The 57,671-nt window shown below is 43.7% G+C and carries 56 protein-coding genes, 2 tRNA genes and 2 rRNA genes (2 of these 60 only partly in view); 4 read left to right on the forward strand and 56 right to left on the reverse strand.

Annotated features, from left to right (window positions below; genetic code table 11):
• From dusB to spoIIE, 18 genes are all read right to left on the reverse strand, one after another.
• Positions 1–924, reverse strand: partial view of a tRNA dihydrouridine synthase DusB gene (dusB, locus tag MKY20_RS03505; protein WP_009336626.1) — the 5' portion only. The gene continues 78 nt to the left of window position 1, outside the view; the window shows 924 of its 1,002 coding nt (coding positions 1–924); it begins with the start codon at positions 922–924; its stop codon lies beyond the left edge, outside the window.
• Positions 925–960: 36 nt separating this feature from the next.
• Positions 961–1,176 (reverse strand): helix-turn-helix domain-containing protein, encoded by a 216-nt coding sequence (locus MKY20_RS03510; RefSeq protein WP_009336627.1) that lies wholly within the window; start codon positions 1,174–1,176, stop codon positions 961–963.
• On the reverse strand, positions 1,128–1,655 hold the full coding sequence (gene folK, locus MKY20_RS03515; RefSeq protein WP_009336628.1) for a 2-amino-4-hydroxy-6-hydroxymethyldihydropteridine diphosphokinase: 528 nt from the start codon (positions 1,653–1,655) through the stop codon (positions 1,128–1,130). The genes MKY20_RS03510 and folK overlap by 49 nt, the downstream gene beginning before the upstream one ends.
• The gene (folB, locus tag MKY20_RS03520; protein WP_009336629.1) at positions 1,652–2,014 is read right to left on the reverse strand and encodes a dihydroneopterin aldolase; all 363 of its coding nucleotides are present in this window, start codon (positions 2,012–2,014) and stop codon (positions 1,652–1,654) included. The genes folK and folB overlap by 4 nt, the downstream gene beginning before the upstream one ends.
• Positions 2,007–2,843, reverse strand: coding sequence for a dihydropteroate synthase (gene folP, locus MKY20_RS03525; RefSeq protein ID WP_009336630.1), 837 nt, complete (start codon positions 2,841–2,843; stop codon positions 2,007–2,009). The genes folB and folP overlap by 8 nt, the downstream gene beginning before the upstream one ends.
• Before the next feature lie 11 nt (positions 2,844–2,854).
• Complete coding sequence (pabC, locus tag MKY20_RS03530) at positions 2,855–3,712, reverse strand: aminodeoxychorismate lyase (RefSeq protein ID WP_251175674.1); 858 nt, start codon at positions 3,710–3,712, stop codon at positions 2,855–2,857.
• Positions 3,713–3,714: 2 nt separating this feature from the next.
• Positions 3,715–4,308, reverse strand: a complete 594-nt coding sequence (gene pabA, locus MKY20_RS03535; RefSeq protein ID WP_009336632.1) for an aminodeoxychorismate/anthranilate synthase component II — start codon at positions 4,306–4,308, stop codon at positions 3,715–3,717.
• Positions 4,305–5,720, reverse strand: a complete 1,416-nt coding sequence (pabB, locus tag MKY20_RS03540) for an aminodeoxychorismate synthase, component I (RefSeq protein WP_251175675.1) — start codon at positions 5,718–5,720, stop codon at positions 4,305–4,307. The genes pabA and pabB overlap by 4 nt, the downstream gene beginning before the upstream one ends.
• A 435-nt stretch (positions 5,721–6,155) precedes the next feature.
• Positions 6,156–7,085 carry a cysteine synthase A gene (cysK, locus tag MKY20_RS03545; RefSeq protein ID WP_009336634.1) on the reverse strand — a complete coding sequence of 310 codons (930 nt, stop codon included), beginning with the start codon at positions 7,083–7,085 and terminating at the stop codon, positions 6,156–6,158.
• A gap of 194 nt (positions 7,086–7,279) precedes the next feature.
• The gene (locus MKY20_RS03550; protein WP_009336635.1) at positions 7,280–8,146 is read right to left on the reverse strand and encodes a peptidyl-prolyl cis-trans isomerase; all 867 of its coding nucleotides are present in this window, start codon (positions 8,144–8,146) and stop codon (positions 7,280–7,282) included.
• Between the two features lie 210 nt (positions 8,147–8,356).
• Positions 8,357–9,235, reverse strand: coding sequence for an Hsp33 family molecular chaperone HslO (gene hslO, locus MKY20_RS03555; protein WP_009336636.1), 879 nt, complete (start codon positions 9,233–9,235; stop codon positions 8,357–8,359).
• A gap of 217 nt (positions 9,236–9,452) precedes the next feature.
• Complete coding sequence (locus MKY20_RS03560; protein WP_026041723.1) at positions 9,453–10,232, reverse strand: type III pantothenate kinase; 780 nt, start codon at positions 10,230–10,232, stop codon at positions 9,453–9,455.
• Between the two features lie 413 nt (positions 10,233–10,645).
• Positions 10,646–12,637, reverse strand: coding sequence for an ATP-dependent zinc metalloprotease FtsH (ftsH, locus tag MKY20_RS03565; protein WP_009336638.1), 1,992 nt, complete (start codon positions 12,635–12,637; stop codon positions 10,646–10,648).
• A gap of 143 nt (positions 12,638–12,780) precedes the next feature.
• Positions 12,781–13,326, reverse strand: coding sequence for a hypoxanthine phosphoribosyltransferase (gene hpt / locus MKY20_RS03570; RefSeq protein WP_175609168.1), 546 nt, complete (start codon positions 13,324–13,326; stop codon positions 12,781–12,783).
• A 23-nt stretch (positions 13,327–13,349) separates the two neighbouring features.
• Positions 13,350–14,738 (reverse strand): tRNA lysidine(34) synthetase TilS, encoded by a 1,389-nt coding sequence (gene tilS, locus MKY20_RS03575; protein WP_251267414.1) that lies wholly within the window; start codon positions 14,736–14,738, stop codon positions 13,350–13,352.
• A gap of 211 nt (positions 14,739–14,949) precedes the next feature.
• Positions 14,950–15,927 carry a serine/threonine protein kinase gene (locus MKY20_RS03580; RefSeq protein WP_251267419.1) on the reverse strand — a complete coding sequence of 326 codons (978 nt, stop codon included), beginning with the start codon at positions 15,925–15,927 and terminating at the stop codon, positions 14,950–14,952.
• Positions 15,896–16,633: a VWA domain-containing protein gene (locus MKY20_RS03585; RefSeq protein ID WP_206845852.1), complete on the reverse strand. Its 738-nt coding sequence runs from the start codon at positions 16,631–16,633 to the stop codon at positions 15,896–15,898. Before MKY20_RS03585 ends, MKY20_RS03580 begins: the two co-directional genes overlap by 32 nt.
• A 271-nt stretch (positions 16,634–16,904) precedes the next feature.
• Positions 16,905–19,385, reverse strand: a complete 2,481-nt coding sequence (spoIIE, locus tag MKY20_RS03590; RefSeq protein WP_251267415.1) for a stage II sporulation protein E — start codon at positions 19,383–19,385, stop codon at positions 16,905–16,907.
• Between the two features lie 356 nt (positions 19,386–19,741).
• Between spoIIE and MKY20_RS03595 the strand changes: the two genes are divergently transcribed.
• Positions 19,742–19,815 (forward strand) — tRNA-Met (locus MKY20_RS03595).
• Between the two features lie 61 nt (positions 19,816–19,876).
• Positions 19,877–19,948: transfer RNA gene (locus MKY20_RS03600), tRNA-Glu, on the forward strand.
• Between the two features lie 314 nt (positions 19,949–20,262).
• On the opposite strand, the gene MKY20_RS03605 is transcribed toward MKY20_RS03600, so the two are convergent.
• From MKY20_RS03605 to metG, 26 genes are all read right to left on the reverse strand, one after another.
• Positions 20,263–20,718, reverse strand: coding sequence for a S1 domain-containing RNA-binding protein (locus tag MKY20_RS03605; protein ID WP_019382054.1), 456 nt, complete (start codon positions 20,716–20,718; stop codon positions 20,263–20,265).
• A 272-nt stretch (positions 20,719–20,990) separates the two neighbouring features.
• Positions 20,991–21,401: an FtsB family cell division protein gene (locus MKY20_RS03610; RefSeq protein WP_019382053.1), complete on the reverse strand. Its 411-nt coding sequence runs from the start codon at positions 21,399–21,401 to the stop codon at positions 20,991–20,993.
• A gap of 15 nt (positions 21,402–21,416) precedes the next feature.
• Positions 21,417–22,049, reverse strand: a complete 633-nt coding sequence (gene yabQ / locus MKY20_RS03615; RefSeq protein WP_071157151.1) for a spore cortex biosynthesis protein YabQ — start codon at positions 22,047–22,049, stop codon at positions 21,417–21,419.
• Positions 22,046–22,348 (reverse strand): sporulation protein YabP, encoded by a 303-nt coding sequence (yabP, locus tag MKY20_RS03620; protein WP_009336651.1) that lies wholly within the window; start codon positions 22,346–22,348, stop codon positions 22,046–22,048. Before yabP ends, yabQ begins: the two co-directional genes overlap by 4 nt.
• A gap of 257 nt (positions 22,349–22,605) precedes the next feature.
• Positions 22,606–22,872: an RNA-binding S4 domain-containing protein gene (locus MKY20_RS03625; protein ID WP_009336652.1), complete on the reverse strand. Its 267-nt coding sequence runs from the start codon at positions 22,870–22,872 to the stop codon at positions 22,606–22,608.
• Positions 22,873–22,889: 17 nt separating this feature from the next.
• On the reverse strand, positions 22,890–24,344 hold the full coding sequence (gene mazG / locus MKY20_RS03630) for a nucleoside triphosphate pyrophosphohydrolase (RefSeq protein ID WP_019382051.1): 1,455 nt from the start codon (positions 24,342–24,344) through the stop codon (positions 22,890–22,892).
• A gap of 8 nt (positions 24,345–24,352) precedes the next feature.
• Positions 24,353–25,960, reverse strand: a complete 1,608-nt coding sequence (locus MKY20_RS03635) for a putative polysaccharide biosynthesis protein (protein WP_251265046.1) — start codon at positions 25,958–25,960, stop codon at positions 24,353–24,355.
• A gap of 433 nt (positions 25,961–26,393) precedes the next feature.
• A complete protein-coding gene (gene spoVT, locus MKY20_RS03640) occupies positions 26,394–26,930 on the reverse strand; it encodes a stage V sporulation protein T (RefSeq protein ID WP_009336655.1) in 537 nt (178 codons plus the stop codon).
• 413 nt (positions 26,931–27,343) lie between these two features.
• A complete protein-coding gene (mfd, locus tag MKY20_RS03645; RefSeq protein ID WP_251267416.1) occupies positions 27,344–30,883 on the reverse strand; it encodes a transcription-repair coupling factor in 3,540 nt (1,179 codons plus the stop codon).
• 479 nt (positions 30,884–31,362) lie between these two features.
• A complete protein-coding gene (locus MKY20_RS03650) occupies positions 31,363–31,593 on the reverse strand; it encodes an anti-sigma-F factor Fin family protein (RefSeq protein ID WP_009336657.1) in 231 nt (76 codons plus the stop codon).
• Between the two features lie 129 nt (positions 31,594–31,722).
• The gene (gene pth / locus MKY20_RS03655) at positions 31,723–32,283 is read right to left on the reverse strand and encodes an aminoacyl-tRNA hydrolase (RefSeq protein ID WP_009336658.1); all 561 of its coding nucleotides are present in this window, start codon (positions 32,281–32,283) and stop codon (positions 31,723–31,725) included.
• Between the two features lie 261 nt (positions 32,284–32,544).
• Positions 32,545–33,195: a 50S ribosomal protein L25/general stress protein Ctc gene (locus MKY20_RS03660; RefSeq protein ID WP_019382046.1), complete on the reverse strand. Its 651-nt coding sequence runs from the start codon at positions 33,193–33,195 to the stop codon at positions 32,545–32,547.
• Between the two features lie 162 nt (positions 33,196–33,357).
• Positions 33,358–34,314, reverse strand: coding sequence for a ribose-phosphate diphosphokinase (locus MKY20_RS03665; protein WP_009336660.1), 957 nt, complete (start codon positions 34,312–34,314; stop codon positions 33,358–33,360).
• Positions 34,315–34,358: 44 nt separating this feature from the next.
• Complete coding sequence (glmU, locus tag MKY20_RS03670; RefSeq protein WP_019382045.1) at positions 34,359–35,732, reverse strand: bifunctional UDP-N-acetylglucosamine diphosphorylase/glucosamine-1-phosphate N-acetyltransferase GlmU; 1,374 nt, start codon at positions 35,730–35,732, stop codon at positions 34,359–34,361.
• A 272-nt stretch (positions 35,733–36,004) separates the two neighbouring features.
• Complete coding sequence (gene spoVG / locus MKY20_RS03675) at positions 36,005–36,295, reverse strand: septation regulator SpoVG (RefSeq protein WP_009336662.1); 291 nt, start codon at positions 36,293–36,295, stop codon at positions 36,005–36,007.
• A gap of 186 nt (positions 36,296–36,481) precedes the next feature.
• Positions 36,482–36,856 (reverse strand): 2-iminobutanoate/2-iminopropanoate deaminase, encoded by a 375-nt coding sequence (gene ridA, locus MKY20_RS03680; protein ID WP_009336663.1) that lies wholly within the window; start codon positions 36,854–36,856, stop codon positions 36,482–36,484.
• 24 nt (positions 36,857–36,880) lie between these two features.
• Entirely contained in the window at positions 36,881–37,699 is an 819-nt protein-coding gene (gene purR / locus MKY20_RS03685) for a pur operon repressor (RefSeq protein ID WP_251267417.1), read from the reverse strand.
• A gap of 59 nt (positions 37,700–37,758) precedes the next feature.
• On the reverse strand, positions 37,759–38,628 hold the full coding sequence (ispE, locus tag MKY20_RS03690) for a 4-(cytidine 5'-diphospho)-2-C-methyl-D-erythritol kinase (RefSeq protein WP_019382044.1): 870 nt from the start codon (positions 38,626–38,628) through the stop codon (positions 37,759–37,761).
• Positions 38,629–38,933: 305 nt separating this feature from the next.
• The gene (locus MKY20_RS03695) at positions 38,934–39,107 is read right to left on the reverse strand and encodes a small, acid-soluble spore protein, alpha/beta type (protein WP_251267420.1); all 174 of its coding nucleotides are present in this window, start codon (positions 39,105–39,107) and stop codon (positions 38,934–38,936) included.
• Positions 39,108–39,359: 252 nt separating this feature from the next.
• The gene (veg, locus tag MKY20_RS03700) at positions 39,360–39,623 is read right to left on the reverse strand and encodes a biofilm formation stimulator Veg (protein WP_009336667.1); all 264 of its coding nucleotides are present in this window, start codon (positions 39,621–39,623) and stop codon (positions 39,360–39,362) included.
• Positions 39,624–39,942: 319 nt separating this feature from the next.
• Positions 39,943–40,827, reverse strand: coding sequence for a sporulation peptidase YabG (gene yabG, locus MKY20_RS03705; RefSeq protein ID WP_009336668.1), 885 nt, complete (start codon positions 40,825–40,827; stop codon positions 39,943–39,945).
• 296 nt (positions 40,828–41,123) lie between these two features.
• Entirely contained in the window at positions 41,124–42,002 is an 879-nt protein-coding gene (gene rsmA, locus MKY20_RS03710; RefSeq protein WP_217036275.1) for a 16S rRNA (adenine(1518)-N(6)/adenine(1519)-N(6))-dimethyltransferase RsmA, read from the reverse strand.
• A complete protein-coding gene (gene rnmV / locus MKY20_RS03715) occupies positions 41,995–42,555 on the reverse strand; it encodes a ribonuclease M5 (RefSeq protein WP_251157480.1) in 561 nt (186 codons plus the stop codon). Before rnmV ends, rsmA begins: the two co-directional genes overlap by 8 nt.
• Positions 42,556–42,764: 209 nt before the next feature.
• A complete protein-coding gene (locus tag MKY20_RS03720) occupies positions 42,765–43,958 on the reverse strand; it encodes a G5 and 3D domain-containing protein (protein ID WP_026041721.1) in 1,194 nt (397 codons plus the stop codon).
• A gap of 633 nt (positions 43,959–44,591) precedes the next feature.
• Positions 44,592–45,359: a TatD family hydrolase gene (locus MKY20_RS03725; protein ID WP_251157479.1), complete on the reverse strand. Its 768-nt coding sequence runs from the start codon at positions 45,357–45,359 to the stop codon at positions 44,592–44,594.
• Positions 45,360–45,573: 214 nt separating this feature from the next.
• The gene (gene metG / locus MKY20_RS03730; protein WP_251157478.1) at positions 45,574–47,538 is read right to left on the reverse strand and encodes a methionine--tRNA ligase; all 1,965 of its coding nucleotides are present in this window, start codon (positions 47,536–47,538) and stop codon (positions 45,574–45,576) included.
• A gap of 710 nt (positions 47,539–48,248) precedes the next feature.
• Here metG and MKY20_RS03735 point away from each other — a divergent pair.
• A complete protein-coding gene (locus MKY20_RS03735; protein WP_009336674.1) occupies positions 48,249–48,533 on the forward strand; it encodes an AbrB/MazE/SpoVT family DNA-binding domain-containing protein in 285 nt (94 codons plus the stop codon).
• A gap of 40 nt (positions 48,534–48,573) precedes the next feature.
• On the opposite strand, the gene rsmI is transcribed toward MKY20_RS03735, so the two are convergent.
• From rsmI to MKY20_RS03785, 10 genes are all read right to left on the reverse strand, one after another.
• The gene (rsmI, locus tag MKY20_RS03740) at positions 48,574–49,452 is read right to left on the reverse strand and encodes a 16S rRNA (cytidine(1402)-2'-O)-methyltransferase (protein WP_009336675.1); all 879 of its coding nucleotides are present in this window, start codon (positions 49,450–49,452) and stop codon (positions 48,574–48,576) included.
• Positions 49,430–49,714, reverse strand: a complete 285-nt coding sequence (locus tag MKY20_RS03745) for a GIY-YIG nuclease family protein (RefSeq protein ID WP_009336676.1) — start codon at positions 49,712–49,714, stop codon at positions 49,430–49,432. The genes rsmI and MKY20_RS03745 overlap by 23 nt, the downstream gene beginning before the upstream one ends.
• Positions 49,704–50,444, reverse strand: a complete 741-nt coding sequence (locus MKY20_RS03750) for a tRNA1(Val) (adenine(37)-N6)-methyltransferase (RefSeq protein WP_009336677.1) — start codon at positions 50,442–50,444, stop codon at positions 49,704–49,706. The genes MKY20_RS03745 and MKY20_RS03750 overlap by 11 nt, the downstream gene beginning before the upstream one ends.
• A gap of 75 nt (positions 50,445–50,519) precedes the next feature.
• Complete coding sequence (gene yabA, locus MKY20_RS03755; RefSeq protein ID WP_009336678.1) at positions 50,520–50,894, reverse strand: DNA replication initiation control protein YabA; 375 nt, start codon at positions 50,892–50,894, stop codon at positions 50,520–50,522.
• Between the two features lie 12 nt (positions 50,895–50,906).
• Positions 50,907–51,734 carry a PSP1 domain-containing protein gene (locus MKY20_RS03760; protein ID WP_009336679.1) on the reverse strand — a complete coding sequence of 276 codons (828 nt, stop codon included), beginning with the start codon at positions 51,732–51,734 and terminating at the stop codon, positions 50,907–50,909.
• A complete protein-coding gene (holB, locus tag MKY20_RS03765; protein WP_009336680.1) occupies positions 51,727–52,734 on the reverse strand; it encodes a DNA polymerase III subunit delta' in 1,008 nt (335 codons plus the stop codon). The genes MKY20_RS03760 and holB overlap by 8 nt, the downstream gene beginning before the upstream one ends.
• Positions 52,735–52,747: 13 nt before the next feature.
• Entirely contained in the window at positions 52,748–53,188 is a 441-nt protein-coding gene (locus MKY20_RS03770; RefSeq protein WP_009336681.1) for a YaaR family protein, read from the reverse strand.
• A 42-nt stretch (positions 53,189–53,230) separates the two neighbouring features.
• A complete protein-coding gene (locus MKY20_RS03775) occupies positions 53,231–53,560 on the reverse strand; it encodes a cyclic-di-AMP receptor (RefSeq protein WP_009336682.1) in 330 nt (109 codons plus the stop codon).
• 165 nt (positions 53,561–53,725) lie between these two features.
• Positions 53,726–54,352 carry a dTMP kinase gene (gene tmk, locus MKY20_RS03780; RefSeq protein WP_009336683.1) on the reverse strand — a complete coding sequence of 209 codons (627 nt, stop codon included), beginning with the start codon at positions 54,350–54,352 and terminating at the stop codon, positions 53,726–53,728.
• Between the two features lie 20 nt (positions 54,353–54,372).
• Positions 54,373–55,809, reverse strand: a complete 1,437-nt coding sequence (locus MKY20_RS03785; protein WP_251267418.1) for an aminotransferase class I/II-fold pyridoxal phosphate-dependent enzyme — start codon at positions 55,807–55,809, stop codon at positions 54,373–54,375.
• A 266-nt stretch (positions 55,810–56,075) separates the two neighbouring features.
• Between MKY20_RS03785 and MKY20_RS03790 the strand changes: the two genes are divergently transcribed.
• Positions 56,076–56,279: a sigma factor G inhibitor Gin gene (locus tag MKY20_RS03790; protein ID WP_009336685.1), complete on the forward strand. Its 204-nt coding sequence runs from the start codon at positions 56,076–56,078 to the stop codon at positions 56,277–56,279.
• Positions 56,280–56,676: 397 nt separating this feature from the next.
• Here the strand turns inward: MKY20_RS03790 and rrf are convergent.
• Both rrf and MKY20_RS03800 read right to left on the reverse strand, forming a co-directional pair.
• Positions 56,677–56,793: ribosomal RNA gene (gene rrf, locus MKY20_RS03795) — 5S ribosomal RNA — on the reverse strand.
• A gap of 79 nt (positions 56,794–56,872) precedes the next feature.
• A 23S ribosomal RNA gene (locus MKY20_RS03800) occupies positions 56,873–57,671 on the reverse strand (it continues 2,137 nt past the right edge of the window).

A 57,671-nucleotide genomic window follows, 5' to 3' on the forward strand; every position in this document is an offset into this window, starting at 1 on the left:
TCTCGTATCACATTCGTTGACCGCATTGCGGACTTTCGCATTGCCGCGGATACCTTTAAGGTACCACGCTGTATGCTTTCTCATTTCACGGACAGCGATAAATTCACCTTTTAATGAAATCAGGCGGTCGAGGTGAAGAATGCACACATCAATCTTCTCGCGTATAGAAGGCTCACCCATTAATTCACCTGTCTCAAGGTATTTGACTGTGCGGTAAATCATCCATGGGTTTCCTAGTGCAGCACGCCCGATCATGACACCGTCACAGCCTGTTTCGTCCAGCATGCGCTTGGCATCCTCCGGTGTCTGCACATCACCATTTCCGATAAGCGGAATGTTAATGCTCTGCTTCACTTCGCGGATGATATCCCAGTTTGCTTTCCCTTCATACATTTGGACACGCGTACGTCCATGAAGGGCTACAGCTTTACCGCCTGCGCGTTCAACAGCTTGAGCGTTTCTTACAGCATAAATGTGATCTTCATCCCAGCCCATGCGCATTTTCACAGTAACAGGCTTTTCAACAGCGTCCGTTACAACCGAAACCATTTCATAAATTTTATCCGGGTCAAGGAGCCACTTGGCACCTGCATCACATTTGGTGATTTTAGGGACAGGGCATCCCATGTTAATGTCGATGATATCTGCATTTGTATTTTTATCTACAAATTTCGCCGCTTCTACAAGCGTTTCTTTTTCGCCTCCGAAAATTTGCAGGCTTAGCGGCTTTTCTCTTTCATCAATATAGAGCATGTTCATGGTTTTTTCGTTTTTAGTGACAATCCCTTTGTCGCTGACCATCTCAGCACATACGAGACCGGCACCGAATTCTTTTACAGTCAGACGGAAAGCCGAGTTGCACACTCCGGCCATCGGAGCCAGTACAACACGGTTTTTCAGATCGATATCTCCAATTTTGAACATGATTGCACCTCCTTTTAAATCATTCAAACGTATATATTATTCGTGCTCCTGCCTGGGAGCCAATTCTTCCTGTGTTATGTTAAGCGCCAGTGCAATCTGCTCAATTAAAGCCGGTGCAGGCATGCGGTTTCCTCTTTCAATTTCACCTAATATCGAAACCGATACACCGAGCTCTCTCGCAAATCCTTCTTGCGTAAATCCTTTTAACTTTCGAAAAGCGCGAATACGTCTTCCCCATTTTTCTGCTTCCATATCCGTACTCCCTCTCTGTCAGGTATATCTTCCAGTATTGAAATTAAGGGCCTCTCCATCTTCGGAAGCCTGATGCTGGAATCAACCTCTAAAAGAGGAACAAGGACAAATGCTCTTTCATGCATCCGAGGATGAGGAACAATAAGCTTCTCTGTTTCAATATTTTCGTGATTATACAGCAAAATGTCAAGGTCTATTGTCCGGGGGCCCCAATGGATTTCCCTTTTTCTCCCAAGTTTTAATTCTATATCAAGGCATGCATCCAGCAATTTAAAGGGATTTAATCCTGTAGAAATTTGGATCGCCATATTTAAGAATTGTTCTTGATCTTCATACCCAACCGGGTCGGTTTCGTAAATAGATGAAGTATTTACCACTTGGGTATCCGGAAGCTGATCAATCAGCTCAATGGCTTCCTTCAAGTGTTCAAACCGGCTGCCGATGTTTGAGCCGAGTGCAATAAAAGCGGTATTCTTCATGATCTGCCTCTCGTAATTTCAACAGCAACTGATTGATAGTGGCCAGGAATGGGCGGATCAGGCTTGATTACTTTGACAGTCAGCTGCAGAATCAGCGGAAAACGCGAAAGAAGTTCTGCCGCCAGCTTTTCTGCTACAGCTTCAACCAGCTTATAAGGCTTTCCTTCCACAACCTCTTTGCAGACTGCATACAGCTCGCCATAGTTAATGGAGTCATCAAGATTATCTGTCTCCCCGGCTTTTTTCAGATCTGCTTCCACGGTAAGGTCCACAGCAAAGCGCTGGCCAAGCCTCGTTTCTTCCTGAAAAACACCGTGGTAGCCATAAAACTCCATTCGGTTTACATAGATTTTATCCATTGTATTCACCTTTTCCCATTAAAGCGTCCATCATTTTAGCCATTCGGCTCATTTCCTTTACATCATGGATGCGGATCATCTGACATCCTTTTTGGATGCCGTAGCAAACTGTGGCCCCTGTTCCTTCCGTTCTTTCTTCTACCGGAAGGTCCAGGATGGTTCCGATCATCCGCTTTTTCGATGTTCCAAGCAGCACGGGATACCCAACGGCAACAAGCTTGTCCAAATCTCTCATCATTTGCAGGTTATAATTTAAGTCTTTGGCAAAACCGATGCCCGGGTCAAGGATAATCTTCTCGTCCTTAACACCGGCTGACTTTACAAGCGTGATGCTTTCATACAGATCATTCAGGACATCACGGAAAAATGAAGTGTATTCCATATCTTTGCGGTTATGCATTAAGATAATCGGCGCTTCCGTTTCCGCCGCGACGGAAGCCATCTGAGGATCCGCTTTGGCACCCCAGACATCATTGATAATATGAGCCCCGGCTCCAATGGCCTGCCTGGCGACTTCAGCTTTATAGGTATCAATTGATATTGGAACATCTACTTCCTTTGATATCGCCTCAATGACAGGAAGAACACGCTTCAGCTCTTCGTCTTCAGGCACCGGATCAAATCCCGGACGGGTTGATTCTCCCCCGACATCAATAATATCCGCTCCATTTTCAACCATTGCCAGAGCATGCTTGACTGCCAGATCCTGATGACTGTATTTGCCTCCATCCGAGAAGGAGTCTGGCGTTGCATTCAAAATCCCCATTACAATGGTTTTCTTTCCGTAATCCAACGTATACGGTCCACACTGAATTGTTGTTTTAGACATTATGAATCCTCCTACAGTTCATTCCTGCTCCATAAGTATTCACAGTGGTATTCATAGTGAATCTGGAGCTCTCTTGTTTTCTTGCCGGAAAGCCCTGGCATGGGATGGCCATCAAACATGCAAATCGGTACAATTTCCTGAATGGAGTTCGTTATAAAAACTTCATCTGCCCCAACTATAGCTTCCGGCCTATACATGCCTTCCTGGACATTCATCCCCAGTTTCTCTGCAAGCCTCATCACAAATCTTCGGGTAATGCCGTTAAGTATGCCAGTATCAAGCGAGGGCGTAAATAAATGGCCTCCATTAATCCAGAATAGATTCGAAGTGACCCCTTCGGCCAAAAAGCCTTCCTTTGTCAAAAATAACCCTTCTATGCCAGGGTCGTTTCCCGCTTCTTTTTTAGCCAGAATGTTATTTAAATAATGATGGGACTTCAGGCGTTCTGCCCCTTCGGGTGTATTGCGGGGAATCTTCAGCAGCACTGCCTGCTTTTCTGCGCCCGTATTCCTTGAAGAAAGCGGTTTGCAGAAAAGAATCGTATTCGGGTTTGTGTACGGAGCTGCCTGAAGGCCAATCTCCCCGTTTCCCGCTGACACATTCATCCGGATATAGGCATTCTTATAACCGTTTCTTTCAAGCAGCATCTCCAGCGCTCCAAGCACTTGTTCTCTTTTATAACTCGCATTGATATTCAGAACTTCCAGACTCCAATTCAGCCGTTCCAGATGATCATCCAGCAAAAAGGGATGACCATTATAGACACGGAATGTTTCGAACAGCCCCATACCATATAAAAAACCATGATCAAAAGGAGAAACCCTGGCCTCCTCTTTTCTGATAACTTCACCATTCATGTATATAAACAAGGTTAAATCCCCTCTGTCTGCAGTAAAGCTTTGTAATGCTGAATAAAATTCTGAAGGAGTTCCTTTCCGGCCGTCGTCATAATCGATTCCGGATGGAATTGGACACCTTCCAAAGGGAGCTCCTTATGGCGAATGGCCATAATTTCCCCTTCAGCTGTCCAGGCCGAGACCTCAAGGCAAGCTGGCAGAGTCTCCTTTTTTACAATCAGCGAATGGTAGCGGGTGGCAGGAAACGGATTGGGCAAGCCCTTAAAAATTGTTTTCCCATCATGAAAAATTTCGGAGGTTTTTCCATGCATGAGCCGCTCGGCCTGCACAACATCACCACCGAATACTTGAGCAATCGATTGATGTCCCAGACAAACGCCAAAAACAGGGATTTTGCCTGCAAAAGCTTCAATAGCTTTCAGACTGATGCCGGCTTCATTCGGGCTGCACGGCCCCGGAGAGATCATTAGGAACTTCGGCTGCAAACTGCCTATTTCAGAAATAGAGGTTTCATCGTTTCTTTTTACAACCAGCTCTTCGCCTAATTCACCGAGATACTGTACGAGATTATACGTAAAAGAGTCGTAATTATCGATCATATAAATCATAGCTGATCCCCTTTTGCCTGTTCTGCAAGTTCTTTTGCTTTCCAAAGAGCAATTGCTTTTTTCAGCGACTCTTTGTATTCATTTTTAGGATTGGAATCAATAACAATGCCGGCACCAGCCTGCACATGGGCCTGTCCTTCTTTAACAAGCATGGTCCGGATGATAATATTCAGTTCCAGGTCGCCGCTGAAATTGATCCAGCCAAGAGAGCCGGTGTATGGGCCCCTTGTGACCGGTTCAAGTTCTTCAATGATTTCCATGGTCCTTACCTTTGGCGCTCCTGTAATGGTCCCTCCCGGAAATACAGCGTCGATGATATCAACAGCATTCTTCCCGTCTGCCAGCTCTCCTTTTACATTGGAGACAATATGCATCACATGTGAGTATTTTTCAATGACCATGAACTCATCCACTGTAACGGTACCATATTTGCAGACTCTTCCAAGGTCATTTCGCTCCAGATCGACCAGCATCACGTGCTCTGCGCGCTCTTTCTCATTTTCAATCAGTTCACTGGCGAGTTTGAGGTCCTCCTCATGGTCCTTCCCGCGGGATCTTGTCCCGGCAATCGGCCGCGTGCTGACGGTGTTTCCTTTTTTCTTAATCAGCAGTTCCGGGGATCCGCTTACAAGCTGGTATCCCGGAGTGTGAAAATACCCCATGTACGGAGAAGGGTTTAACACTCTCAGCTGCTCGTATACCTCCATTGCCTGAATATGAATTGGGCGGCTTTGGCGTACCGAGAGATTTACCTGAAAGACATCTCCCTGTGAAATATACTCCTGAATACTCCTGACGGCAGCCATGAATTCTTCTTCATTCATGGATACACCCAGTGTATTTTCAGCCTGATTGTATTCCGCTTTCGCAGAAGGCTCCTCACTTTCATTCTTCCATCTCTGCTCCCAATTCTCTGCCCATTCCCCAATCGAGTGCTCTTCCCCTTTTTCGTATAAGAAAATCAGCCAGAGCTCTTTGGTTTCATGGTCAAAGACAAAGCATTCTTTATAAATAAAAAAATGAATATCAGGTATCTGCAGATCATCTTGAGCCTCATTTGGAAGCTTTTCGATATAACGCGCGTAATCATAGCTGATAAACCCTATTGCTCCTCCCTGAAAGTCAGGAAGTTCATCGAGCTTATCTGCTTTATATTGATTAAGCCATTCCTGCATCAAATGAAGGGGGTTGCCTTCCAGCACCTGTTTTTCGCCGTCTCTCAAAATTTCAAGTTCTGAATTTTTGCCTGTTAAAATAGCTTCCGGCTCAAAGGCTGCGATACTGTACCTGCCGCCACGTCCGCTTTCGAGCAGAACATGATGCGCCAATCCCTCCGACAGCGAGCGGTATTGGCGGAAAAACCGATTATATGTATAAGGTATTTTTTTGGCATGGATGTGAAGCTGCTTCAATGATTGTCACCCCTATATATTTCTCTTTTTTCATCATACATGATGTAGGGCATGCTTTCATAATTTTTATTATACGAAACAAAAGCGGAAGCGCCTTGCCCGCGAAAGATGGCAGACTAAGAACGCCCACGTCCTGTGGCAACGTCTGCATAACCCGCATCCTCCAAAAAGCTGTCGATGTTTATGCTGACGAAGCCTTCCTTGTCCTGCGGGCCTCAGGCATAAGACGATTCCTGTAAGAAGGTTCTTTTTTCTGAAAGGAAATGGTTTAGACCTGAGAGTCCCCAGGAGCCGAAACTAGACAAGCTTGTGACCTCGAGGGGGTAGGCGCTGGAGCTAGATGCAGACACTCTGCCACAGAGTTATTTACATCGTTCAATTTTGCAGTCGCCCCATACAAAAAAACAGCGGTCATTGGAGACCGCTGTCATATCATTATTCAGCTTCAAATTGGTATAAAGGAGTACTTAAATAACGCTCGCCGTTACTTGGGATAATCGCCAGAACTTTTTTCCCTTTTCCAAGCTCTTTGGCAACTTTTAGGGCCGCACTGATCGCCGCACCAGAGGAAATGCCTCCTAGGATTCCTTCTTCCTTGGCCGCGCGGCGGGCATATTCAAATGCCTCATCGTTTGTAATTTGAATCACTTCATCATAAATCTTTGTATCCAGGGTATCCGGAACAAATCCTGCTCCAATGCCCTGGATTTTATGAGGACCCGGCTTTCCGCCTGATAGTACAGGAGAATCGGTTGGTTCAACTGCGTAAATTTTGATGTTTTTATATTTTTCTTTAAGCACTTGGCCGGCACCTGTAATCGTTCCGCCTGTACCGATTCCGGATATGAATGCATCCAGCTGGTCGCCCATCTGCTCTGTAATTTCAGGTCCTGTTGTTAAACGGTGAATTTCAGGGTTCGCAGGGTTTTCAAACTGCTGAGGCACGAAATAGCCATTTTCCTTTGCCAGTTCCTGCGCCTTGCGGATCGCACCGCCCATTCCTTCCGGTCCAGGTGTGAGTACAAGGTCGGCCCCGTAAGCACGAAGTAAATTTCGGCGCTCCATACTCATCGTCTCCGGCATGACAAGAACCGCTTTATAGCCTTTTGCTGCTGCAATCATCGCTAATCCGATTCCTGTATTTCCACTTGTCGGTTCAATAATGGTATCACCTGGTTTAAGGCTTCCATCTTTCTCTGCGGCAGTGATCATTGCCAGGGCAATACGGTCTTTTACGCTGCTTCCAGGATTCATGTACTCCAATTTCAGATAAACATCTGCACTATTATCATCAACTAAACGGTTTAGTTTCACAATTGGCGTCTGGCCAACAAGGTCTGCAATCGAATTTGCTACACGTACCATTTCCCCACTCCTCATTTCCGACTATTTTTATTGGTTTAATACAAATTTACCAATTCCCAATGGGAATGTCAATGAATTTGATTGCTATTTAAAAGAAAATTCATACTTTTGTCATTATATTTAAACTACCCACTTTTATACATGATACTCAATGTATACAGAAAAAAACACGGAAATCACTCCGTGCTTTTTATTTACTGCTCACCGTAAAACCACTCGACCTCTGCTTCTTTCCAAAAGGGCTTTGCAGAGACAGGAACATCCATCTGCTCAAGAGCGATCTGGCGGCGAATCATGCTCTTCACTTCTTTAAAGGAATAATTTTCTCCCTTTAAATGCTCATGGAGCATTACAACGGCATATCCATTTTCCGTTTTAATCGGCTTGGTCCACTTGCCGGGCTTAAGGGTTTTAACCTGTTCAAAGACTTCTGCCGGTATATGTTCATCATCTTCACTGACATACCCTGCATTCCCCCCCAGGCTGGCGGTAAATTCATCGATCGACCGTTCCATCGCAAGCACAGAGAAGCTCGAGCCTTCATCCAGCTCCTTCAATGTCTGTTCCGCTTCTTCTTTTGTTTTAACGATAATCTGAGAGATGTGATAAGTGTCCGGAACTTGGAACTGACTGCTGTTTTGCTCATAGTAGCTTTTCATTTCTTCTTCAGAGACGGAGACATCGGCAGTCAGCAGTTCTTCAAGAATAAGGTTATTTTTGATTTGCCTGCGCCACTTGTCTTCGCTCATCTCATCGGTGAAATTGCCGCCGTACATGGTCTTGACCATTTTCAGTTCAAGATCTACAGCCTTTTCAGAGACCTTCACCCCGTATTTTTCCCCTGCTTCTTCAATGACCTTCTGATCAATTAATTCACTTAATGTGCTTTTTCCGTATTTTGTTTCCATCTCACTCATCCATTCCTGGCGAGTGATTTTATCTCCCCCGACTTTTGCTACTGCTTCCCCGCTGCCATCGCCTTTAAATAGCAAAAAGGCCAATGTGATTAGGTTCAGCAGCACCAAACCGGCAATAATCATAAAAAGCTGTCTCTTTTCCAAGTGCTCCTCCCCCTAAGAAAAGCGCAAGCGCCTTGCACATCCCCCGACACCTCGAGGGGGCAGGCGCTGGAGCTAGACAATTCTCGAAGTTCAAAGATATGAATTTTAATAATACAATTAGCCCAAGAGCCGCGCTATCCGAACCTCAGCGGCCTTACTTTCAGGAGCCTAAAAGATGCAGGCAGACAGACGCTTTAGCAATTTCAATTATTACTTTACTTCGTTCTTTAATTCTTCGAGTTCTTCTTTAGTGTAGTGGTATTTCTCGTTGCAGAAATGGCAGGATGCTTCTGCCTGGCCATCTTCATCGATCATCTGCTGAATTTCCTCTTCACCCAGACTTATAATCGCATTGGCAAAACGCTCTTTTGAACATGTACAAGTAAAGGAGACAGGAAGCTTTTCAAGGAACTTCACATTGTCTTTGCCAAGGATTGTTTCCAGTAGCTCTTCAGGCGTTAATCCCTGCTGAATTAATTTGGATACAGGCGGAATTTCTTTCAGTCTGTTCTCAATTAATGTAATCGTCTCTTCATCAGTTCCCGGCATAAGCTGCAGAATGAATCCCCCAGCAGCAAGAATGGAATTGTCAGGATTAACAAGAACACCCACTCCGACGGAAGAAGGCACCTGTTCAGAAGTAACAAAGTAATATGTGAAATCATCTCCAAGTTCTCCAGAAATCAGCGGAACCTGTCCTGTGAAGTGCTCTCTCATTCCAATATCCTTCACGACAGTCAGCGTCCCTTCAGTGCCGACCGCGCGGCGCACGTCAAGCTTGCCCTGCTCATTAAGATCGAAGTGCGTCTGCGGGTTTGTTACATAGCCGCGCACCTCTCCCTTAGCATTGCTGTCTACAAGGATGGCGCCAATTGGACCGCCGCCTTCGATTTTGATAGTCAGCTTGTTATCGCCCTTCAGCATGGCGCCCATCATGACGCCCGCCGTCATGGATCTTCCTAATGCGGCTGAAGCGGTTGGCCATGTATAATGCCTGCGCTGGCCCTCTCCAACTGTTTCGGTAGTGCGAGATGCATAGGCACGGACTTGTCCATCATATGCAAGTGCTTTTACTAAATAATCGCTCATTTTTTTCTCCTTTCTACGAAAAGCGGAAGCGCCTTGCCCACCCCCGACAAGCACAAGCCGAGCCTCGCCGAAAGACGTTCTTAGCCTTTGGGGAGGATTGGCTTGTGACCTAGAGGGGGTAGGCGCTGGAGCTAGACAATTTTCGAGTTCAAAAAGTTTACATTTACTTATCTTCCAGAAAACCGCTTATAATGTCAGCGGCTTTTTAAGCTACGTCCTATTTTTTTATGGTTTCCATATTTCGTTTATAAATAATCTGCAAACCCTTTAAAGTTAAAAATGGATCCACGACATCAATGATATCCGATTCCTGCGCAATTAAACCTGCGAGACCCCCAGTGGCAATGACAGTAGGTTTTTGCGATGCCTGATCTTTCATTCTTTTTACTATACCTTCAACCTGGCCAACATAACCATATAAAATCCCAGCCTGCATGGCAGATACAGTATTCTTCCCGACAATATGATCAGGACGGGCAATTTCTATTCTTGGAAGCTTGGCGGCACGTGAGTAAAGAGCCTCGGTCGAGATTCCAATTCCCGGGGCAATTGCGCCACCCATATATTGCTTATTTTCATTGATATAGCAATAGGTAGTGGCTGTTCCAAAATCGACAATGACTAACGGGCTTCCATATTCATGAATGGCTGCTATTGCATTGACGATGCGGTCTGCACCTACTTCTCTCGGATTTTCATATTTGATGTTTAAGCCTGTTTTGATTCCAGGACCCACGACAAGGGGCTTAACATGGAAGTATTTCTGGCACATTCTTTCAAGCGAAAACATGATTGGAGGCACTACAGAGGAAATGATAATGCCATCTATATCTGAAAAGGAAAGATTCACATGCTCAAACAGAGACTTCACAATCATTCCGTATTCATCTTCTGTTTTATTCCGGTTGGTTTCAATTCGCCAATGATGCTTTAATTCATCTTGATCATAGACACCCAGAACGATATTCGTATTTCCTACGTCGAAAACAAAGATCAACATTCTCACCACTTTATGATTATTGACTTTTTATCATAAATAGTTGTTACTTATATTTTGCCCGTTGAATTCAGCACGGGGCACTTGCTTTTCGCGGGGAAAAATGAAGCCTTCGGGGTCTTCCACTTCTCTCCCGCAGGACATTGAGTAAGACTCCTTGAATTAGCACCGCACAAAGAAAATGCGGAAGCATTTTCGAGGATCAAGCACCCTCCGCTGCAATCAACTCAGCAAATTAAAACAAGTTTGCAGTTGAGAGCAACAACCTTTACGAAAATAGCCTTATCTGATATTTTTTTTACACTGAAAACATCATATCACAACTGTTATTGTTTCGTGTAATCGGAAATTCCAACTGGTCTGGCAATTGATATTTTTCCCGCAAAAAAAAGCGCCCCTAGAGGCGCTTTTGGTTATTTGTCTTTGCGTTCTTCGTCGATGGCAGGAGGCACGTCAGCTTCTGCAGGGCTTGAGCCTTCCCTTGTTTCAGGAATTTCGCCTGTTTCAGCAGGATCTTCTTTCTTGATGCTGATGTTCACTTTCACATCTTCATCAGTTGAAATAGAAGTCACTGAACGGTCAGGCAGTCTGCCATGATCTGATAAATGCTTGATTTGTTCCGCATCAAGCGTTTCGACTTCAAGCAATGTATTTGCAATCAGATTTAGCTTATCTCGGTTTTCTGTGAGGAGCTTTCTTGCTCTTTCATAAGATTCCTTGATAATGCGCTGGATTTCAAGATCAATTTCATAGGCGATTGCATCTGAATAGTTTTGTTCATTATGGAAGTCACGTCCAAGGAAGACCTGGCCGCCCTGAGACTGTCCAAATTGCAATGGTCCAAGCTTATCGCTCATTCCAAATTCGGTTACCATGCGGCGGGCAATGCCTGTCGCACGCTGGAAGTCATTATGGGCACCTGTACTCACTTCGCCGAACACGATTTCCTCTGCAACACGTCCGCCAAGCAAGCCGACAATTTTGTCGAGAAGCTCTGGTTTCGTCTGGAAGTAGCGGTCTTCTTTCGGAAGCATCACTGCGTATCCGCCAGCCTGGCCGCGCGGCACGATTGTCACTTTATGAACCATTTCAGCTTCATCAAGCACTAAACCGATGACTGTATGACCGGCTTCATGGAAAGCAACGATGTTTCTTTCCTTTTGGGAAATAACACGGCTTTTCTTAGCTGGTCCTGCAATAACGCGGTCTGTTGCTTCATCGATATCTTCCATATCGACTTTTTTCTTATTGCGGCGGGCCGCTACAAGCGCTGCTTCATTCAATAGATTTTCAAGGTCTGCACCTGAAAATCCAGGTGTACGCATCGCAATGCTCTTTAAGTTAACCGACTCATCTAAAGGCTTGTTGCGGGCATGTACCTTAAGCACTGCTTCACGGCCTTTGACATCTGGGCGGTCAACTGTAATCTGTCGGTCAAAACGTCCCGGACGCAATAATGCCGGGTCAAGGATATCCGGACGGTTTGTGGCAGCAATGATGATAATTCCTTCATTTGCTCCAAATCCATCCATTTCAACTAGAAGCTGGTTAAGGGTCTGCTCGCGTTCATCGTGTCCGCCGCCTAGGCCGGCACCACGCTGGCGCCCTACAGCATCAATTTCATCGATAAATATAATACATGGCGCGTTCTTTTTCGCATTTTCGAATAAGTCACGGACACGGGAAGCACCCACACCTACGAACATTTCAACGAAATCAGAACCGCTTATGGAGAAGAACGGAACGCCCGCTTCACCGGCTGCCGCCCGTGCAAGCAAGGTTTTACCTGTTCCTGGAGGTCCTACAAGAAGAACCCCTTTGGGAATTCTTGCTCCCAATTCAGCAAATTTGCGCGGGTCTTTAAGGAACTCAACGACCTCAACTAGCTCCTGCTTTTCTTCATCGGCGCCTGCAACATCTTTAAAGCGCACTTTCTTTTTGCTTTCATCATAAAGCTTGGCTTTGCTTTTGCCGAAGTTCATCACACGGCTTCCTCCGCCCTGCGCCTGGTTCAGCAGGAAGAAGAATAGTATGAAGATGATGATGAAAGGAATGATTGACGTAAAGAATGTCACCCATCCGCTTGTTTCCTTAGCCGGCATGACTTCTACATCTGAAGACTGGGCTAATTGATCCACACGGTCAAGGATATTATCATTGTTCATGATATAAGTCAGGAAGTATTTGCCCTCCTCATATCCTTCAAGCTGACCCCGTACTTCAAATACACCTCTCTCAGGCTGAAGGGAAATGGACGTAATGTCGCCGCTTTCCAAGTGATCAACAAATTTATTATAAGAGATGTGCTCCGTTGGTTCATTGTTGCCGTTAAAGAAGCTGACAACTCCAATAATGACTAAAAATATTAATAAATAAAAGATGGTATTCCGGAAGATCCGATTCATCCCTTACCTCCTCCCACGGTAAACAAACTATAGTGTATAGTATCATAGAAAATCGTGCCAATACAAGGAATTAGACTTCTTAAAACCGGGTGATTCTTGTTTCAGTAAAGGGCTTTAATGCAAGATCAATGCTTAGGATTTCCTTAATCGTTGTTGCTGTATACTTCCGGCTTCAGGACTCCAATATATGGAAGATTGCGGTATTTTTCCGCGTAATCCAGGCCGTAGCCGACTACGAATTCATCAGGAACAATAAATCCTACATAATCAGCTTTGATATCAGCCTTTCTTCCTGTTGGCTTGTCAAGCAGTGTTACAATCTTAATGCTTTTCGCTTTTCTGTAGCGGAACAGCTCAACAAGATAGCTGAGTGTCAAGCCGCTGTCGATGATATCCTCAATAATCAGAATATCTCTGCCTTCCACAGAAGTATCAAGATCTTTCAGAATTTTCACTTCTCCTGAAGAAACCATTGAATTCCCATAGCTTGAAACATCCATGAAGTCCATCTCAAGATATGTATCCACACGCTTTAAAAGGTCGCTCATAAAAGGCATTGCTCCTTTTAACACCCCAATGGCAAGCGGGAATCGGTCCTGGTATTCTTCAGTGAGTTCAGCAGCAAGGGATTTAATCTTATCCTGCAGCTCCTCTTCCGAAATCAGTACTTTTTCAATATCATTTTTCATCATTTATTGTGCCCCCTAGAAGATCATTGCTTTATGTATTTTAAAATAATATAGCTGATACAAGATTGCTGCTGCCTATCATCATGTGATTTCTTCAAACCAGGCACCCACAGGATCCTGCCTTGTGCATCTGTCACAATTGGCCATGTTTTCCGATCATGCAGCGGTACTTTATGATCGATGAAAATGTCCTTTATCTTTCGGGACCCTTGCATTCCTTTAAGCGTCATGCGGTCTCCCTTTTCCCTAGTCCTGATAATGATTGGAAAAGAAACACTCTCCCTGTCTAATACCAGGGTATCATTGTTTAGAATTCCATCAGAACAGTCAGCATATTCAAGGATAATCGATCCGCTGTTTGGGAGTTTAATGCATGCAGGTTCGAAGATTTCATATCGATAGGATTGTACAGGTTCCTTCGGGAATAAGAAGTGGCATTGCCGGTAGGAGCGTACAATATGTAAACCGCCTGGAAAATCTAGATTTCCCGATGGATGAGGACTTTTCATTAAGGAAAAAATGCTCTCAATATGAGATGCCGATAACGATGCCGGCCTTTCCTTATAAAGATAGTTTAATATTAGTTGAATCCCTCTCCTTTGTAAAGGCATTGGCATTGCCTCGAAAGCATCGATATCCATACTAATTTCCTCATTGGCCTTCTTTTTCATTACTGTATTCATTTTGTGGACCGTTAATTCCTGCAGATATGCTTCATCACTTTGCAAATCTTCACTGAATCTTTGAAAATGCTCATGCACCTGAGGGTTTTCTTTTCTCAGGAATGGGAGCACTTCCTGTCTGAATCGGTTGCGGCTGTATATGCCTTTTTCATTGCTTGGATCCCGCCGGGGGTTCAGGCGTTCCTTCAGGCAGTAGTCTTCGATTTCGGCTCTATTCAAGCACAGGAAAGGGCGGATGATAAAATAATCGCCAAATGGACGCTTGAAAGGAATTCCTGCTCTTGCGCTGCCGGTGCTTCCCCTTGTGAGCCGCATTAATATGGTTTCAACCTGGTCATCGCCATGATGTCCCAGCGCTATGTACTCTGCCCCATATTTCTTGGCGGTTCTTTGATAGAAGCTGTAGCGGCAATCCCTTGCAGCTGTCTGGGAACTCTTCCCGGACTTCTCCATATACTCCGGTACATCCGCTCTTTCCATTTCAAATGGAATGGCTTTCTTTCTGCAGTAATCCTTCACAAACATGGCGTCCTGAAAAGATTCCTCGCCTCTGAACATATGATCGACATGAGCGGCGATTAGTTCTATTTGAAGCTGCTGTCTCTGGTTCCAAAAATAATGAAGCAGGGCGATTGAATCCGGTCCTCCCGATACACCAACTACTATTTTCTTATTATTTAAATCCAGTCCCTTTTTCTTAAGGAAAGCACTCACTTTCTCTTGGAGCATAGGCTTCTTCCTTATCCGATAGAAATATATTTATCGCTGACAATCAGAGAAAAAAATCATCCTCTATATTGAAGTTTCACTTTATACTACCCCTGCAAAGGGCAGCGTAATCCTTCATATAGAAAAGCATATCATTTTTAAAGGGTAAATATCAAAAGGGATTAAGCTTACTATACGAATCAGAGAGAAGAAAGTTTCATTTTTCTCAAATTTAAAGCAGCTGCCCATAAATATATAAGAAATAAAGAAGCGTCACGATAAGGGTAATCAGCAGAGTTTCAAAGATGCTCCCTTTCTGTTTTTTCTGCCTGTACACTTGCCTGCTGGCAGGCTGAGGACCGGCTTTTTGTCCGGCGTTCCTGTTTCCCGTGCTCCTTTGCACAGGATTTGAACGAGTGAGCTGGAGCATATCATTTCTCATTTCACCAGCCGAGCTATATTGGCCTTGCAGGGCATTTAGAATAACATCTTCGTATTTCAGCAGCTCTTTCTTTTGGCGGACCATCATTTTGAGCTGTTTGAGGTCACCTGTTGTCTTGGCAAACCTTTTTGGGTATGCTGTATTGATTATAATCATGGCTGCAGCAAAGAGATCGTAGGCCGGGTCAGCCTTTCTGGTCCCCAATCCCCAATAGCCGCGATCATAAAACTCGGTAAATTCTTTTATCGCCCTGCCTTGAATGGTGGTTCCACCCACATCTATGGTGCGTATTTTTGAAGGAGGGCCTGTTACGATCAAATTATCCGGCTTTAAATCACCGAAAACCCAGCCCGCTTTATGCAAGGAATCAAGATCGTTCAGCAGCTGTACGATTAAAACACCGGTCCAGGATGATCCTTTTTGCTGGATAAATGTCAGTAAATCAGGGCCCTGTATATATTCCATTACATAGAACGAAATTTTTCCGCTTCTCCTATCCCAATCATCCACATCAAGCAAAGAAGGCCCGAGGGCAGAGCCTTGGACCTTTGCAAAGGATTTAAGGACGTTCACTTCAGACGTGATGGACATCCCGTTATCACTCATTTTCAAAGCAACCTGCTGATTTTGGTTTTTAGCGAGATAAACAATCCCATTCGCACCATACCCTAATTCCTTTATAATGGTATATCGGTTTCGGTGCCACTTTCCTTCAATTACAGTACCAGGGTTTACTTTACACTGACTCTTCAAAGAATGATTCATCATCACGGGAAAGCAGACTCCTTAATGAACGTTTTTTCTTGAAATGGTTTAAGGCCTCATGAATAGCCGGACCTGTAGGCGTAATTCCTCCTGTTGTCAATTTCGAGAAAATGCTGGTCAGCGATTCAAGATTTGGCGTCCAATCCAGCAGTTTTTCGACATCTTTCTTTTTCCCGGGAAATACGAATACGGAAAATCGGTTATCACCAGATCGTGCATTAAGGCTTAGAGAAAGATCCAGCAAGGCTTCCTTAACGGTTGGAAGCTTATGTTTCATGCTTGCACTGGTATCCACGAGAACCAGCACTTCAAGTTCGACTGTCTCACCCAGTTCATCCACAACCTCCATCACCTCGCCGCGCTGATCAGGCGGAAGGTCCTCCATTGTTTTGGAACCGCCGAGGATCTGCTGAAGCTCCTTGTTCACAACTCCCTGAAGGGTCTGGGTCATGGCTTTTCTCGTCACCATCTGTACCGTCTGGGACAGCTGCTGAGAGTAGACAACCTGACTGACACCGCCTCCTGACATCGCGATTCCTTCAATTTCATTCATTCCCTGCTCATCAATGACATCCTGCTCCATGACTCCGATGACATTCACAGTTATTCCCTGCTCCTTGGCCAAGGCCGCCATGGCAACGGGATCCTCACCCTGATTTGAACAGCCATCCGTTATCAGTAAAATTTGCTTCAATGTTCCTGTTTTCATTTGAATCTCCCCTCCACATTTGAGTTGTTAGCATTTTCGACTGAAAGAAGGGGATTTATACCTAAGAAATGCGGAAGCACCTTGTTCACCCCCGCTAAGCATAAGACGAACTCTGCAAGAAGGTGCTCTTTCCTTCTGGAAGGGATTGGCAAGTCTTTCGTCCCTGGGAGCCGCAGCTTGATAAGCTTGTGACCTCGAGGGGGCAGGTGCTGAGCTGGACAATTATCTAATTTAGAGACCTTATTGAGTTATTAAGCAATGAGCATATTAATCAGTTGGCCTTTTGGCGGATGGCATGTACGGGAATGCTGGTCCATTTCGGAGTATTGTGTTTGACCTTTGACACAACTACCGTCATATCATCTTCAATATTCCCGGATCTTGACCTGATTACCTCTTCCATAATTAAATCGGCCACTTCTTGAGGGTCGTCCGTCTTCAACTCGGATACCTTGCGCTTCATCCACAAATCAAAGTTCTCGACATGCTTCGGCCCTTCAAAAACGCCATCACTCATCATGATCAGCAAATCTCCCGCTTTAAGCTGCTCACTGACCACATCTACATCAAATTCCTGAATGATTCCCATCGGGAGATTGCTGGCCTGAATTTTTATTACCTTATGGCCTCTCTTTACAAAGCTTGGAGTTGATCCAATTTTCAAAAATTTCGCGTCGGCATTCTGCAGATCAATCATAGCCAAATCCAAGGTGGAGAAAATTTCGTCTGTTGTCCTTAAAGAAAGAACGGAATTGACTGATTTAATGGCGACCTGCTCTTCAATGCCCGATTGAAGAATTTTCTGCAGGAGCTGAAGTGTTTCCTGGCTTTCCGCATGAGCCCGTTCCCCATTGCCCATTCCATCACTGATGGCAATCGCAAACTTTCCGCAGCCCAGTTCGATAGTGGAATAGCTGTCCCCTGATACTAAACCGCCGTCCTTCGCAGCATGTGCAACGCCCGTTTCAACCACGAATGCCTTGGCTGACCGGAATGTGACATGGCAGTATCCATTTGGGAACGCGGCGCATTCCTCTGAATTTACTAATATCGTTTCTCCCAAAATATCAGATAGCATTGGTGCAATTAGCTTTTCGCATTCCCCATGCCCCTGGCAATATGGGATGGTCATATCAATGTCGACATTTCCCTGCTCCAGGCTGTAAATTTCCACCTGCTCGATATGAATGCCAAACTCCTGAAGTGCTTCAAGAATCTGTTCTTCCTGCTTATGATGATTTTCCCGCTCTCGCTGGATTTCTTTCGCAAAATCCCCCATTACCTCCGAAACACCCATCAGCTGATCAGCTACCAGCCTTCTGCTTTCCTGAACCTGCTTCTTCAGCTTTTGGTTCGCCTTAAAATAAGTCAGCTCCTGCTGTACAGCTTCAGTCACTTTTTTCGATCTTGTGCAGTACTTTTCCCAATCCCTCGCAAGCTTTGGAGAAAGAGCACCTTCATTGTTGTCCACATCGTGCATAATATCCATCATATAGTCATAGGTTGTATTAAAGTTCTTTGACCAGCAATGATCTTTCTTAAAGCAGGTCTGGCATGTTTTTTCCGTTACATTGCTTAAGAAATAATCCACTTCCCTATCACCGTCTTCCTCCCATTCAGATGGCTCATTATGAGAGGAGAAGCTTTTGGAAAGGGCTTGGAAGACGCTTGAGAACTGGGCAACACGCTGTGCTGTCACATCGCGCATTTTTCTCATATAATGCTGCTGCTCAGCGGCATATTCAGGCGTCCCCGGGATGTGCTTGGCCAATTTCATCGTTAAAGCCTGCGGAGTTAATAAAAATAAGAGAATCGCTGCGCCTGTTTCATACAGAGTTTTCATGAGATTTCCGCTTCCTTCTCCATACATGCCCATCAGGAGTGTTGCAATCAGAAGGCCGAATGCCACACCGAACTTCCTGCCTTCTTTTAAAAGACCGCCTAATAGACCCGCGAAGGCCAGCAGACTCATATGATAAAAGCTCGATATATTCGCAAGGGAGAAGATCAGACCGGTTACCACCCCTACTGTAGAACCGACGGTGGCTCCTGCTACAAAAGCAAAGAGCAGGACAAGATAGCGAGACATAATATGCTCGACCGAAAGATCATAGACCGTCCAGCCGATCGTTCCCGTCATGACAGATGCCAGCATAATGATCAGGCAGACAATTTCTTCGGTTTTCAGTGATTGTCTGCGTTTATTTATCGAAAGCAGCGGCAGACCCTGCAGGAAAATCAGCGTTAGAATGAAACCAAGGCCTGATTCAATGCCGGTCATCATTCCATCATATAAAGTCAGCTGGCCCTTCGTAATGAAAGCCTCCAGGAGCTTGCCTCCTAAAAGAGTGAAGAACACGAAAAAAGGCAGTGCCCTGATTTCATTATGCAGCCATTTTTTCGAGACCCGGAAGGCAAATAAAAAGATGAAGGTTATTCCAAAAGCAGATACAGCATTGGAGATGGACAATGTGGCAGCGCCTGCCATTAATCCCACTAGGGCCAGGGGCGCCTTATCCCTTCGTATGAAATAAACCGCTGCAAAAAACGGAAGGCTAAATGGGGTAAGCTTCGCCAATATCAAGGCTCTTCCAAGCAAAAAGCCAATGATCAGCAGAACATAGCCTTTTTTCAGAAAGAAATTCTCCAACCCCGAGTGGAGTTTTTTTAAGCCTTTGGCAAAATCCAGTTTCGGTTTGTTGAAGGGCACTTCCCCGATCGGCTCCATTACATTCCTTTCTACCTTTTCCATTAAACTACACTCCCCATATTTTTATCGTTGCTGACAATTATAAAATCCAGCGCTCCAGAAGTTTGTCAAAATAGCGGACAAGCCCCGGCTTTTCGTTCGACGGTTTTCCACTATATATGGGGATAGATAACAAGATTTAAAATTGGTCTTTCTGAAGTTCCGCTTGGTTCTGACAAAAAAAGTAAACAAACCCTTGGAACGACAGCTTTCCGCGGAAAGAGAAGCTTGGAAGAAATTGACGAAGAGGCAAGGGAAATTTACGACATATTTCTTTAAATATCTTATTGACTTCCTTTTTAAAAATTTGTATTATAAATCTTGTGCTTCAGAGCACATCTATAAATCTATAAAAATATGGCGGTGTAGCTCAGCTGGCTAGAGCGTACGGTTCATACCCGTGAGGTCGGGGGTTCGATCCCCTCCGCCGCTATCTGAAATATTCGAGGTTTGAGCTTAAACCACTCAAGCTCCTCAAAATTCAATATTATCCTGGCCCGTTGGTCAAGCGGTTAAGACACCGCCCTTTCACGGCGGTAACACGGGTTCGAATCCCGTACGGGTCATTTCAAAAGAGCGTCAGCCTTAGGCTGGCGTTTTTTTGATGGTTTTGGATGAATTTTTCTTCTTTCAGAACAGCAGTTACCTAGTAATTGATGAACCTTTTTTAATTGCTTTCCAGTTATCGGTCACTTTGTCATGTTTAGCGGTCAGATTTTCAATAAATCGGTTACTTTTCCGGATTATCGGTCACTTCGCGCTGCATTAAGATTTCACTATTAATAAGTTTCCATCAGAAATTACTTCATTAAACAGCACAAAAAAACAAGCCCAATCGGACTTGTTTTCCATCCTGCTATATAGATCAATCAGCAGCAAGTTATCCTCGTTTAGCGCCTCTTCCTCCGCGTTTGGATTCAGTATGGCGTTTTAGCGATGACAGACGATCTTCGCTGTCCTTTAGGAAACGAGCCATTTTGGCTTCAAAGTTTTCTTTAGGGCGATGGTCGTTTGATCGGTTTTGGCGAGGTCGGCCAGAGTTTGAATTAGGTCTGAATTCTTTTCTGTCGCCTCTTTCAGGTCTTTCAGAACGCTCAGGCCGGTCTTTTGCCTTTTTGATGGATAATCCAATCTTGCCGTCCTTTTCGACATTAATGACTTTCACTTCAACCATATCACCCACTTTGAGGTGCTCATTAATATCTTTTACATACTTGTCAGCGACTTCACTTATGTGCACCAGACCCGTTGAGCCTTCCGGCAGCTCCACAAATGCTCCGAATTTTGTAATGCCTGTGACCTTTCCTTTTAACTTGCTGCCTACTTCGATTGACATTAAAAAAATTGCCTCCTTGAAAGATATAAAGTGAAACTTCCATCAGGTGCTGCAAAATACATCCTCAGCTCAGTCCAGCTGTACAGAATTATATTTTCATACATATTCACTGATGGGGAGTTGAACTTACCGGACCTTAACAGACAGTTCCCTTTTTACTAACTTCATTAGGTTTAACTTACTTTAAACGAAGGGGTACTGCCTGTTAATCTGCGATAAATCAAACTTACTATATATTATACAGAAACCAAAAAAAGAGTGTCAATATAGCGTCAATCGGCCTTTTTTTCCTTTTTCTTTTCTTTTTCCGTCTCTTCTTCAGGGAGGTTAAAAATGATTTCGTTATTGTCGGATAGGAAGTAATCTTTGCGGGCAAGCTTCGCGATATACTCATCATCATTCAGCTTAACAATTTCTTCTTCGAGCATGACTTCCTTTTTCTTAAGGTCAGAAAGCTCCTGGTCCAGCCGGGTTTTCTCTTCCACTTTTTCTTCCAGAGCAGCAGACTGCGAAACGAGTGTGGAAATCATAAAAAATGAAACGACGGCTGCCAGTGTGAAAAATGCCGCTAATCTGCGAAATAATAGCTTTTTCTTACGGCCCGCACTGATCTCTGCTGCTTCCTGCTGTTTAACATAGCTGGTTTCCATTTTGGCTACATTTTTCTTCTTGGTGGCACTCACTTCCGCACTCCCTCCTTACTCTTTAGGTTTCTTCCACTTTGCAATCCATTTTAAAACATAATTCTTTATCAGCTGTAAATATCCTGCCAATTTATTATATAACTTCTCGACTGTTTTTTTAATCTTTTTCGGCAATAACTTCCACAAAAGTGACAAAATCCATTTGACAGGCAGAAAAACCACTTTCAAGATGAACCAAAAGACTCGAAGTATGACTTTTAAAAGGGAATAAAGTCCTTTTCCAAGCATAACGGCTATCGCAATTAACGCCATAATAAGACCCTGGATGGGCTTATAGATGAGCAAAGTAATGGTCTTCACGAAAAAGCGGTATATGGAGATCGCCATCCGGATGGATATCTCCAATACCCGCAGATACATTTTCTTAAATAAACTTTGATAAGCGGCAAAACCGCACAGCAAAGCAATGAAAATATAAAACCTTAACTCGCCTTGATTCACCAGAAATAAAATATAGAAGATTGCCAGGCCCTGGACGAGCCAAAAAAGAATATCATTAATAAATACAAGCCAGCTTTTCCGCCTGGTTCTTTGCAGGAAACGATTATACGTATCAAGGGCAGCCCCAAATACACTTCCCATGCCGATCATTGCCAGCATGGTCACAAATTGAGTGGTCAGTGTCATCGGAACAACTTGCTAAAGAAGCCTTTAGCTTTATCTCCATTCTGATCGTCAATATAAACAAGGTCAAATACCTTCCCCTTGATGGAAACAATTCCCTTGTCCACATCCAGATTCTTCATCTGCAGGTTCTGCCCTCTAATCGCCAGGAAACCCATCACCGTCTCCAGCAAAAATTCTTCATTATCAAAGCTTTCGACCTGTTTAACGCCAGTAATATCGAGCAGTCTTCTGCCTCTCATAATGACATCGTGTTCCTGAGTATTGGTTTTGTTTGAACTTGACTCATAATATTGACTCATTATTCATCCCCCGCAATCAGCATAGTACAACCTTTTTGTACATGTTTATGAAAAGGGGAATTAAAATAGAACAAGCCAATAGGAAAAGCGGAGGCGCTGCTGAATTTGAAAAATGATACGGATGAAATTACGCTAAATCAAGATTTAACGGCCAATATGAAGATTATATCGGCCTAAAACGGGAATTTAACGGCCAACAACGCTCTTTTATCGGCTGAAACCGATAGTTTAACGGCCAATCTCCATAGGAGCAGGCCTTATGCTTCCGATTCAACCTTCTCTTCTTTAACAATCGAGTACATTTCCGCCGCTTCTTCCTTGCGGGTCGTTTCCTGCAGGCGCTCCACTTTGACCGTTACCAGCTTCTGCCCGAAGCGGATTTGAAGTTCATCGCCCACTTTAACGGTTGAGCTCGCTTTGGCCTGCTGTCCATTTATGGAGATCCTTCCCTGATCGGAGACTTCTTTTGCCAGTGTTCTTCTTTTTATAAGCCTTGATACTTTTAAGAATTTATCTAATCTCATCTATTGCCACTCCTCTATTAGTAACCTTTGGATTTTGCCTCATTCCAGAATTCATCGAGCTGCTCGAGTGTAAAGTCTTCAAATTTACTGCCGCTCATCATTACCCGTTCTTCCACAAAAGTAAAACGGCGGATGAATTTTTCATTGGTTTTTCTCGCAGCTTCTTCGGCATCAATTTTATAGAAACGCGCAATATTTACAAGCGCAAACAGGATATCGCCAAATTCCGCCTCCATCTCTGGGCTTAAGTTCACGGCTTCCTTCTCGAATTCGGCAATCTCTTCTTTTACCTTCTCCCAGGCAGGCTCAACTTCCTTCCAGTCAAAACCGACTTTTGCTGCTTTTTTCTGAATTTCAGCCGCTCTCATTAAGTTCGGGAATGATTTCGGGACAGTATCCATCATGGATTCCTGCTTTTCACCCTTTTCTTCCTGCTTAATGCTCTGCCAATTTTTAAGCACCTCTTCTTCATTTTCTGCCTGTACATCACCAAAGACATGAGGATGACGGCGGACCATTTTTTCAGAAAGTCCTTCGATCACATCATCGATGGTAAAATAACCTTCGTCTTCGCCAATCTGTGCATGCAGCATCACCTGGAGAAGGACATCTCCCAGTTCTTCAGTCATATGCTCGCTATCTTCATTATCGATTGCTTCAATCAGCTCATAGGCTTCTTCAATTAAATATTTCTTCAATGATTCATGAGTTTGCTTTTTATCCCATGGGCATCCGTTTGGCCCCCGCAGTTCCGCAATAATGCTCCGCAGTTTTGAAAAATCTTTATAGAGGACTGCATCATTTTTTACAGGAGGCACATATACAGAAGTTAAGTTATTCAGTTCCATATTATGATCCAGTTCATGCAGCTGTACTTGTTTAATAACCTCATCCTTGCTGCCGGCAGCTGTTACAATATAAACTGCGTAATCGTAAGGCAGCTTTTCCATCAGTGTCAGCTTGACGTCGCTCGCAACAAACTGGTCATAAACCTGTCCAATGATGACGTGCTGGGCCACCTGGATCTCATCTCTGTTTAAATCGGTTCCATCCAGAAGCTGAAATCCTTCGATCGGATCAATTTTCAAAGCCTGAAATAAAGGATCAAGGAAGCTTTGTCCTCCTTCGATCATAATCTCAATGCCTCTCTGCGGAGCACGCTCTATGAGAAGCTGCACCGTACGTTCCGCAACAAGCGGATGTCCTGGAACTCCATATGTAATCTCTTTGGCAAGGGCTTCTTCCAGGAGGAATTCACAAATTTCCTCATACACTTCTTCAAATTTCTCATGTTTTTCGTAGATATGATCAAAAGACTGATATGTCAGCCCTTCTTGTTCGAGATCCCGCAGAACCGGATGCTCCTTTGTCCGCAGGTACAAGACCTCTGCCTGTTTAAGTTTTCGATATACGCCAAAAGGAAGCTGATCCAAGTCTCCTGCTCCAAGCCCGAGAATGGTTATTTTTTTCATAAAGCGATTCATCTCCTAGTCTTTTTGGGAAGCAAGAACATGAGTTTGCTTCCAAGCGGAAGCAGAGCAAGCTCTTCCTCTTTAAAAGTATTGCCTTTAAATACGATATACAAATACGTTAAGGCCCCCAGCGCTACGCAGCTTAATGCCTGGAATCCGGCAAACATTCTGCCCGGATCCGGTATTGGCAGCATGGCTGTGGCCTGAAGATACAGCTGCAAAACAACCGACATCATCAAAGCAGCAAATCCGGCCACCAATAAAAAGCGCAGAGAAATCAATGATATCTTCAAATATAAACGAAGCTTTGCAATAAGAAAAATTAAGACGGCAGCAAGCGCCAGGCACGATGCGGCCGCTGCACCTGCTGTGCCGTAAGAAGGAACCAATAGGATGTTCAGGCCAAGTTTCACGGCAAATCCCATCAAAATAGCCGCTGCCGGGAAAAAGATAAATCCCAGTCCCTGCAGGATTCCTGTGATTGTGATGATCAGGCTGCTCAGCAAGATCAGCAGACTAAGAATCGCCAGGACATCCGATCCCGACGAGTTTTCAAACAGCATAATATTTGCAGGCGTTATGATATTCCATAGGCCAGCCGTTGCTGCAGCACCAACAAGAATGCCGATTTGAAGGGCAAGTCTGATTTTATTATGAAGAAATGCAGGATGATTTCTCATTTTTTCTTTGGAAATGAGCGGCACCAGCGACAGGGACATGGATGTTGCCACAACAATGCCCAGCTGGATAATCGGCTGTCCGCGGTCATACACACCTTTCAGCGCCTTCGCTTCCTCTCCTTCAATTCCGGATGTTAATAGAAGCGAGTATAAATTGAACGAATCTGCCAGCTGAATGAAAATAAGCACGAGACTGCTGATGCAGATGGCAAATCCCTGTATGATAATCGTTTTGGCCAGCTTGCCGCTTTGTCTAAAATCGATGGCAATGGCGGACGGCAGGTTTTTTCTTTCTTTTATATAAAAGAAGGTGATTAAAATCAGGATGGCAATAAGTCCGCCGGTTATGGCACCAAAAAGGGCCCCGCCTCCCACCATGTATAGAGAATTTCCTCCCTTAACAAGCAAATAAGCAGCGAACAGGATGGTAATGACTCTGACAAGCTGTTCTCCTACCTGGGAGACTGCGGTTGGAACCATATCTCCTGTGCCTTGAAAATATCCCCGGAACAGGGACAGAATCGGAAAAAGAAGAAACATGGCTGCCACCACTCTAAGTAATATCGCCAGCTGCGGATCGCCCATCCTGACAGCCAGCCATTCCGAACCCCAATACAGAATGGAGAACCCGATAAAACCTATTATGGACAGAACAAAGGCAGAAACGGCAAATAAGTTCTGAATATCCTTCTCTTTCTTTAGAGCGGCCTGCTCGGCATAAAGCTTTGAAATAATGACAGGAAATCCATATGTAGATAACACGATAATGATTCCATAGAATGGATAAACCTGCTGATATATATAAAACCCTACATCCCCAACGATATTTTGAAAGGGGACCCGGTAAACAGCACTCAAAATTTTTGTAATCAGGGCAGCGATCGTAAGGATAAACGCTCCTTTAAACAAATCGCCAGATGTCTGAACGGGCTTCAATTGCCCATCTCCTTCCAATTGAATTCGAAAGTATTATAGCACATTGGGGCTTTATGCGCGGATTTACCAGGATTGCACGCGTTGTTTTTCGGTTCTGCGCGGGTTTCGTATTTTTTCGGGCGGATATCCTTGGGTTGCGCGCGCTCACTATCCTTGTGCGCGGGAAATCTTTGTTTTCGCGCGTCAATTTTTCGGTTACGCGCGGGTTCGGGGTTCTTGTGCGCGAATTCCTCTGAATTGCGCGCGCGATCTGCTTTATGCGCGGAAGTACCTGTTTTATGCGCGCTCCTCGATTACGCGCCGGTCCAGGGCTTTTGTGTGTTGGCGCAACTCACTTACTTTCTGTGCTGAATACCCGGTTTACGTGCCCGCCATCCCCGAGCCCAAAGAAAAAAGGCAGCATTCCGCTACCCCTTTCATTAAGTATCCATTTTTATGATTCCATTTGTCTGGCCAGGAAGCCTGCTGCTGTTTCAACTGCTTTTTGTTCCACGTCGCCCAGTGAATCTTCTTTTGCAAAAATGATAACTGCTCCAATTGGGTCGCCGTTTGCAATGATTGGGCCGATTGTATAAGCGGAGGAAGATTCTGTGTTCCCGTCTACAAGCGAGATGTCGCCTGACTGGTTAACCAGGACTGAACTGCGCTCTTCCATTGTTTTTTCAACAAGATCGCTTATGTTTTTGTTTAAGTAATCCTTTTTAGAACCTCCTGCAACAGCAATGTAAGTATCTCTGTCACAGATTAACACTGGATTTCCCAGGCTGTCATATAATGCTTCTGCATATTCTTTTGCAAAATCGCTCAGTTCACTGATTGGTGAATATTTCTTTAAGATGACTTCTCCATCACGATCTACGAAAATCTCCAGCGGGTCCCCCTCACGAATACGCAGTGTTCTGCGGATTTCTTTAGGAATGACTACACGACCCAAATCATCGATTCGACGAACTATACCTGTTGCTTTCATCCAACGTTGCCTCACTTTCATCTGATGATTTAATAGAAAAGCGGAAGCGCCTTACTCAGCCCTGACAAGTATAAGTCGAATCACGCAGGAAATCCCGATTTCTGGAGTGATTTGACTTATGACTCGAGGAGCTAGGCGCTGAGCTAGACAACTCTAACACCAGCACAGCACTTACTCTTTCCTCTTTTGGCTATGATCCATAATTGGGAGAAAATGAATGCATCGCCATGTTTGAACTTAGTATCTTTCATATGGAAAGTTATATACGTGCACAAAAACTTTTTCTCATAGATGTTATTCATTCCAAAATCGGATAAACATTCCAAATGATCCTTCAACTTAAAATTACCCTCGTCAGAAAGAGATAAACATTTCTATTGTTTCATTTTATTGACAGTGATATTTCCATAAATTTACGCAGTTGGATGTTCCTGCTCTTTTTTCGCTTCCTGCATTCCTTTGATCACTTCGTATGCAATGTTAAGCCATTCATTTGTTTTTATGCCTTTAATATGGAGGACAGCTTTCAGTTTCTTTCCTTCCATGCCCAGGCCGATCATTCTGCCGTATTTGCTTGTGATCTGGAAAATCTTCTGGCCATCTATATGCTCGCTGGCCTTTTCCGATAAAAGAATCAGTACTTCCTGTTTGGATTGTTTAACTGTCTCGACTCCGGCAAGTTCACCGTATGCCTTCATTTCGGCAATCTGGAATAAATATCCCACTTCATCCGGATACTCGCCAAAACGGTCGATCATCTCATCCTGGAGCTCTTCCACATCCTCAAGCGAAGAAATGCCGCGGAAGCGCTTATACATTTCTATTTTCTGATGGCCATCAGACAAGTAAAAATCAGGAATATAGGCATCAACATCCAGGTCGATCTCAATCTTAGCCGGTTTTGCCTCGACGCCATCCAGCTTATCTTTCCGTTCTTCAATCGCTTCTTTAAGCATTTGCGAATACAGATCAAAACCGACAGAGTCGATGAATCCATGCTGTTCTGCTCCAAGCAGATTGCCGGCGCCACGGATTGATAAATCCCGCATGGCAATTTTGAAACCAGAACCGAGCTCTGTAAATTCCTTTATGGCCTGTAGCCGCTTTTCAGCTACCTCTGTTAATACTTTATCTTTTCGATACGTGAAGTATGCGTAGGCAACCCGGTTGGAACGGCCAACCCGGCCCCTAAGCTGATAAAGCTGGGACAGACCCATTTTGTCTGCATCATGGACAATCAGCGTGTTGACATTTGGAATATCTACGCCAGTTTCAATGATCGTTGTGCTGACGAGAACATCGGACTCGCCTTCCAGGAAGCTTAACATAACAGATTCTAACTCATTTTCCGTCATTTTCCCATGGGCATATGTTACCCTTGCATCTGGAACTAGCATGGATATTTCCTCGGCTTTTCGTTCTATATCCTCCACCCGGTTATATAGAAAATAGACCTGTCCATCCCTCGCCAATTCCCTTTCAATTGCTTCACGAACCAATGCACCATTATACTCCATCACATAAGTCTGGACCGGGAACCGGTTCTCAGGCGGTGTTTCTATAACCGATAGATCCCTCACGCCCAACATTGACATATGAAGGGTTCTTGGGATTGGCGTTGCAGTCAGGGTAAGGACATCTACATTTGTCTTAAGCTGCTTGATCTTTTCTTTGTGTGTTACTCCAAAGCGCTGTTCTTCATCAATAATGAGCAGGCCTAATTCTCTATACTGGATATCTTTTGATAAAATCCGGTGTGTGCCGACAACTACATCAATAGTCCCTGCCTTTAAGCCTTTAAGAGTTTCTGTCTGCTGCTTTTTTGATCTGAATCGGCTTAATAACCCAATTTCAATCGGGTAATCCTGGAATCGTTCTCTCATCGTTTCATAGTGCTGCTGAGCCAGTATGGTCGTCGGAACGAGGATGGCAACCTGTTTTCCATCCGCAATCGCCTTAAAAGCAGCACGGATCGCCACTTCTGTTTTCCCATAGCCCACATCTCCGCATAATAAGCGGTCCATCGGGCGCTCCCTCTCCATATCTTTCTTAATTTCATGGATGGAACGGATCTGGTCCTCTGTTTCCTGGTATGGGAAGGCCGCTTCAAATTCCCTTTGCATATCCCCATCCGGACTGAAGGCATAGCCTTTTGATGCCTCGCGTTCTGCATATAGCTTGATCAGATCATCCGCAATATCCTGAACAGATGATTGAACCTTTTTCTTAACCCGTTTCCAGTCGTTTCCGCCCAGCTTATAAATTTTTGGCTCTTTTGCTTCGGAGCCGACATATTTCTGGACAAGCTCAATCTGTTCTACTGGCACATACAGCTTGTCGCTGCCCTGGTAGCGGATATGGAGATAATCTTTGTGGACCCCGTTAATCTCAAGAGTCTCAATCCCTAAGTATTTTCCGATCCCGTGATTAACATGAACGACATAGTCTCCAACCTTCAGTTCGGAATAACTTTTAATTCTTTCTGCATTTGAAAGCTTTTGCCTGCGGGCTTTCTTTTTTATGCGCTTGTTAAAAAGCTCTTCTTCCGTAATAACAGCCAGCTTTTGGCTTGGAAGTTCGAATCCGGTCTGAAGACTGCCTTCTGTAATTTGAATTTTCCCTGTTAAAATCGGGTCATCCTCACTCACAAATGCCGCTTCAATCTCATAGTCTTCAAGCACTCTTTGCAGCTTTTTAATCCGCTCTTCGTCCGGACCCAGGAATACGACTGAATATCTGCCTTTTTTCCACCTGTCCAGCTCGCTTTTCAGCACATGCATTTGTCCATGGAAATTCTGCATCTGTTTGCAGGTGACATTAATGATGTTTTGCGGATTTGTATTCGGTACATGTCTCAGGAACAGCGACATATACGTAATCGGATGCTTTGAACGGTGCAGAAACTCTTTTAAGGTGTGTGAAATCTTCACATCATGAATGATCTGGCCCTCGCCTAAAAGACTTGTATACCACTCGGCCTCTTCCTTATCAAGAGAGTCATTCATTTCCTGCACACGGCTGATTTCGTCAATGAAAATTAAGCCATTGGCAGGGAGATAGTCTACTAAACTACTTCCTTCCTCAAAGGCAAACGATAGGTATTTGAAAAGGTGTTCAGGCTTGTTCCCCATTCGAAGCTGTTCTAATTCATAGCCAACATTCTGGGCCAGCTGTGTTTTCGCTTTATCATCTTTCAGTTTTTTCAGGCTTGATCCCAAACCTTTTTCCAGTTTTTCAATTAATGTCTGGAAGTGTTCTGAATCCAGAGGTATTTCGGTTGCTGGTCCAATCGAAATCTCGTTTAATTTTTCTTTTGACCTTTGGTCCTCCAAAGAAAAAGTCCGGATTGAATCAACTTCTGTATCAAATAGCTCAATCCTAACTGGATCAGCCTCAGTCAGTGGATAGATATCAATGATTCCGCCCCTGACGCTGAATTCTCCCGGCGAAGAAACCATTTCCGAACGAACATAGCCCATACGGACAAAGTTTTTTAATTGTTCATCTGTCAGTTCATCACCAATTTTTAAAGACAGCTGGTATTTCTGCCAGTGGCCTGGAGGCGGGAGAATCTTTCTTAACCCGGCCATCGGGACGATCATGATTCCTGTTTTATATTTGCTCCAATAATTTAAAGCCTCAATCCGCTGGGCCTTTAATTCCGGGCTGGCAATCCCCATTTCCGCTGCAATCAACTCATTTGCAGGATACAAAAACACTTCCGATTCCCCAGCCAGATTGACAATATCATCATATAGCTTCTGTGCCTGCAGAAGGTTGTGTGTTACTACTAGCATCGGCCTTCCCGATTGCTCATATATGGAAGACAAAAACAAGGTGCGTGCTGATCCAGATAATCCGGCAAGCATTTGCTCCCTAAGTCCTTCCTCTATGCCAGACATGATGGAACTTACATCATCCTGCCGGCTAATAATCTCTTTAAGACCTAACATGAAAGCCCCTCCTATAAGAAAAGCGTAAGCGCCTTGCCCACCCCCGACAAGCTCCTCGAGGGGGCAGGTGCTGAAGCTAGACAGTTCTCGAAGTTAAAAGTTATACTTTCTATCTTTTTAGAAAAGCGCAAGCGCACCTATCATCTATCATCCCCGGCAAGCATAAGACGAGCCTCACGGAAAGGAGTTCTTTGCCTTTTGGGAGGATTTACTTATACCTCGAGGTGGCAGGCGCTGCAGCTAGACAGTTCTCAACATTTAAAGAGTATCTTTTCCCAGGCAGTTCAACCGCCAAAAAGCAGATGCCAATTCAGGCCCATCGAGCCAGATAACTGACAGTCTGCAAAATCCATTTTAACTTTCATTAATCTTACTAATAAAATATGGATGCAACAAGAATCTATAGAACGGTTTCTATTAAATAAAATGATTGCCTCAAATAGAAATAGAAAAATGCTTTGGATTGTCTCCAAAGCTTTTTAATGAATAATAAAGTCCTGCTGATGATAATCCGGATTGCGTTCCAGTGATTCCTGGCAATCCTCACAGATCGCTTTTACATGCATATCTCCTGATTGTTCATAGGAGATCATCTCCTGGCGTTCCTGATCGTTTAGCTTATGGAAGCCAAGCTGCTCTGAATAAACTGAGCTTTTCTCTATTGAACCAATCTTTGTTCCGCAATGACGGCAATGATAATGAATAGCCATGCCTGTCCCTCCCGTTAAACTGTCCATGATTCTAGTATGGACCTCAGGAAGGGAACTTATTCATGCAAAAGACGATGCCGGCAATGAAAAGATACATTATTCTATGATAAGATTGATAAAATATGAAGATTATTGATTAAAATCGTTCATTACCTGTAAAAATGGTTTTTTGAACCATTCCTCACAGGCATCTGCGCACTTTTTAGCCGTTTCGTCCATAATAGCCTGTTCTTCTTTCGTGAAACGTCCCAGCACATAGTCAGGCACCTTCATGCCGCTCGGCGGACGGTCGATGCCAACTCGGATTCTGTTAAATTCCTGTGTTCCCAGATGTGCGATTGTAGATTTGATCCCATTATGGCCTCCTGCGCTCCCTTTTTGACGGAGACGTATCTTGCCTACAGGAAGATCCAGATCATCATAAATGACCACAAGTTCATCATCATTTATCTCGAAATAATCCATAACAGCCCGGATGGATTCTCCTGATAAATTCATATATGTAAGAGGTTTTAGCAGAAATACTTTCTCTCCATTCACATAACCTGTGCCAAATACGCCTTTCAGCTTGGCCTGATTCAAAGGAATATTCAGCCGGTCCGATAAGACATCAATCACATCAAAGCCAATATTGTGCCTTGTTTTATCATATTGCTTGCCGGGATTCCCCAACCCTACAATTAATTTCATTTTCTCACCCCATATTCGAAAAGCGCAGAAGCCCAGCATTTATCCAGGCGTGCGCTCTGAGCTTTTTCATTTCTCTTTTCATTATAGTAGAAAGTGTGTTGTTCGATAAGAAGAATTCTGTCGAAGTTGTGCCAGGGACTCGATTGCCCCTGCTGCTTCTGATCTTATCCGAATGCGCGTCTCATTCGGATTCATTTTAATGCCATGCAAACAGGGGCTGGCCTTTATTGCCAAGCCCCTGCAAGAATAGTTTCCCTGAGCTTATTCTCCACCTGCTTTATCTTCATTTGCTGTTGTTTCTCTGCCTTCTTCATTTTCAGGAGTACCAGCTTCCTGTTCTTCACCGCTGTTGATTTCTTCTTCCTGTCTCGGAGGAAGGATGGAAGCGATAACCTCTTCATCTTCATTATTGATTTCATAGCCGCGATTTGCCTTGATATCAGCGACTGTTAAGGTCTCATTCACCTGCAGATTTGTTACATCCACTTCAACAGAAGGTGGAATATTATTCGGTGTCGCTGTAACAGAGACTTCATGCATGGATTGCTGCATTACGCCTCCATCTTTTACTCCTGCTGCATCTCCAGTTAAGACGACGCGTACATCGGCTGTCATTTCCTTATTCATATCCACCGCTAGAAAATCGGCATGGACAATTTCATTTTTAATCGGATTGGACTGGTAGTCACCAAGCACCACTTCATGTTTGCTGCCATCTACATCTAATGAAAATACGCCGTTTCTGCCTACTTCCTTGATCGTCTTTAGAAAATCGGCTTCGCTTAAGTAGATGGATTGGCTTTGCAGTTTTGAACCATACACAACTGCCGGAATATTACCTTCTTTTCGCAGTGAAGTTAAGTTGGAGTTGCGTGAACCTTTTCTTTCCTTTGCTTGCAATACAGCTGTCATAAATACGTCCCCTTCCTCATTTTGAAAAATTCTCGTCTATATAAAAAAATGCCCTAAAATGAGGAAGTCTAAACGTTTTTGTTTTTTTCATATGCTATTTTTAAAAAGAACGCAGACCAGGCTTGCTTTACAGCAAGCCTGGAAAAGTTATTTAATTACCTATCAATCAAACAGAGTGCTGACAGATTGCTCTTCATGAACTCGGATGATTGCTTCACCGATTAGCGGTGCTACGGAAAGTTCGACAATCTTGTCTGTTTTCTTCTCTTCTGGAAGAGTAATTGAGTTTGTTACAACCAATTCTTTGATGGTTGAGTTTTCAATTCTTTCGATGGCAGGTCCAGATAGAACCGGGTGTGTACAGCATGCATAGACTTCTGATGCACCGTTCTCGATCAGGGCATTTGCTGCTAATGTAATGGTTCCGGCAGTATCAATAATATCGTCGATTAAGATGGCAGTTTTGCCATCGATGTTACCAACAATGTTCATGACTTCAGCCACATTTGGCTTTGGACGGCGCTTGTCAATGATGGCAATCGGCGCTTTTAAGCGATCAGCCATTTTACGTGCACGTGTTACGCCTCCGTGGTCTGGGGATACGATTACGATGTCGCCATCCATCATTTTGTTCTTAAAGTAATCAGAAAGGATTGGCACACCCATTAAATGATCGATCGGAATATCGAAGAAACCTTGAATTTGCGGCGCATGCAAGTCAAGTGTAATCACACGGGTTGCACCAGCAGTTTCCAAAAGGTTGGCTGCAAGCTTAGCTGTAATCGGCTCACGCGCTCTTGCTTTGCGGTCCTGGCGGGCATAGCCATAGTAAGGCATTACAATGTTGATGGTCTTGGCAGATGCACGCTTAAGAGCATCGATCATGATTAAAAGCTCCATTAAATGCTCATTAACAGGAGAGCTTGTAGATTGGATTACATATACATCGCATCCGCGGATGCTTTCTTCAATGTTAATTTGGATTTCGCCGTCGCTGAAGCGAGTTACGGAACATTTACCAAGCTCCACACCAATTACATTGGCGATTTCTGCAGCTAGCTTGCGGTTTGAATTTAAACTGAACACCTTTAAGTTTGGATCTAAATACTGGTTTGACATTTTGGGCCTCCATCGATTTATTTCTTACATATAGAAAGTTCGGTTTATTTCTTAATATTTAACTTTTGCGTGTAGTTTTCCTTGTTCACCTGGCGTGCACGGGCAATGGAAAGAGCTTCTCCCGGCACATCTTCTGTAATCGTCGATCCTGCTGCCACATATGCCCCCTCCCCAATCGTTACCGGTGCGACGAGATTGGAGTTGCATCCAATGAAAACACCATCTTCGATTTTGGTCAGGTATTTATTTTTGCCATCATAATTGACAGTGATTGAGCCGCAGCCCAGGTTAACATCTCTTCCAACTTCTGCATCGCCAATATAGCTCAGGTGAGAGGCTTTGCTTCCTTTTCCAAAAACAGACTTCTTCACTTCAACAAAGTTGCCGATTTTCACTTCATCATGAATATCTGATTGCGGGCGAATGTGAGCAAACGGCCCAATATTCACTTGTGAACCAATATGGCTGTCATGTGCAGCAGACTGGCGGATCACTGTGCCTTCCCCAATATGGCAATCAGAAATCTCTGTATGAGGTCCGATCACACAATCAGAACCGATGACTGTATTGCCGGAAATGACCGTTCCAGGATAAAGAACTGTATCAGAGCCAATTTTCACATCCGCACCAATATACGTGTTTGACGGATCGATAATGGTAACGCCGTTACGCATGTGTTCTTCATTAATCCGTTGTTTCATGAAGGATTCGGCCTGTGATAAGGCTACCCGGTCATTGACACCCAGGGTTTCGCCAAAATCAGCCGTCTGGTAAGCCGTAACGACTTCGCCTTCATTTTTCAGGATCTCAATCACATCCGGCAGGTAGTATTCACCCTGCACATTATCATTTGTAACTTTGTTTAATGCTTCAAACAAGGCCTTATTATCAAAGCAATAGGTCCCAGTATTGATTTCTTTTATCTTTCGTTCTTCCTCGGAAGCATCTTTCTGTTCAACGATTTTTTCAACCATCCCCATATCATTTCGGATTACGCGTCCATATCCGAATGGATTTTCCGCATGGGCTGTTAAAATAGTCGCTTTGGCAGATAGCTCTTCATGATGCTTGAAAAGCGCTTCCATTGTTTCATGTTTGATGAGCGGTGTATCTCCGCAGACTACGAGCGTCACGCCCTCTTTGCCTTCAAGCATATCGCGAGCCTGCATAACGGCATGAGCGGTGCCAAGCTGCTCCTCCTGAAGAGCATATTTGCTGCTAGAGCCAAGCTGCTGCTCCACCATTTCCGCTCCATGTCCAGTAATGGTGACAATTTCTTTTATGTTAAGCTTTGTAACTTGATCAACAACATGTTGAACCATCGGTTTGCCGCAAACAGGGTGAAGGACTTTGTAAAGCTTTGACTTCATTCTTGTCCCCTGGCCTGCGGCTAAAATGACCGCGTATCGATTAGACATTGACAGGCCTCCAATTTAACCTTTTTATCCATAACGAATATATCTTAAATGGGCTCTTATTTCAAGAAATGATGACAAAGTACATATATTTGTCATTACCATTAACGGTATTTTCTGAAGAAATGGTTTAATATTTTCACAGACAGGGTAATGAAGAAGATAGAAAAAAGCCCTAAGCACCGCCTGTAACAGGGGGTCTCAGAGCTTTAATTCTTCACAGCTAAATAAAAAAGAGCCTTACTTATGTAGCAGGCCCTTGTTGATATATTTTCTTAGGAAGCACCGGCTTCTTCAAATTCCACTTCTAATTCACCTAAACGGTGGTACTCGGCTAATACAGCCTCCTGGATTTTACCGCGCGTTCCTGAATTGATCGGGTGCGCGATATCTCTAAACTCCCCATCCGGAGTACGTTTGCTCGGCATAGCTACAAATAAGCCATTATTCCCATCAATTACACGAATATCATGAACAACAAATTCATGATCCAGCGTAATAGATGCGATTGCCCTCATTCGTCCATCCGTGTTAACGCGGCGTAATCTTACGTCTGTCACTTCCATTCTGTTCACCACCTTTTCGAGAAGATATAATCCTAATTGTATAAATTCAACATATTTACTGAATCTCCTTCTTAGATAAAAAATATTTTTTGAATATTTTGTTCAAAGTAAGGCATTGTCTGTTAAAGCACTTTTCTGTAATAAAAAACGCCCGTTCACTTGAACGAGCGAAATAAATGCGGTTATTTATTTGACGAGGGCCACTACTTCAATTTCAACCAATGCATCCTTTGGCAAGCGTGCCACTTCAACACAGGAGCGCGCAGGCTTGTGTGTGCTGAAATATTCCCCATATACTTCATTGATGGCTGCAAACTCGTTCATGTCCTTGATAAACACCGTTGCCTTTACCACGGTATTTAATGACGCACCCGCTTCTTCAAGCACTGCCTGAAGGTTTTTAAAAACCTGATGCGTCTGTTCCTTTACATCCCCATCTACCATAACACCTTCTGCCGTAAGCGGAATTTGCCCTGAGCTATAGAATAGGTTATTTACAGTAATCCCCTGAGAATATGGCCCAATTGCTGCCGGAGCCTGATTCGTTTGAATGACTTTCATGAATTCTCCCCCTAAAAAATATGATTATTTTTTAAAATAGTTGCCTTCACTTACATTGATTTTCTTTTCCCTCACATCAACATCGGATAGACGCACTAGAGAAAGGTACTCATCAACAAGCCGTTCTTCTGCTTTTTCCGCCTCGACCAGGACAGCAATCCCAGCGAGGTTTGCCTTGAATTCTTCCAGCATGCTGACCATGCCATTAACCGTTCCGCCAGCTTTCATAAAATCGTCAATGATTAAGACGTTGGATCCTTCTGCCAGGCTTCTTTTTGAAAGAACCATGGTCTGAATCCTTTTCGCAGAACCTGATACATAGTTAATGCTTACCGTGGATCCTTCTGTCACCTTGCTGTCCCGTCTGACGATGACTACCGGCACATTGAGATAGTTAGCGGCAGCATAAGCAAGCGGAATCCCTTTTGTAGCTACCGTCATGACCACATCAACGGGCTTATCCGCGAAGGCTGATGCAAAAAGCCTTCCTGCTCGCTGTACAATTAAAGGATCTCCAAGAATGTCAGTCATATAAAGATAGCCGCCGGGAAGAAGCCTTTCCGGACTGGCAATTAAGCTGCAGAGCTCATCTATAAATGGCCGGGCTTCATCATCTGTTACTTTAACATGAAACTTTACGCCGCCTGCTGCTCCGGAAACAGTTTGCAGAGTGCCTATTCCTCTTTGCTCAAATGTTTCTTTAATGATTGTGAGATCTTCACTTATCGAAGACTTGGCAGAACCATACCTTTCTGAAAAGAAAGTTAAGGATACCAGCTGACGCGGATGGTTCAATAAATAATTGGTCATATCTATCAACCGTTCGCTTCTGCGAAATTTCATTGTGGAACCCCCATTTAAATCCGAATGTTTTAACGATAATATACCATTAATATACGGATTTAATCAAGCTTATGTCTTTCTCCGAGCATTCTGACCGCAAAAACCTGATCGCAAAACCCTCTAAGGCCATTATAAATCCGATGCATTCTTGAATCATGATGCACAAGTCCAAAAACGGTCGGTCCGCTGCCGCTCATCAAAACGGCATCCGCACCAAATCGTTTCATCTGGTCTTTTATCTGCAGCACCTCGGGATGCATATTTAGTGTTACATCCTCCAGAACATTTCCCATGTTCCGGCAGACATCATCATAGCTGCCCGCATTTATCGCTTCGATCATTCCTGCAGTATTCGGATGCTGTACCTGCTCTACGTCCAGTCTTCTATAAACATCAGCAGTCGATACGCCGATGAACGGCTTAGCCAGTATGACCCAGCATGTAGGAGGAGCAGGAAGCTGCTGAATCTTTTCCCCTCTTCCAGTAGCTAAAGCAGTTCCTCCGTATACACAAAAAGAAACATCAGAACCGATTTCCGTCCCGATTTCAGCAAGCTCATCCAATGAAAGCCCCAAATCCCACAGCTTGTTAAGGCCTCTTAGAGCTGCCGCTGCATCACTGCTGCCCCCAGCAAGTCCTGCAGCAACCGGAATTGCTTTTTCTATTGTAATGGACACACCTTTTTTCACTTGAAACCGTTCCTTAAGAAGGTGTGCAGCCTGATAAGCCAAATTCCGCTGATCATCCGGAACAAAACGGTTATGAGAGACAATTTTTATCTCATCTTTATCTAAAAGTGTTAATTCCAGGCGATCTGCCAAATCAATCGTTGTCATTATCATTTCCACTTCATGATAGCCATCTTCCCGTTTATGTAAAACATCTAATGACAAATTGATCTTAGCAGGCGCCTTAACCATGACCTTCAACATTTCCACCTACTTCTTTCCTATAAATCGGACTCCTGTCCAGCTCCACAAGCGAAGCACCTTGGCCTGCAGGGAAAGCCATACCACATTCAGTATTGACTTTATTTTAAACGGCAATAAGCGGCAGTATTGTGCTTTTCTTCTAGAGCGTCTCCATTTTTTGTCCTATTTTACCACAAATTAAACATAAAAGCTCAGGTGGCTTGGAATATAAGGGTTAACCCTATTCGATAAAAGGAAAAGCCGAAGCATAGGCTTCGGCTGACGCAGTGCATATTAATGCTTAAACATAATCTGTGCGAATGCTATTTGTTAAGAAGGTTCTGCTGTGTGATTTCGATAGCCCGCTTAACCATATTGCCGGCATCTTTGGCACGGATGCCGCCCCAGCCTTCCTTTTGGACTACATCATAAAAGCCAAGCTCTTTCGCAATTTCTTCTTTTAAACCATCTGACATAACGCCCCGTCTTCTGCCCAACATTAACATCCCCTTTCGCACTGCGGTATGTATAGTATGTGAAAAAGACCTTTTATTCATTAAGAAAAGCGCAAGTGCCTCAGGAACAAGCCAATAACCGCTTGTTCCTGAGGAGAGGATCCAAAGAAGCCCTTCCATGGCGCTCACCCCCGGCGACACCTCAAGGGGGGCAGGCTGCTTGCGCGGGACAGCTTTAAAAATAGGCAAACAAAAAGCAGTAAACAATTTGTTCACCGCCCGCTGTCATATATATTAGCTTAAAGCAACCTGTCCTGATGTGTCTTCATAGAATGTAATTTGAACCGTTTCTGTTAAAACATCTGCATAGCTGTAAGATACCCGTTCAAATGCATTTTCATCCTGATCTAACTCAATCACAAATACTGAAGGATACGTTTCTGCCAGAACCCCTGAGCGTTCAATGGTCTTTCTGCGCCCGCCATTTGCTTTTAGCAGGAGCCTTTTCCCAAGATTTGAATCAAGAGCTTTTTTAATATCTGATAATGTTTTTGCCATTCGGTCCACCTCACTATGTTAAGTATATCACACTGACACATTACTGTCAAACAAAAATATAAATTATAACAGTGTTTAAAAATAAATGTCAATATGTTTTGTTCTACTTTTTCTTCTAATTTTCAACAATTTTAGGATTACCTTAAATGGCAAAGATTATGTATAGTTTTGGAAAGCCTTATGAGACTGCATTTCATTACCTGGGAAATAGTCAAATTTCACATGCGCGAAATTCCTCGAAAAATGCTTAACAAATTCTAATTTTTTGCGGGAAAACATAAAAAAAACAAGCCGCTATAATACACAAACGGCCTGCTGATTAGGATTCGTTTAGATCATCGTCATTGTAAGGCATTCCTGTTCTCAGGACTCCCCGGGTTTCAATTCCTCCAAGTCCCTTTTCACCTGTTAATGTATTTCTTAAGATATCCCATAAATTGATTCTTTCCATAAATGGAGTAAGGCTGACTTTCGCAACAATGTATACGGGGTCAAGGGCATGGATATTCACCCTGGAAGGAGAACTGGCAAAGTTTGCGCCAGCATGGATCAGCGATTCGAAATGGGACTGGCATGCTCCGGCAAAAATGACAAGCTGATCAAGGTGGGGTATTTTTTTCCGCGCTTCCCTCACCGCCTGTACAAATTCCCTGGAGTGCCTGTAAGCATTGATATCGGATTTCTTTCCCTTTGCCTTTGAATAGGCATCATGACCTGTTACAACCAGGATATCAGGCCTGTAATGGTCGATGAGCTGTCCGATTTTCATCGGCATTTCCTTTTCACTGCAATGAATTCCAGTTACGGGTATTCCTATTTTTTCATAGACACTTAAGCATTTCTTTAAATAAGATGGATCACCATCGAGATGAAGCACCCTGCCTGGTATCTGAAAATAATTAAGTGTCTTGCTGTAGCCGTCAGTCACCTCATACTCCTGCTTCTCTCTCAAAAGAGCCAGGTCCTGCCGGATCAGCTGGAAAGACTGTTCCTCAAGCGACCTATACTCCTGCTCAAGCTTCATCCGCTGCGCCTGGTTAATGACGATTAAATCCTCACAGGGAGCATCCGCAACGAGACGGATATCTTCTCCGAATAATATGGCCATTTTTTGGCCGCCCTGTTCTTTAATATCAATCACGCGGAATAAAATATCACAGTGATACGAAATTCTTCCGACGATATCCATCGTATTTATAGTCAATGTCGTCACTCCAATTGCCCGAGGATAAACGCGGGCTTCTTCTGGTCTCTTGTTTGTGATTTATTATTTATGTCATAAATTATGCATTCGTCTATAAACATGTGCGTAGAATTAGAAAAGCGGAAAAGCATTGCCCGCCCCGACTCCTCGAGGGGGCAGGTGCTCGTCCTAAAAGCTATGCTTTTATTCGTATGATGATGAAGCTGACGAGGCGTTCCTTGTGGTGCTATCCAGTTATTGGCGTTCTATATTTGAGGCAAAATAAAAAGCCCGCTGTTTTCAGCAGGGCTTCATTTTTATGAAAAATGCGGCAGCAGGGCATCACTCAAGCGGGCAAATTCTTCGATGGATAGAGTTTCCCCTCTTCTGCCCGGCTCGACATCGGCTTGTTCGAGAGCGGAGAGAATATGTTCCTTCTTTTGTTTTCCTCCAGGAAGCTGGCTTGTTAAATTATTCAGCAGAGTCTTGCGCCTTTGTGCAAAGCTTGCTTTTGTCACCTTGAAAAAGAAGGATTCACTTTTAACCGCCACTGCAGGCTCTTTGCGCTTTGTCAGTTTGATGACGGCTGAATCCACATTCGGCTGCGGAACAAAGACCGTCTTCGGCACGATCATGGCCGTTTCAGCCTCTGTATAGTACTGAACAGCAATGGAGAGTGAGCCGTACTCTTTCGTTCCCGGACGGGCTGAAATTCTGTCTGCTACCTCTTTCTGGAGCATACAGACGATTCCTCTGATCGGAAGCTTGTCCTCGAGCAATTTCATGATAATCGGCGTTGTAACATAATACGGAAGGTTGGCGACAACCATAATATCGTTAATGCCTTCAAACTCCTGTTCAATCGCTGTCTTAACATCTGCCTTCAATACATCTTCATTGATGATGGATACATGGGGATATGGCGATAGAGTTTCCTCTAAAATTGGAAGCAGCCGCTGGTCAATTTCAAAAGCAAGTACCTTTTTGCTTCTCCGGGCCAGCTGTTCAGTCAATGCCCCAATTCCAGGGCCTATTTCAATGGCGCCCGATTCTTCCGATAAATCCGCATGATCGACAATTCTCCGGAGAATATTCGTATCGATCAAAAAGTTCTGTCCCAGGCTTTTCTTAAAAGAAAATCCGTACTTATCCAAAATCGCCCGTGTTCTGGCTGGTGTTGCAATATCTTTATGCATTTTGTTCCTCCTTGCGAATAGCTTCGATTGCCTCAGCAAAGTCTCTCTGGCTGATTTGAAACATCATTAAGCGCTTATGAAGCTGCTTGCCGTTTGTGTAGCCGATTTTGAGAAGTCTGCCAAGCTTTTCTCTTCTTTCCTTGGCGCCCTCTCCGCCAATCAGGCCTGCGGTTACCAAATCTTCCTGGGTAATGGTTTCTTCATAGGTTTCCTGCATAACCTGTGCGTCCTGTAATGCCTGACGGATCATTTCAGGCGATGCATGCTCAACGCCTACTCCTCTGCCGTGCTTATGAAGAGCATCTGCTTTTTCTATAAAGGCATGCTTGCATCCTGGTACATCATTGGTGATCGTATTCCGGATTTTTTGACCGGGAAAGTCCGGGTCTGTGAATACGATTACCCCTCTGGTCTTCTGGGCAAGCTTTATTTTTTCAATGGTTTCCTGATTAATGGCAGATCCATTGGTTTCAATTGTGTCGGCATCCAGGGCTCTTTTGATCGCCGCTGTATCATCCTTGCCTTCTACAACAATAATTTCTTTGATTTTCATACTTCCTCCAGGAAAAATAAAATATAAAAAAAATGAAAAAAACTTGAAACATTTCTGTAATGTAATTCGTCTAAATAGATGTAAGAAGAATATAGTAATAAAGAATAGTTCTTATTATATATGATGCAGCTGAGAAATGAAAAATGTTAATTATTAACCTTCTCTGCATTGAAATAAAAAATGCAGGGGAAGCCCCTGCATCACAAAAATTAGTTCAGTATTTTAATCTTTACGGTTTTTCTTCCCCACTTGTAAGCTTCTGATTTAGAGGAGAAGAATACATCAATTTTGTTTCCACGGATGGCGCCGCCTGTATCTGCTGCAACAGCATAGCCATAACCTTCAACATAGACCTTTGTTCCAAGGGGAATGACACTTGGATCAACAGCTATGACCTTTGCACCCGGATTGGCACGCAGATCCAAGCCAGTAGCAGTTTTGCCTGAGCATCCGCTGCAATTGGCCGTATAGGCTGTTGACGATACATATATTTCTTTTCCGCTTGCCTTGCTGCTTGTTCCGCGGGAAACGACCTGTGTTGCTGCAGCCACCTTTGTTCCGACAGCAACGACTTTATCCTGCTTTTCTTTCACTTGCTTTTCACTGATCAGCTTTCTGGAAACTTCCTTGCCATTCTCCAGGACGACTTCAAATTCTTTCGCCTTAAGGCCTTCTTTTCCAGCATTCATCACCTTTTCAGTGCCTTTAGCTAAGCTATTATCTTTCTTTGTCACAACTGCGAAATTAATTGGTTCTTCCACTACATCGGTGACTTTTTCAACTCGAATGACTTTTATGATGTCATTGGCTTTGACTGTCTCTTCCAACTTTGGTTCAACACGGTCTAAATCATTGATCTTGATTCCCTGCTGTGATAAAAAGTCAGCGACCGTAGTCGAAGTTGACCAAACCTGCTTCTCTTTGCCGCCATGATTAAGCGTTAAAGCGAATGCTTTCTCTACTTGAATTTCAAGGTTGCTTTTAATTTTATCCTCTGGCTTTGGCTGAACCTTATCATGTTCAGTCAGAGTAATATTCTGTTCTTTTAAAACGTCCCCGACCGTCTTTGCAGCCGTCCAAATCGTTTTCTTCTCGTTATCTGTTACAACGTTCACCTGTTTAGCCGGTTCATAGACAATTTCTGTATTGTCCTTAACCTCTGTGTTTACCGAGGGAAACACATAATCTTCTGAGCGAAGTGAAATATCTAGATCATCGAATATATCTTGAATCGTTGATGCATGCGTTTTGATGACTTTCTCTTGGCCATCTATCGTCAGTGCTACTGTTTTCTTTGTCGTTTCATATGCAATGAAACCGCAGGCAGCAGCAAAGACTACTAAACTAGCAGAAAAAATGGCCAATTTCTTTTTACTCAAAGACTTGGATAACAGGTTTTTCATGTTTTGAATCACGATGAAAAACGCCTCCTTTTCTCTCGGAGTGATTATATAGAGTATCTTGCCGACTGTCAACTCTTTCAATTTTCCAGCTTCCGAAAGGCTGGTGAATGCAGGCATCGGGCTATGATTGCCTGAATTCATAGAACTGCACTCTATCTCTATGTATGAAAGACAGCTCCTCTCTATGCATGCCTTCTTGCAAATGCCCCGTTTTCGATGATGCTTGCCTTGGATTTATACTTTTCCACACTCATCTGAAAAATCCTTCTTTTTTTGATTTAGGGATTTTTACGTCTTTTTGGTAATTCCTCATTTTCTGCCGATCAGGCGCTCAGCAACCAGGAGCGATTCCGGAAGTTCCTCAAACCTTCAGACTGCCGGTTCTCTATCTGTCACGCTCCTCAACTGGCAGCAAACGCCCTCCGCTCGATCGGCAGGGGTGCTAGAACAGCACTTTTTCTAGTAAATGGCAAGCCCTCTCGTAAACGTATTTCCTATTATGCAAAAAAACCAGGAGAAAGGAAAGAGAGACTTATCGACATGGTTATCCTATGAGAAGACAGAGACATGTAGAACTTTTTAGAATCAGAAAAAATTTGGACAAGCTCCCACAGGTTTCGACAAAAAGAGATATCAGTTTATGCCGAATAATTTTTTTGCATTTTCTGTGGTTGCTTGTGCAACTTCCTCTACCGATAGTCCTTTTATTTCAGCTATCTGCTCTGCAACTAGTTTGACATAGCTAGGTTCATTCCGTTTTCCTCTAAATGGATGAGGGGTAAGGTAAGGGCAGTCTGTTTCAATCAATAGCTTTTCAAGCGGAATCACATCGGCTACTTCTTTTGGCTTTTTTGCATTCTTGAATGTCACCGGGCCTCCAAGTGAAATAAAAAAGTTCATACCTACACACTCTTTGGCAATTTCAGGGCTGCCGCTAAAGCAATGCATGATGCCGCCTACTTCTCCCGCTCCTTCTTCCTTAAGGATTTCGACTATATCTGCTGTGGCATCACGGTTATGGATAACGATGGGGATCTTAACTTTTTTTGCCAGACGGATCTGCTTGCGGAAGACTTCCTGCTGAATATCCTTTGGTGACTTGTCCCAATAATAATCCAGGCCCATTTCTCCCAGGGCAACGACTTTTGGATGGCTGGAAAGCTCTTCGATCCACTGAAGATCATCCTCTGTCATATCGATGGCATCAACCGGATGCCATCCTACACTTGCGTAGATGAAATCGTATTTCTCAGTCAGCTCCATCGCCTTCTCAATCGTTGGACGGTCAAACCCAACGACCACGATGTTGGAAATTCCTTCATCAAGGGCCCTGTCAATCACCTCTTGTAAATCTTCGTTATATTGTTCGGCATTAAGGTGTGCGTGTGTGTCGAAAAACATCAAAAAACTCCTTTTTCTTCATATTATTTTTCTATTACTATTATGTCAGTAATGTAACAAAAATAATGTGTTAGCAGAATGGTTCGAATTTAATAAACTCACTTGAAATTACTTTCTAAGTATAATTTTTTCCAAAAATAAAAAACATAGAAATGCCCACGGTATACGCTTAACACTTCTATGTTTTTATGTTTAACAGGAGAAATCAATAATATTATTTTACCCTTGCACCCAATGGAAGAGATTCAGCGATTGTGGCAAGTGAAAGTTCTCCGTCTTTTCCTCCTGCTAAAATCATTCCTTCTGAAAGCTCACCGCGAAGTTTAACAGGCTTCAAATTTGTGACGCAGATGACTTTTCTGCCGACTAGGTCTTCCGGCTTATAGAATTTGGCAATCCCCGAAACGACCTGGCGCTTTTCATAGCCAAGATCAAGCTGTAATTTTAAGAGCTTATCAGCTTTTTTCACCGGTTCAGCCTGAATGACCTGAGCCACTCTTAAATCGACTTTCATAAAGTCATCGATTGTGATTTCCTCACTATCCGGCTTTTCCTCTGCTTTTGCTTCCGGCTTTGCTTCCTCTTTAGGAGCAGATCCCTGCATTTTGGTTTTAATGAACTCAACTTCTTCATTAATATCCAGGCGAGGGAAAATCGGTTCTCCCTTTAATACCTTTGTGCCTTCAGGAATAAGACCGAATTTTTCAAGGCTTTCCCAAGATGTTAATGCTTCTTCGTTTACATTCAGCTGTGAGAGTACTTCTTTTGGCGTACGTGTCAGGAATGGCTGCAGAAGCACCGCGATTCTGCGCAGGGATTCCGCCAGATGGGCCATCACACTCGCAAGATCTTCCCTTTTCTCTTCCTCTTTGGCAAGAGCCCAGGGCTGCGTTTCATCTATATATTTATTCGTTCTGCTGACAAGCTGCCAGACTGCCGAAAGAGCAACAGAGAACTCCATTTTTTCCATTGCTTCCTCATACTTGGAAACCGTCTCACGGTTCATTTGCAGCAGCTGCTGGTCAAACTCTCCGTTTGAATCTTTATATGACGGAATGACACCGTCAAAATATTTATTAACCATCGCAATCGTCCGATTCAAAAGGTTTCCTAAATCATTGGCAAGATCAAAGTTGATTCTTTCCACAAAACCTTCTGGGGTAAACACTCCGTCTGCGCCGAATGGCACTTCGCGAAGCAGGTAATAGCGAAGTGCATCCAGACCATACCGGTCGATAAGGGTAACAGGATCCACTACATTTCCTTTTGATTTGGACATTTTGCCGTCCTTCATCAATAGCCAGCCATGAGCAAACACTTTTTTCGGAAGAGGCAGATCCAATGCCATCAGCATGATTGGCCAGTAAATCGTATGGAAGCGCACAATTTCCTTCCCTACCAAGTGTACATCAGCAGGCCAATAGTTCAGATACTTGGAATCATCATCGGTTCCATAGCCAAGCGCTGTGATGTAATTTGATAGTGCGTCGATCCATACATAAACAACATGCTTAGGATTGTTCGGCACTTTCACTCCCCAGTCAAAAGTGGTCCTGGATACCGCCAAATCCTCGAGGCCAGGTTTAATGAAGTTATTGATCATCTCATTCTTGCGGGATTCAGGCTGTATAAAAGATGGATTTTCTTCATAATACTGCAGAAGCCTGTCAGCGTACTTGCTTACCTTAAAGAAATAGGATTCTTCTTTTACTTTATGAACTGGACGTCCGCAGTCAGGGCAGTTTCCATCCACAAGCTGCCGTTCTGTGTAATAAGACTCACATGGCGTACAATACCATCCCTCATATTCACCAAGATAAATATCGCCCTGTTCCACAAGCTGAGCGAAAATTTTTTCTACAATCTGCTTATGTCTGTCTTGAGTAGTACGGATAAAGTCATCATAGGAAATATCAAGCTTCTTCCATAGTTCCTGGATACCGGCGACAATTTCATCTACGTACTGCTGCGGTGTTATTCCTTTTTCTTCTGCCTTCTCCTGAATCTTCTGTCCATGTTCATCCGTTCCCGTCAGGTACATAACGTCAAAGCCGCGCATGCGCTTGTAACGCGCCATCGCATCACCGGCAACAGTTGTATAGGCATGTCCTATATGTAAATTTCCGCTAGGATAATAAATTGGAGTGGTTAAATAAAACGTCTTTAATTTGTCCTCCACAAGATTCCCTCCCTCATTTTAAAAGCGCAAGCGCCTTGCCCACCCCCGACAAGCACAAGACGATCCTCACGGAAAGGCGTTCTTTGCCTTTCTGGGAGGATTGGCTTGTACCTAGAGGGGGTAGGCGCCGGAGCTAGATAGTTATCGAAGTCTAACGTTATACTTTCTTAAATTTTAAAAAATCCCGCCCAATTTGGACGAGAGTATTAATCAGAAAATCGTGCCGTTATTGGGCCTTCTATATCGATATTTTACAAGAAGTTATATTCGTCAGCATAACCTCTTATACCATCAAAATATACCTAAAAAGTTGAAATTGTGCAACCAATAGGCAGAAGGGATGGCAGGATTCTTCTTAAAATAAATTTTTTTATTTTCTATCCCTAAAAAAGGAAATTAACTTTCGAATATTATTATAGCAAAAGTATAATAATTGTAGAATTTTGTCGAAATGTCGAAATGAGTCATATTACTGCTTTTTGAGTAGTTCTTTCCCCTTTCTATATTAAACCTTCTTTATTTCTATAAAAACGTTGTTATATCAACGCTTCAATTGGCATCCCAAAATTTTCTATTTTAATTGAAAATAAAGTAATTGACGTATATGGGAATGGCTGGTATTATAAATGTAATAAAGATTTTGTCGAATAATGACGAAACAACATAGATAGAGAAAAATATTATTGGAGATTTGAGAGGAGACTTTTATTATGAAATCCACAGGTATTGTTCGTAAAGTTGATGAGCTTGGCCGTGTAGTTATCCCTATCGAATTAAGACGTACACTTGGAATTGCCGAAAAGGACGCTTTGGAAATCTACGTAGATGACGAAAGAATCATCCTTAAAAAGTACAAGCCAAACATGACTTGCCAAGTTACTGGGGAAGTATCTGATGAAAATATCTCTTTAGCTAACGGCAAATTAATTCTAAGCCGTGACGGTGCTGAACAGCTGTTAAAAGAAATTCAAAACACTTTTGAATTAGCAAAATAAGAATGAAGAAAAGCTTCTCACGCGTGTGAGAAGCTTTTTTTTATTCCTCAATATGATAAGCATGGTAAACATCCCGCTTATTTAATCCCCGGTCTTTTGCCGTTTGCTTAATGGCTTCTTTGCTCGAGAGTCCAGTTTCTTCTATATAATGTCTAACATGATCTTCAACCGGGAGATTCTCCCACCAGGCTGTTTCTTCATCCTGAACAGCCTCGGAAGTTCCTTCAATAATAATCACAAATTCTCCTCTTACCTCGCCGTTCGAAGCCCATTCCATTGCTTCCCCTACAGTTCCCCGGATAAATTCTTCATATCTCTTCGTCAGTTCGCGGCATAACGCGATATTCCTGTTGCCCATAATATCCGACATCAGCGAGAGAGTTTCCTTCAGGCGGTGGGGAGCTTCATATAAGATGATGGTTGCCGAAAGCTTTGAGAGATTCTCCAGCTCCTGCTTCTTAAGTTTCTTCTGCCTGTTCAGGAATCCGTAGAAATAAAAAGGCTGAGTATCAATGCCGGAAGCAATCAGTCCGGTAAGGGCAGCATTCGCACCAGGCAGGGGGACCACTGTCAGCTTTTCTTCAGCCGCCGCCACTACAAGATCGAAGCCCGGATCTGAAATCGCAGGCATTCCTGCATCACTGACAAGGGCAATCTTTGCGCCATTAGCCACTTTCTCAAGCAGCTTCTGTCCGCTTGCCTCCTTATTATGTTCATGATAGCTGATAATGGGTGTGGCGATTTCAAAATGATTGCAGAGCTTCTTCGTATTGCGTGTGTCCTCCGCTGCAATATAGTCAGCTTCCTTCAGGATTCTTACTGCTCGGAAGCTCATATCTTCCAGATTGCCGATCGGAGTCGGGACTAAGTATAAAATTCCCTTTGTTTCTTCATGTTCAAAGCTTTTTTGCTGCCACATATGTACCACCCGTCTCTTTCATTAAAAACTCATCCTTCTTTTTCCTGGACCATTGCTTAAATTCATATTCTGCTCTCATCGCTTCGCCTTTTTCCAAAAAAGGGCGGGAGAAGACCAGCTCCACCGGCCCCCTGCCCCTTGTATACTTGGCCCCTTTTCCTTCATTATGGGCCTTCACCCGTTTTTCAAGATCATTAGTGTATCCTGCATATAAGCTGCCATCACGGCAATGGAGAACATAAAAATAATGGCTATTCTCCATATAAAATCTCTCTCATTTCAGGTGTATATTCATTTTCTTCATTATATACAAATAAAGGAGGCAGGATTTTCAGATCCGGATTACCGTTTTTTACTGCCTCAATTAGCAGGGTGTTCGCTTCTTTTCCGGCCTTCGGGTAGACGAATTGCACCCTTTTTGGCTCGAGCTTATACTTGCGCATGAGCGTGACAATGTCCAGGAACCTTCCCGGCCTGTGTACAAATGCTACCTTGCCGCCCTGTTTCGCAAGACCGCTTGATGCTTTAATCGCATCCTCCAGTGTACAGAGGATTTCATGGCGGGCTATCGCCAAATGTTCATTCTCATTGATTTCTTCCCGGGAAGGAGTAGGGAAATAGGGCGGGTTGCAGGTCACAACATCAAATTTCCCATATCCTAAAACCTGATGTATTTCTTTAATATCCCCGCGAATCATCTCAATCCGGCCTTGAAGCTTATTGTATTCAATGCTTCTGACTGCCATATCATGCAAACGCTCCTGAATCTCGACGCCTGTAATGGCCCCCTTTGTTCGTGTGCTTAAAAAAAGCGGAATCACACCATTTCCGCTGCACAAATCAATGAGATTGCCTTTTTGAATCGGTACATATACAAACCTGGCCAGCAGGACAGCATCCAGTGAAAAAGAAAAAACGGCCGGGCTTTGAATAATTCTCAAATCTTCAGCCAGCAAATAGTCCAGCCGCTCCCCTTCTTTTAAAAAATCCATTCTTGATCCTCCATGCTACTCTGATTCTTTGCCTCTATGGAAAAATAGCCTTCCTATCATCAGGAAGGCTAAAATTTACTTCTTATTCAGGAAAGACAAGCAAAACAGACAGTCTCCCTCTTTTCGAGGGCTGCCGAAATGGAGATTGCAAATGTGAAAGCCTTCCTGATAAAGGCGGGCAAGGTTATCATAGCCTTCTCCAATATCAATCACCTTATCATCATCAGCAGCATCGGCAGACTGCTCTGATTTGCCTTTTTTCGCCGATGTACTTTCCTTTTTCGCTGATATGTCTAAATGACGTCTTAAATGTTCATTTTCCAGCTTTAAAGAGTTATTCTCTTCAAGTATTTCTGCCAAATGCTGCTTTAACTCACCAAGCTGCTGATATAACTCTCCAATTTGGGTTTCCATATTACTCACTGAGTCAAAGATTTCTTTTTTATCCACGACTTCCACCTCTTAATCTGTGGACTGAACTGATACAGCACCTTGTTTTAAAATTTCATCCAATGTATATTCGAGGACGCGCTCCGCTTCTTTTACATCAACCTGCAGAACACGCTCCAATATATTCAAGCCTACCACTTTTCCAGCTCCATCAGGGGTCTGAATCCATTCCCCAAGGTCCGGAAGCTGTTCTTTTGCTGCTTCGTACTCATCATTTTCATACTTCAGGCAGCACATTAAGCGTCCGCACAAACCTGATATTTTCGTTGGGTTCAACGAAAGATTCTGGTCCTTTGCCATTTTGATGGATACTGGATCAAAATCACCAAGGAAGGTGGAACAGCAGAGCATTCTTCCACATGGACCAATTCCGCCCAGCATTTTTGCTTCATCCCTCACACCAATCTGGCGAAGTTCTATCCTTGTCCTGAAGATGGCTGCGAGGTCTTTGACAAGCTCGCGAAAGTCAACCCGGCCATCAGCTGTAAAGTAGAAAATGACCTTATTTCGGTCAAATGTATATTCAACATCGACCAGCTTCATATCAAGCTGATGTGTATGGACCTTTTCACAGCAGACCTCATATGCTTCTTTGGCGGCCTGCTTGTTCTCCTCGACAATCATGCGATCCTTTTGATCTGCAATACGAAGAACCTTTTTTAATGGAAGGACAACATCATGCTCATCGACCTGCTTCGGGGCAATTACCACTTTTCCGTATTCTACGCCTCGGACAGTTTCGACAATGACAAAGTCATCCTTTTGTATTGAGAGATCTCCGGGATCAAAATAATAAATCTTGCCCGCTTTTTTAAAGCGCACTCCTACTACATCATACAAAGGAAGATCCCTCCTGCAATTTTAGCACAAGCTGTTCCATCAACAGCTGCGGATTCATATTTGCCTGTAATTTTCTTTTGGCTTCCAAAACAGCCGTCATCTGTTCCGTCAGACGTTTTGTAGAAGATTGCAGTGCAAACTGCTCTAAACGATTTCGTTCGTTCAGATGGACAACCTGGTCTTGTTTCCCAAGCTGAATATATAGTAAATCTTTAAAAATAAGAAGTAATAGATCCAAGCCGCGATCAATCTGCTCTTTTTCTTTAAAGTGCAAGAACCAATCCTCCTGCAGGGCAACCATCGCCTCTAGCGGATTCTTCTTTACCACTTCATATAATTTTAACACTATTTTTTGCGCTTGTACAAACCAATCATCAGAACTATATTGCAAAGCCTCATCCAAATTATTGGTAATTTGTGCAAGTAATGGTGCCTGGGCAGGATCCACTCCATTATTTTTTAATTGCTGAATCATTTCTGCAGGAGATAATGGTTTAAAAGAAATGGTCTGGCAACGGGATAGAATAGTAGGAAGCATCTGCTGCGACTGCTCGGTAATAAGCACAGCGGTCGTCTCTGCATGGGGTTCCTCCAGGAATTTAAGCAAACTGTTGGCAGCGTTAACTGTCATTCTATCAGCATGTACAATCACATAAAGCTTGCGCTTAGATTCCACCCCGGTCTTTGAAAACTCTTCCTGCAGGCTTTGAATCTGACTTTTTTTGATAGAAAGCCCGTCCGGCTCAAGGATATGAACATCAGGGTGATTGCCGCTGTTGATCCTCTTACAGTTTGAACATGTTTCACATGGAACATACCCATCAAGCGGTTCAAGACAGAATCGGCTTTTCGCTAAAAGCATGCTTGCTTCCCGCTTTCCCGTTCCTTTCATCCCTTCAAATAAGTAGGCGTGGGCCAGCCGATCCTTCTCTATGCTATTTTTAAACATTTTCAATACAACTGGCTGTATGACCTCCAGCTGTTCCCACGTTTTTCCCACAATGATCACTCACTTACATATATATATTTATTAAAAGCCCCTTAATCTCGCCGACTTTCCCCAGTATATCGATAGATGATTCTTCTTTTTTCATTAGTTCATCCGTCAGCTCTGACAGCTTTTCATCAACCGTTTCTACCACTTTCAGAGAACGGCCCTGTCCATGCTGATTCCAGCTGTGCGATTGCTTCAGCTCCATCCCAAAGTCAACGGCTTCCTTTACAAACCGCTTTACAAGCGTTTTAAATTTGGCTAAATCCTTAAAGGTTCTGGAGCGGGCAAGCCTTTCTCCAGCGGCATCTATATCTTTTAACAGACCCTGAAGCTGAGAAGCCTGCATTTTCTGGTCCTGCTTTTGCACCATTTCGGAAAATTTCACGCCGTTTCCCGCCGCCTGCTTCTGCTCATTGCGGACATTTTCCATCTTGAGCCGAAGTTCCTGATTAATTTTCATACCTAATCCTCCGCAAAGGGCATTAAGCTCCCTTTGAATGTATTAAAAATGGTGGAATTGTTCAACTGGCAGGACAAATACAGTCGCACCGCCAACTTCGACTTCCACAGGGTAAGGCACATAAGAATCAGCATTTCCGCCCATTGGCGATACAGGTGCTACCAGCTGGTCTCTTGCTCTGCAATTTTCCTTAATAATCTGCAGGGCTCTCTCCACACGGATATCCTCTGTCCCAATCATGAACGTTGTATTGCCTGATTTCAAAAATCCGCCCGTGCTGGCCAATTTTGTCGCACGAAAATTATTGTCAACCAACGCATTCATTAGCTTATTGCTGTCCTGATCCTGAATGACTGCCAGAATTAATTTCATAAGCCCATCCCCTTTACAAGTTTTTAATCCGTTTTATCTTACTTTTATTATATCAATTATTTTATCTTCAAGCAGAAATTAAGGGAATACCGGAAAAATTATTTTAAAAACTGACTGGCAAGCTTATAAAAAAGCCTTAAAGAATATGATCTTTAAGGCAAATGTTTATATTATTTCTTTCAGCTTGCTCTCCGCCTGCTGATACACTTCCTCCAATGTTCCCGAAGCATCGATTTTAAAGATGCGCTCCGGGTAAAGCTCCATTAGCTTCAAATAGCCTTCCCGCACTTTGTGATGGAAATCAAGCTTTTCCAGGTCCAGGCGGTTCACTTCCCTTCCTTTATGCTGGTTGATTCGATCCAGCCCGGCCTCCGGTTCAATATCAAAATACAGCGTCAGTTCAGGCATCATGCCTTCGATGGCAAAGCTGTTTATAGAGTATACTTCATCAATGCCAAGGCCCCTTGCATAGCCTTGATAAGCAAGAGAACTATCAATAAACCGATCACATAATATGATATATCCCTTATCCATTGCTGGCTTTACTTTTTCAGCCAGGTGCTGCCTTCTGGCTGCCGCATACAGCAGAGCCTCTGTTCGCGGATCCATCTTTGTATTATTTTTATCGAGTATGACACTTCTGATCTGCTCGGCAATCTCAATTCCGCCAGGCTCTCTTGTCTGAAGAACCTGATAGCCTTCCTTTGCCAGATTGCTTGCCAGCATATCTATAATCGTTGTTTTTCCGGCACCCTCAGGTCCTTCGACCGTAATAAACTTACCTTTTTTCATTTTACTTCCTCCAGCTGCTGTTATAGATCCTGATAAACGTTAATGCTGCCTTTTTTTATATTTTCCCCATTTTGAAACCGTGCTCCGGCCTTAATTTGAAATCTTATGCTTGCTATGTCTTCCCCTTCGATGAGTTCACCTGGGAATAAAAGCGGGATGCCTGGCGGATATGGAGTCACCTGCTGTGCACATATTTTACCAACCGCCTCTTCCAGTGCCACCGTTTTAATGGTGCATCGGTCTTGTTCCTTTTGCTCCAGGGCAAGGCCGGAGACAGGCCTTTTACTGAAAGGAGTTTTTTCATGTCGGCCTGCCGGGCCAAATGATTTCAGCTCCTCTTCCAAGCATTGAATAACCCGTTCAAATGGATAATCCATATCTTTTTTCAAAAGAGGCAATACAAATAGGACATTATAAGGATCTGCCATTTCCGTAAAGATCCCATGCTTCTCCAGGAGAGCCTGCAGTTCATACCCGCTGAGGGCAGCTGCCGACTGGATGGTCACTTTTAAAGGATCACCGTTTTTATGTTCAAAGTTCAGTACTTTAATTCCTTTTATTTTACTTAGATTCTTTCGGAAGTGCCCCGCCTTTTCAAGCAGCGCTTCCTCATCCTTTCCCGAGAATGAGGCTAAATAGGCTCTTGCCAAATCAAGAGATGCCATAATGGGATAGGAAGGACTGCTTGATTGGAGAATCCCCAGATATTTGGACACTCTTTCTTCCTTTATAAAACGGCTATTAAAATGCAGATAAGCCCCCATCGTCATAGCAGGCAAAGTCTTATGTGCCGATTGTACAACCAGGTCTGCCTGAAGCTGAACGGCCGAAGCGGGAAAACTATCTCCCCCGATCAAATGTGCTCCATGCGCTTCATCCACCAATACTGGAACTCCATGATCATGAGCATACTCAATAATGCTTTCAATGTTAAACACCATTCCGTAATAATTGGGATAGGTTAAGATTAGCGCTTTTGCTTCCGGATTTTGTCTGATTGCCTCTTTAACGGTCTCTAAAGCTACTCCCCCGGCAACGCCCCACTCTTCATTAAACTCAGGCGCTAAGAAGACAGGCTTAGCCCTAGCCAAAGTAATGCCATTAAGAATGGACTTATGGCAATTCCGCTGAACAAGTACAGTCTCATTTTCCTTTGCGGCTGACATGACCATGGCGAGATTCCCTGAGGTGGATCCGTTAACAAGGAAAAAACTTTTTGGAACCCCATACAAATCGGCAAGCAGCTTTTGCGCTTTCAAAATGACTCCTTCAGGAGAATGCAAATCATCCAGTCCGCTAAGCTCAGTAGCATCGAGCTTTAAAATATCTTTAAAATAATCTGCTTCCTCACCGCCTGCAAGTTGACCGTTCTTATGTCCCGGCACATGAAAAGATACAGGCTGATGTGAAGCATGTTTTTTTAACTGTTCCCATAATGGAGTCTGTTCGTGATTCATATCTTCATCACTTTCCTAAGATTCTTCTCCTATTTTAACAAAACAAGTATGTGCGTGCTATAAAAGAAACATTAGGTTGATATCTGCGCCAGTCCATAAAGGATTAAGGAAATTTATGAAAGAAATCCATTATAGACATACACCCAAATTAGATTTCCATCATACAATATAAATCAAGTAACCTCAAAAAACCCGCCAATGAATATTCGAAAAATTGTATACAATAACATTGATCTGGGCAGAATAAGTGTATGGAGGTGGAGTGATTGGGTTCGCTATTAGCAAAAAAACATGCAGGGGAAGAATGTGTCATATGCGAGCAGGCAAAAACCAGGGGAATACATCTATACACTTCTTTTATCTGCACAGATTGTGAAAAAGATTTAGTCACCACGGATACAAGCAATCCAAAATATAATTATTACTTAAAGAAACTGCGGAAAATAACCATGCCGGAGATATTTTCTTGAAATGTAAGCCCTTTGATAGGGGCTTTTTATTTTTTTGCCGGTTTGTTGGGCCGCTGAGTCATTAATCTCAGTGTTATCTGACATGAATTGGATTTATGTAACAGGTTTTTGATTTTAACTAGCAGGAATTCGATTTTATCTCGCATGTTTTGATTTTTATTTCACATTTGGCACAATTCATCTTTGCTGAAAACAGATTTGACTTTTAAAACAGACGGCGGAATAAAGAGTGGCGCATATCATTTAATTTTGGCACATATATGAGTGAAAGTGGCGCATTTTTTTAGCTGAAATGACGCATATATGCATTTTTCATAAAAAGATGAGTAAGAAGATATTTGGATTAATAAATCATCCACATACAAAAAAAGAGCACCCATCAGGTGCTCTTTCATATGCCCGGCAGCGTCCTACTCTCACAGGGGGACAGCCCCCAACTACCATCGGCGCTGAGAAGCTTAACTTCCGTGTTCGGTATGGGAACGGGTGTGACCTTCTCGCTATCGCCACCGGACTATTTGGTTGAAGAAACTTCGTTCCCTCAAAACTAGATAATGTATGAAGAAGTATTTGCCGAGTATTAACCATATAACTTGGTTAAGTCCTCGATCGATTAGTATCAGTCAGCTCCACATGTCGCCACGCTTCCACCTCTGACCTATCAACCTGATCATCTTTCAGGGATCTTACTAGCTTGACGCTATGGGAAATCTCATCTCGAGGGGGGCTTCATGCTTAGATGCTTTCAGCACTTATCCCTTCCGCACATAGCTACCCAGCGATGCCTTTGGCAAGACAACTGGTACACCAGCGGTGCGTCCATCCCGGTCCTCTCGTACTAAGGACAGCTCCTCTCAAATTTCCTGCGCCCACGACGGATAGGGACCGAACTGTCTCACGACGTTCTGAACCCAGCTCGCGTACCGCTTTAATGGGCGAACAGCCCAACCCTTGGGACCGACTACAGCCCCAGGATGCGATGAGCCGACATCGAGGTGCCAAACCTCCCCGTCGATGTGGACTCTTGGGGGAGATAAGCCTGTTATCCCCGGGGTAGCTTTTATCCGTTGAGCGATGGCCCTTCCATGCGGAACCACCGGATCACTAAGCCCGACTTTCGTCCCTGCTCGACTTGTAGGTCTCGCAGTCAAGCTCCCTTGTGCCTTTACACTCTGCGAATGATTTCCAACCATTCTGAGGGAACCTTTGGGCGCCTCCGTTACTTTTTAGGAGGCGACCGCCCCAGTCAAACTGCCCACCTGACACTGTCTCCCGCCCCGATAAGGGGCGCGGGTTAGAATTTCAATACAGCCAGGGTAGTATCCCACCGACGCCTCCACCGAAGCTGGCGCTCCGGCTTCTCAGGCTCCTACCTATCCTGTACAAGCTGTA

It is taken from the genome of Cytobacillus sp. FSL W8-0315, assembly GCF_038002905.1.
Classification (GTDB): Bacteria; Bacillota; Bacilli; order Bacillales; family Cytobacillaceae; genus Cytobacillus; species Cytobacillus pseudoceanisediminis.

Excerpts from the sequence above, each read along its gene's own strand:
- MKY20_RS03510 (WP_009336627.1), bottom strand. The coding sequence starts at position 1,176 with ATGGAAGCAGAAAAATGGGGAAGACGTATTCGCGCTTTTCGAAAGTTA.
- folK (WP_009336628.1), bottom strand. The coding sequence starts at position 1,655 with ATGAAGAATACCGCTTTTATTGCACTCGGCTCAAACATCGGCAGCCGG.
- folB (WP_009336629.1), bottom strand. The coding sequence starts at position 2,014 with ATGGATAAAATCTATGTAAACCGAATGGAGTTTTATGGCTACCACGGT.
- folP (WP_009336630.1), bottom strand. The coding sequence starts at position 2,843 with ATGTCTAAAACAACAATTCAGTGTGGACCGTATACGTTGGATTACGGA.
- pabA (WP_009336632.1), bottom strand. The coding sequence starts at position 4,308 with ATGATTTATATGATCGATAATTACGACTCTTTTACGTATAATCTCGTA.
- cysK (WP_009336634.1), bottom strand. The coding sequence starts at position 7,085 with ATGGTACGTGTAGCAAATTCGATTGCAGACCTTGTTGGCCAGACGCCA.
- hslO (WP_009336636.1), bottom strand. The coding sequence starts at position 9,235 with ATGAGCGATTATTTAGTAAAAGCACTTGCATATGATGGACAAGTCCGT.
- ftsH (WP_009336638.1), bottom strand. The coding sequence starts at position 12,637 with ATGAATCGGATCTTCCGGAATACCATCTTTTATTTATTAATATTTTTA.
- hpt (WP_175609168.1), bottom strand. The coding sequence starts at position 13,326 with ATGAAAAATGATATTGAAAAAGTACTGATTTCGGAAGAGGAGCTGCAG.
- tilS (WP_251267414.1), bottom strand. The coding sequence starts at position 14,738 with ATGCTCCAAGAGAAAGTGAGTGCTTTCCTTAAGAAAAAGGGACTGGAT.
- MKY20_RS03580 (WP_251267419.1), bottom strand. The coding sequence starts at position 15,927 with ATGATGAATCATTCTTTGAAGAGTCAGTGTAAAGTAAACCCTGGTACT.
- MKY20_RS03585 (WP_206845852.1), bottom strand. The coding sequence starts at position 16,633 with ATGAAAACAGGAACATTGAAGCAAATTTTACTGATAACGGATGGCTGT.
- spoIIE (WP_251267415.1), bottom strand. The coding sequence starts at position 19,385 with ATGGAAAAGGTAGAAAGGAATGTAATGGAGCCGATCGGGGAAGTGCCC.
- MKY20_RS03605 (WP_019382054.1), bottom strand. The coding sequence starts at position 20,718 with ATGTCAATCGAAGTAGGCAGCAAGTTAAAAGGAAAGGTCACAGGCATT.
- yabQ (WP_071157151.1), bottom strand. The coding sequence starts at position 22,049 with ATGACACTGACCACTCAATTTGTGACCATGCTGGCAATGATCGGCATG.
- yabP (WP_009336651.1), bottom strand. The coding sequence starts at position 22,348 with ATGAGTCAATATTATGAGTCAAGTTCAAACAAAACCAATACTCAGGAA.
- MKY20_RS03625 (WP_009336652.1), bottom strand. The coding sequence starts at position 22,872 with ATGAGATTAGATAAATTCTTAAAAGTATCAAGGCTTATAAAAAGAAGA.
- mazG (WP_019382051.1), bottom strand. The coding sequence starts at position 24,344 with ATGAAAAAAATAACCATTCTCGGGCTTGGAGCAGGAGACTTGGATCAG.
- spoVT (WP_009336655.1), bottom strand. The coding sequence starts at position 26,930 with ATGAAAGCAACAGGTATAGTTCGTCGAATCGATGATTTGGGTCGTGTA.
- mfd (WP_251267416.1), bottom strand. The coding sequence starts at position 30,883 with ATGTTAGGTCTTAAAGAGATTATTAGCCGGCAGGATGATGTAAGTTCC.
- MKY20_RS03650 (WP_009336657.1), bottom strand. The coding sequence starts at position 31,593 with ATGGCTATTCATTATCATTGCCGTCATTGCGGAACAAAGATTGGTTCA.
- pth (WP_009336658.1), bottom strand. The coding sequence starts at position 32,283 with ATGAAATTAATTGTAGGGTTGGGGAATCCCGGCAAGCAATATGATAAA.
- MKY20_RS03660 (WP_019382046.1), bottom strand. The coding sequence starts at position 33,195 with ATGACAGCTGTATTGCAAGCAAAGGAAAGAAAAGGTTCACGCAACTCC.
- MKY20_RS03665 (WP_009336660.1), bottom strand. The coding sequence starts at position 34,314 with ATGTCAAACCAGTATTTAGATCCAAACTTAAAGGTGTTCAGTTTAAAT.
- glmU (WP_019382045.1), bottom strand. The coding sequence starts at position 35,732 with ATGTCTAATCGATACGCGGTCATTTTAGCCGCAGGCCAGGGGACAAGA.
- spoVG (WP_009336662.1), bottom strand. The coding sequence starts at position 36,295 with ATGGAAGTGACAGACGTAAGATTACGCCGCGTTAACACGGATGGACGA.
- ridA (WP_009336663.1), bottom strand. The coding sequence starts at position 36,856 with ATGAAAGTCATTCAAACGAATCAGGCTCCGGCAGCAATTGGGCCATAT.
- purR (WP_251267417.1), bottom strand. The coding sequence starts at position 37,699 with ATGAAATTTCGCAGAAGCGAACGGTTGATAGATATGACCAATTATTTA.
- veg (WP_009336667.1), bottom strand. The coding sequence starts at position 39,623 with ATGGCAAAAACATTATCAGATATTAAAAAAGCTCTTGATTCAAATCTT.
- rsmA (WP_217036275.1), bottom strand. The coding sequence starts at position 42,002 with ATGCATAAAGATATTGCAACACCAGCCAGAACACGGGCGATTTTGGAT.
- rnmV (WP_251157480.1), bottom strand. The coding sequence starts at position 42,555 with ATGAAAATCAAAGAAATTATTGTTGTAGAAGGCAAGGATGATACAGCG.
- MKY20_RS03720 (WP_026041721.1), bottom strand. The coding sequence starts at position 43,958 with ATGAAAAACCTGTTATCCAAGTCTTTGAGTAAAAAGAAATTGGCCATT.
- MKY20_RS03725 (WP_251157479.1), bottom strand. The coding sequence starts at position 45,359 with ATGTTTTTCGACACACACGCACACCTTAATGCCGAACAATATAACGAA.
- MKY20_RS03735 (WP_009336674.1), top strand. The coding sequence starts at position 48,249 with ATGAAATCCACAGGTATTGTTCGTAAAGTTGATGAGCTTGGCCGTGTA.
- rsmI (WP_009336675.1), bottom strand. The coding sequence starts at position 49,452 with ATGTGGCAGCAAAAAAGCTTTGAACATGAAGAAACAAAGGGAATTTTA.
- MKY20_RS03745 (WP_009336676.1), bottom strand. The coding sequence starts at position 49,714 with ATGGAGAATAGCCATTATTTTTATGTTCTCCATTGCCGTGATGGCAGC.
- MKY20_RS03750 (WP_009336677.1), bottom strand. The coding sequence starts at position 50,444 with ATGGATTTTTTAAAAGAAGGGGAGCGGCTGGACTATTTGCTGGCTGAA.
- MKY20_RS03770 (WP_009336681.1), bottom strand. The coding sequence starts at position 53,188 with ATGAAAATTAATCAGGAACTTCGGCTCAAGATGGAAAATGTCCGCAAT.
- MKY20_RS03775 (WP_009336682.1), bottom strand. The coding sequence starts at position 53,560 with ATGAAATTAATTCTGGCAGTCATTCAGGATCAGGACAGCAATAAGCTA.
- tmk (WP_009336683.1), bottom strand. The coding sequence starts at position 54,352 with ATGAAAAAAGGTAAGTTTATTACGGTCGAAGGACCTGAGGGTGCCGGA.
- MKY20_RS03785 (WP_251267418.1), bottom strand. The coding sequence starts at position 55,809 with ATGAATCACGAACAGACTCCATTATGGGAACAGTTAAAAAAACATGCT.